This is a genomic window from Streptomyces sp. NPDC001348, assembly GCF_053597535.1.
In genome coordinates this window covers 1-54,939 of the sequence record NZ_JBSFIK010000011.1, presented here as the reverse complement: position 1 = coordinate 54,939, position 54,939 = coordinate 1, and the positions used below count along the sequence as shown (strand labels likewise).

54 protein-coding genes and 3 pseudogenes (1 of these 57 only partly in view) are annotated in these 54,939 nt (G+C 71.8%); 25 read left to right on the top strand and 32 right to left on the bottom strand.

Annotated features, from left to right (window positions below):
• The 3 genes from ACWC21_RS14380 to tgmB all read left to right on the top strand — a co-directional run.
• Positions 1–674, top strand: the 3' portion of a protein-coding gene (locus tag ACWC21_RS14380; protein ID WP_450881514.1) for a fructosamine kinase family protein. The gene continues 193 nt to the left of window position 1, outside the view; the window shows 674 of its 867 coding nt (coding positions 194–867); the start codon falls outside the window, past its left edge; the stop codon is at positions 672–674.
• A gap of 156 nt (positions 675–830) precedes the next feature.
• The gene (gene tgmA, locus ACWC21_RS14375) at positions 831–1,022 is read left to right on the top strand and encodes a putative ATP-grasp-modified RiPP (protein ID WP_450881512.1); all 192 of its coding nucleotides are present in this window, start codon (positions 831–833) and stop codon (positions 1,020–1,022) included.
• A gap of 16 nt (positions 1,023–1,038) precedes the next feature.
• Complete coding sequence (gene tgmB, locus ACWC21_RS14370) at positions 1,039–2,022, top strand: ATP-grasp ribosomal peptide maturase (RefSeq protein WP_450881510.1); 984 nt, start codon at positions 1,039–1,041, stop codon at positions 2,020–2,022.
• A 51-nt stretch (positions 2,023–2,073) separates the two neighbouring features.
• Here the strand turns inward: tgmB and ACWC21_RS14365 are convergent, their stop codons facing one another.
• Positions 2,074–2,232: a hypothetical protein gene (locus ACWC21_RS14365; RefSeq protein ID WP_450881508.1), complete on the bottom strand. Its 159-nt coding sequence runs from the start codon at positions 2,230–2,232 to the stop codon at positions 2,074–2,076.
• Positions 2,233–2,441: 209 nt separating this feature from the next.
• Positions 2,442–2,693 carry a DUF5133 domain-containing protein gene (locus ACWC21_RS14360; RefSeq protein WP_450881507.1) on the bottom strand — a complete coding sequence of 84 codons (252 nt, stop codon included), beginning with the start codon at positions 2,691–2,693 and terminating at the stop codon, positions 2,442–2,444.
• A gap of 153 nt (positions 2,694–2,846) precedes the next feature.
• On the opposite strand from ACWC21_RS14360, the gene ACWC21_RS14355 reads away from it, so the two are divergent.
• The 3 genes from ACWC21_RS14355 to ACWC21_RS14345 all read left to right on the top strand — a co-directional run bounded on the left by ACWC21_RS14355 (position 2,847) and on the right by ACWC21_RS14345 (position 5,045).
• Positions 2,847–3,746, top strand: a complete 900-nt coding sequence (locus ACWC21_RS14355; protein ID WP_450881505.1) for an oxygenase MpaB family protein — start codon at positions 2,847–2,849, stop codon at positions 3,744–3,746.
• Between the two features lie 118 nt (positions 3,747–3,864).
• Positions 3,865–4,089, top strand: a complete 225-nt coding sequence (locus ACWC21_RS14350) for a hypothetical protein (protein WP_450881503.1) — start codon at positions 3,865–3,867, stop codon at positions 4,087–4,089.
• Between the two features lie 68 nt (positions 4,090–4,157).
• Complete coding sequence (locus ACWC21_RS14345; RefSeq protein ID WP_450881501.1) at positions 4,158–5,045, top strand: Gfo/Idh/MocA family protein; 888 nt, start codon at positions 4,158–4,160, stop codon at positions 5,043–5,045.
• Positions 5,046–5,109: 64 nt separating this feature from the next.
• Here the strand turns inward: ACWC21_RS14345 and ACWC21_RS14340 are convergent, their stop codons facing one another.
• Complete coding sequence (locus ACWC21_RS14340) at positions 5,110–5,388, bottom strand: GlsB/YeaQ/YmgE family stress response membrane protein (protein WP_450881499.1); 279 nt, start codon at positions 5,386–5,388, stop codon at positions 5,110–5,112.
• 121 nt (positions 5,389–5,509) lie between these two features.
• On the opposite strand from ACWC21_RS14340, the gene ACWC21_RS14335 reads away from it, so the two are divergent.
• Both ACWC21_RS14335 and ACWC21_RS14330 read left to right on the top strand, forming a co-directional pair.
• Complete coding sequence (locus ACWC21_RS14335; protein ID WP_450881497.1) at positions 5,510–6,619, top strand: PP2C family protein-serine/threonine phosphatase; 1,110 nt, start codon at positions 5,510–5,512, stop codon at positions 6,617–6,619.
• 162 nt (positions 6,620–6,781) lie between these two features.
• Entirely contained in the window at positions 6,782–7,249 is a 468-nt protein-coding gene (locus ACWC21_RS14330) for a hypothetical protein (RefSeq protein WP_450881496.1), read from the top strand.
• 10 nt (positions 7,250–7,259) lie between these two features.
• Here ACWC21_RS14330 and hypE read toward each other — a convergent pair whose 3' ends face one another.
• From hypE to ACWC21_RS14300, 6 genes are read right to left on the bottom strand one after another with little or no spacing between them, the layout of a single operon-like run.
• On the bottom strand, positions 7,260–8,327 hold the full coding sequence (hypE, locus tag ACWC21_RS14325) for a hydrogenase expression/formation protein HypE (protein WP_450881494.1): 1,068 nt from the start codon (positions 8,325–8,327) through the stop codon (positions 7,260–7,262).
• A complete protein-coding gene (gene hypD, locus ACWC21_RS14320; RefSeq protein ID WP_450881492.1) occupies positions 8,320–9,444 on the bottom strand; it encodes a hydrogenase formation protein HypD in 1,125 nt (374 codons plus the stop codon). Before hypD ends, hypE begins: the two co-directional genes overlap by 8 nt.
• Positions 9,441–9,722, bottom strand: a complete 282-nt coding sequence (locus ACWC21_RS14315) for a HypC/HybG/HupF family hydrogenase formation chaperone (RefSeq protein WP_450881490.1) — start codon at positions 9,720–9,722, stop codon at positions 9,441–9,443. The genes hypD and ACWC21_RS14315 overlap by 4 nt, the downstream gene beginning before the upstream one ends.
• A gap of 20 nt (positions 9,723–9,742) precedes the next feature.
• Positions 9,743–12,130 (bottom strand): carbamoyltransferase HypF, encoded by a 2,388-nt coding sequence (hypF, locus tag ACWC21_RS14310; RefSeq protein ID WP_450881488.1) that lies wholly within the window; start codon positions 12,128–12,130, stop codon positions 9,743–9,745.
• Positions 12,127–12,870, bottom strand: coding sequence for a hydrogenase nickel incorporation protein HypB (gene hypB, locus ACWC21_RS14305; RefSeq protein ID WP_450881486.1), 744 nt, complete (start codon positions 12,868–12,870; stop codon positions 12,127–12,129). The genes hypF and hypB overlap by 4 nt, the downstream gene beginning before the upstream one ends.
• Before the next feature lie 3 nt (positions 12,871–12,873).
• Positions 12,874–13,269: a hydrogenase maturation nickel metallochaperone HypA/HybF gene (locus tag ACWC21_RS14300; RefSeq protein WP_450881484.1), complete on the bottom strand. Its 396-nt coding sequence runs from the start codon at positions 13,267–13,269 to the stop codon at positions 12,874–12,876.
• Positions 13,270–13,568: 299 nt separating this feature from the next.
• Between ACWC21_RS14300 and ACWC21_RS14295 the strand changes: the two genes are divergently transcribed.
• Positions 13,569–13,772, top strand: a complete 204-nt coding sequence (locus ACWC21_RS14295) for a hypothetical protein (protein ID WP_450881482.1) — start codon at positions 13,569–13,571, stop codon at positions 13,770–13,772.
• 159 nt (positions 13,773–13,931) lie between these two features.
• Here the strand turns inward: ACWC21_RS14295 and ACWC21_RS14290 are convergent.
• A pseudogene (locus ACWC21_RS14290) lies at positions 13,932–15,432 on the bottom strand (helix-turn-helix domain-containing protein).
• A gap of 388 nt (positions 15,433–15,820) precedes the next feature.
• Here ACWC21_RS14290 and ACWC21_RS14285 point away from each other — a divergent pair.
• Together ACWC21_RS14285 and ACWC21_RS14280 are read left to right on the top strand one after the other, a co-directional pair.
• The gene (locus ACWC21_RS14285; RefSeq protein ID WP_450881480.1) at positions 15,821–16,441 is read left to right on the top strand and encodes an L-threonylcarbamoyladenylate synthase; all 621 of its coding nucleotides are present in this window, start codon (positions 15,821–15,823) and stop codon (positions 16,439–16,441) included.
• Between the two features lie 119 nt (positions 16,442–16,560).
• The gene (locus ACWC21_RS14280) at positions 16,561–17,322 is read left to right on the top strand and encodes a dienelactone hydrolase family protein (protein ID WP_450881479.1); all 762 of its coding nucleotides are present in this window, start codon (positions 16,561–16,563) and stop codon (positions 17,320–17,322) included.
• 62 nt (positions 17,323–17,384) lie between these two features.
• Here the strand turns inward: ACWC21_RS14280 and ACWC21_RS14275 are convergent, their stop codons facing one another.
• On the bottom strand, positions 17,385–19,787 hold the full coding sequence (locus tag ACWC21_RS14275; protein ID WP_450881477.1) for a M4 family metallopeptidase: 2,403 nt from the start codon (positions 19,785–19,787) through the stop codon (positions 17,385–17,387).
• A gap of 270 nt (positions 19,788–20,057) precedes the next feature.
• On the opposite strand from ACWC21_RS14275, the gene ACWC21_RS14270 reads away from it, so the two are divergent.
• The 3 genes from ACWC21_RS14270 to ACWC21_RS14260 all read left to right on the top strand — a co-directional run bounded on the left by ACWC21_RS14270 (position 20,058) and on the right by ACWC21_RS14260 (position 23,230).
• Positions 20,058–21,560, top strand: a complete 1,503-nt coding sequence (locus ACWC21_RS14270) for a metallophosphoesterase family protein (RefSeq protein WP_450881475.1) — start codon at positions 20,058–20,060, stop codon at positions 21,558–21,560.
• Positions 21,561–21,633: 73 nt separating this feature from the next.
• A complete protein-coding gene (locus ACWC21_RS14265; protein WP_450881473.1) occupies positions 21,634–22,662 on the top strand; it encodes an LLM class flavin-dependent oxidoreductase in 1,029 nt (342 codons plus the stop codon).
• 124 nt (positions 22,663–22,786) lie between these two features.
• Positions 22,787–23,230 carry an NUDIX domain-containing protein gene (locus ACWC21_RS14260; RefSeq protein ID WP_450881471.1) on the top strand — a complete coding sequence of 148 codons (444 nt, stop codon included), beginning with the start codon at positions 22,787–22,789 and terminating at the stop codon, positions 23,228–23,230.
• A 119-nt stretch (positions 23,231–23,349) separates the two neighbouring features.
• Here ACWC21_RS14260 and ACWC21_RS14255 read toward each other — a convergent pair whose 3' ends face one another.
• A complete protein-coding gene (locus ACWC21_RS14255; protein WP_450881469.1) occupies positions 23,350–24,291 on the bottom strand; it encodes an FAD-dependent oxidoreductase in 942 nt (313 codons plus the stop codon).
• A gap of 91 nt (positions 24,292–24,382) precedes the next feature.
• Between ACWC21_RS14255 and ACWC21_RS14250 the strand changes: the two genes are divergently transcribed.
• Positions 24,383–24,817 (top strand): cupin domain-containing protein, encoded by a 435-nt coding sequence (locus tag ACWC21_RS14250; protein ID WP_450881467.1) that lies wholly within the window; start codon positions 24,383–24,385, stop codon positions 24,815–24,817.
• 17 nt (positions 24,818–24,834) lie between these two features.
• Here the strand turns inward: ACWC21_RS14250 and ACWC21_RS14245 are convergent, their stop codons facing one another.
• Genes ACWC21_RS14245 through ACWC21_RS14235 form a run of 3 tightly spaced genes read right to left on the bottom strand, consistent with a single transcriptional unit; the run spans position 24,835 to position 28,070 of the window.
• Positions 24,835–27,171: a SpoIIE family protein phosphatase gene (locus ACWC21_RS14245; protein ID WP_450881465.1), complete on the bottom strand. Its 2,337-nt coding sequence runs from the start codon at positions 27,169–27,171 to the stop codon at positions 24,835–24,837.
• 54 nt (positions 27,172–27,225) lie between these two features.
• The gene (locus tag ACWC21_RS14240; RefSeq protein ID WP_450881463.1) at positions 27,226–27,693 is read right to left on the bottom strand and encodes a peroxiredoxin; all 468 of its coding nucleotides are present in this window, start codon (positions 27,691–27,693) and stop codon (positions 27,226–27,228) included.
• Positions 27,690–28,070 (bottom strand): DoxX family protein, encoded by a 381-nt coding sequence (locus ACWC21_RS14235; RefSeq protein ID WP_450881461.1) that lies wholly within the window; start codon positions 28,068–28,070, stop codon positions 27,690–27,692. The genes ACWC21_RS14240 and ACWC21_RS14235 overlap by 4 nt, the downstream gene beginning before the upstream one ends.
• Positions 28,071–28,363: 293 nt before the next feature.
• On the opposite strand from ACWC21_RS14235, the gene ACWC21_RS14230 reads away from it, so the two are divergent.
• From ACWC21_RS14230 to hemC, 6 genes are all read left to right on the top strand, one after another.
• Positions 28,364–29,320, top strand: coding sequence for an alpha/beta hydrolase fold domain-containing protein (locus ACWC21_RS14230; RefSeq protein WP_450881459.1), 957 nt, complete (start codon positions 28,364–28,366; stop codon positions 29,318–29,320).
• A 183-nt stretch (positions 29,321–29,503) separates the two neighbouring features.
• Positions 29,504–29,968: an SH3 domain-containing protein gene (locus tag ACWC21_RS14225; protein WP_450881457.1), complete on the top strand. Its 465-nt coding sequence runs from the start codon at positions 29,504–29,506 to the stop codon at positions 29,966–29,968.
• Between the two features lie 196 nt (positions 29,969–30,164).
• Complete coding sequence (locus ACWC21_RS14220) at positions 30,165–30,923, top strand: XRE family transcriptional regulator (RefSeq protein WP_450881455.1); 759 nt, start codon at positions 30,165–30,167, stop codon at positions 30,921–30,923.
• Positions 30,924–31,089: 166 nt separating this feature from the next.
• Positions 31,090–32,070 carry an ATP-dependent DNA ligase gene (locus tag ACWC21_RS14215; protein WP_450881727.1) on the top strand — a complete coding sequence of 327 codons (981 nt, stop codon included), beginning with the start codon at positions 31,090–31,092 and terminating at the stop codon, positions 32,068–32,070.
• A 128-nt stretch (positions 32,071–32,198) separates the two neighbouring features.
• Positions 32,199–32,978, top strand: coding sequence for an NPP1 family protein (locus tag ACWC21_RS14210; protein WP_450881453.1), 780 nt, complete (start codon positions 32,199–32,201; stop codon positions 32,976–32,978).
• Positions 32,979–33,051: 73 nt separating this feature from the next.
• Complete coding sequence (hemC, locus tag ACWC21_RS14205; protein WP_450881452.1) at positions 33,052–33,987, top strand: hydroxymethylbilane synthase; 936 nt, start codon at positions 33,052–33,054, stop codon at positions 33,985–33,987.
• 37 nt (positions 33,988–34,024) lie between these two features.
• Here the strand turns inward: hemC and ACWC21_RS14200 are convergent, their stop codons facing one another.
• The 4 genes and pseudogenes from ACWC21_RS14200 to ACWC21_RS14185 all read right to left on the bottom strand — a co-directional run bounded on the left by ACWC21_RS14200 (position 34,025) and on the right by ACWC21_RS14185 (position 35,823).
• On the bottom strand, positions 34,025–34,558 hold the full coding sequence (locus tag ACWC21_RS14200) for a hypothetical protein (RefSeq protein WP_450881450.1): 534 nt from the start codon (positions 34,556–34,558) through the stop codon (positions 34,025–34,027).
• Positions 34,559–34,748: 190 nt separating this feature from the next.
• Positions 34,749–35,207 (bottom strand): annotated as a pseudogene (locus tag ACWC21_RS14195) (ABC transporter permease); the annotation flags it as partial.
• Positions 35,207–35,371 (bottom strand): annotated as a pseudogene (locus tag ACWC21_RS14190) (ABC transporter ATP-binding protein); the annotation flags it as partial. The pseudogenes ACWC21_RS14190 and ACWC21_RS14195, both read right to left, overlap by 1 nt.
• Complete coding sequence (locus ACWC21_RS14185) at positions 35,368–35,823, bottom strand: MarR family winged helix-turn-helix transcriptional regulator (protein WP_450881448.1); 456 nt, start codon at positions 35,821–35,823, stop codon at positions 35,368–35,370. The pseudogene ACWC21_RS14190 and the gene ACWC21_RS14185, both read right to left, overlap by 4 nt.
• 266 nt (positions 35,824–36,089) lie before the next feature.
• On the opposite strand from ACWC21_RS14185, the gene ACWC21_RS14180 reads away from it, so the two are divergent.
• Positions 36,090–36,881 (top strand): RNA polymerase sigma factor SigF, encoded by a 792-nt coding sequence (locus ACWC21_RS14180; protein ID WP_450881446.1) that lies wholly within the window; start codon positions 36,090–36,092, stop codon positions 36,879–36,881.
• 20 nt (positions 36,882–36,901) lie between these two features.
• Here ACWC21_RS14180 and ACWC21_RS14175 read toward each other — a convergent pair whose 3' ends face one another.
• Positions 36,902–37,234 carry an ANTAR domain-containing protein gene (locus tag ACWC21_RS14175; protein ID WP_450881444.1) on the bottom strand — a complete coding sequence of 111 codons (333 nt, stop codon included), beginning with the start codon at positions 37,232–37,234 and terminating at the stop codon, positions 36,902–36,904.
• A 219-nt stretch (positions 37,235–37,453) separates the two neighbouring features.
• Between ACWC21_RS14175 and ACWC21_RS14170 the strand changes: the two genes are divergently transcribed.
• Entirely contained in the window at positions 37,454–38,266 is an 813-nt protein-coding gene (locus tag ACWC21_RS14170) for a VOC family protein (protein WP_450881442.1), read from the top strand.
• Between the two features lie 123 nt (positions 38,267–38,389).
• Here the strand turns inward: ACWC21_RS14170 and ACWC21_RS14165 are convergent, their stop codons facing one another.
• From ACWC21_RS14165 to ACWC21_RS14110, 12 genes are all read right to left on the bottom strand, one after another.
• The gene (locus tag ACWC21_RS14165) at positions 38,390–39,112 is read right to left on the bottom strand and encodes a FadR/GntR family transcriptional regulator (protein ID WP_450881440.1); all 723 of its coding nucleotides are present in this window, start codon (positions 39,110–39,112) and stop codon (positions 38,390–38,392) included.
• A complete protein-coding gene (locus ACWC21_RS14160) occupies positions 39,103–40,116 on the bottom strand; it encodes an aldo/keto reductase (RefSeq protein ID WP_450881438.1) in 1,014 nt (337 codons plus the stop codon). Before ACWC21_RS14160 ends, ACWC21_RS14165 begins: the two co-directional genes overlap by 10 nt.
• Before the next feature lie 60 nt (positions 40,117–40,176).
• Positions 40,177–41,271 carry a sugar kinase gene (locus ACWC21_RS14155; protein WP_450881436.1) on the bottom strand — a complete coding sequence of 365 codons (1,095 nt, stop codon included), beginning with the start codon at positions 41,269–41,271 and terminating at the stop codon, positions 40,177–40,179.
• Entirely contained in the window at positions 41,268–41,894 is a 627-nt protein-coding gene (locus ACWC21_RS14150) for a bifunctional 4-hydroxy-2-oxoglutarate aldolase/2-dehydro-3-deoxy-phosphogluconate aldolase (protein WP_450881434.1), read from the bottom strand. Before ACWC21_RS14150 ends, ACWC21_RS14155 begins: the two co-directional genes overlap by 4 nt.
• On the bottom strand, positions 41,891–42,652 hold the full coding sequence (locus ACWC21_RS14145; RefSeq protein WP_450881432.1) for an SDR family oxidoreductase: 762 nt from the start codon (positions 42,650–42,652) through the stop codon (positions 41,891–41,893). The genes ACWC21_RS14150 and ACWC21_RS14145 overlap by 4 nt, the downstream gene beginning before the upstream one ends.
• Positions 42,649–43,692: a zinc-dependent alcohol dehydrogenase gene (locus tag ACWC21_RS14140; protein WP_450881430.1), complete on the bottom strand. Its 1,044-nt coding sequence runs from the start codon at positions 43,690–43,692 to the stop codon at positions 42,649–42,651. The genes ACWC21_RS14145 and ACWC21_RS14140 overlap by 4 nt, the downstream gene beginning before the upstream one ends.
• Positions 43,689–44,126: an RbsD/FucU domain-containing protein gene (locus ACWC21_RS14135; protein WP_450881428.1), complete on the bottom strand. Its 438-nt coding sequence runs from the start codon at positions 44,124–44,126 to the stop codon at positions 43,689–43,691. The genes ACWC21_RS14140 and ACWC21_RS14135 overlap by 4 nt, the downstream gene beginning before the upstream one ends.
• Entirely contained in the window at positions 44,117–45,019 is a 903-nt protein-coding gene (locus ACWC21_RS14130; RefSeq protein WP_450881426.1) for an amidohydrolase family protein, read from the bottom strand. Before ACWC21_RS14130 ends, ACWC21_RS14135 begins: the two co-directional genes overlap by 10 nt.
• Positions 45,012–46,337 carry an L-fuconate dehydratase gene (locus ACWC21_RS14125; protein WP_450881425.1) on the bottom strand — a complete coding sequence of 442 codons (1,326 nt, stop codon included), beginning with the start codon at positions 46,335–46,337 and terminating at the stop codon, positions 45,012–45,014. The genes ACWC21_RS14130 and ACWC21_RS14125 overlap by 8 nt, the downstream gene beginning before the upstream one ends.
• A 94-nt stretch (positions 46,338–46,431) precedes the next feature.
• Positions 46,432–47,475, bottom strand: a complete 1,044-nt coding sequence (locus tag ACWC21_RS14120) for an ABC transporter permease (RefSeq protein ID WP_450881423.1) — start codon at positions 47,473–47,475, stop codon at positions 46,432–46,434.
• Positions 47,468–49,033: a sugar ABC transporter ATP-binding protein gene (locus tag ACWC21_RS14115; RefSeq protein WP_450881421.1), complete on the bottom strand. Its 1,566-nt coding sequence runs from the start codon at positions 49,031–49,033 to the stop codon at positions 47,468–47,470. Before ACWC21_RS14115 ends, ACWC21_RS14120 begins: the two co-directional genes overlap by 8 nt.
• Positions 49,034–49,079: 46 nt before the next feature.
• Positions 49,080–50,141 carry a sugar ABC transporter substrate-binding protein gene (locus ACWC21_RS14110; protein WP_450881419.1) on the bottom strand — a complete coding sequence of 354 codons (1,062 nt, stop codon included), beginning with the start codon at positions 50,139–50,141 and terminating at the stop codon, positions 49,080–49,082.
• Between the two features lie 482 nt (positions 50,142–50,623).
• Here ACWC21_RS14110 and ACWC21_RS14105 point away from each other — a divergent pair, with 482 nt between their 5' ends.
• Both ACWC21_RS14105 and ACWC21_RS14100 read left to right on the top strand, forming a co-directional pair.
• A complete protein-coding gene (locus tag ACWC21_RS14105; RefSeq protein ID WP_450881417.1) occupies positions 50,624–52,852 on the top strand; it encodes an alpha-L-fucosidase in 2,229 nt (742 codons plus the stop codon).
• A 50-nt stretch (positions 52,853–52,902) separates the two neighbouring features.
• On the top strand, positions 52,903–54,840 hold the full coding sequence (locus tag ACWC21_RS14100) for an RICIN domain-containing protein (RefSeq protein WP_450881415.1): 1,938 nt from the start codon (positions 52,903–52,905) through the stop codon (positions 54,838–54,840).
• Positions 54,841–54,939 lie beyond the last annotated feature (99 nt).

The following is a 54,939-nucleotide window of genomic DNA, read 5'->3' as shown; positions in this document are numbered from 1 at the left end:
CGGGGGCGGTCCGGGTACCCGCCGTCCACGGTCATGACGAGCACTGGATGGTGAGCGAGCGGATCGCGACCGGTGCGCCCGACGCAGCGGCCGCGCTCCGGTTCGGCCGGGAGCTGGCCGCCCTGCACGCCGCCGGGGCGCCCGCCTTCGGGGCACCGCCGCCCGGCGGGCCGGAGGACGCGTACATCGGGCTCGCCTCCATGCACAACGTCAGCGGCTCCGACTGGCCGCGCTGGTATGCCGAGTACCGTGTGCTGCCGTACCTGCGGCGCGCCGTCGACGACCGGATCCTGCGCTCCGCCGAGGCGGCCGTGGTCGAGCGCGTCTGCGAGCGGCTGCCCGAGCTCGCGGGGCCCGGCGAGCCGCCCGCCCGGCTGCACGGCGACCTGTGGAACGGCAACGTGCTGTGGGGCCTGGACGGGCACGTCCACCTCATCGACCCGGCCGCGCACGGCGGACACCGGGAGACCGACCTGGCCATGCTCCACCTCTTCGGCTGCCCCCACCTGGACCGGATCCTGGCCGGCTACCAGGAGGCGGCGCCCCTGGGCGACGGCTGGGCGGACCGTGTCGGCCTGCACCAGCTCTTCCCCCTGCTGGTGCACACGGTGCTGTTCGGCCGCGGGTACGCGGAGCAGGCACTGCGGGTGGCCAGGCGGGCGACGGCCGCCTGAACGGCGTGCGGCCGACGCCGAGCCCGATGCCGTCTCAGCACTCGTGCAACAACGTTCCGTTGTTTTCCCAGCTTCCGGCGGTGATCACGGAGAGTAAGGAAACCAACCACCCGTTCGATTCGTATTAGGGGGTGGAAACCGAAACAGGGAGAAACCATGCAACCGTTCACGCTCAACTACGCGCGCCCCGCAGTGCAGTTGGACGTCACCAATCCGTACGCGTACGACTCCGGACTGCAGTTGAACGTCTTCCCCGACGGACGGATCGCCGCGACCGACCACGCGACACTCAGAGCCTTGGGGACCACGACCTCGACCGCCGGTTCCAAGACGCACTTCGACGACTGAGCCGGGCCCCCGCAAGATGACCGTGCTCATCCTGACCACCGAAGAGGACGTGACCGCCGACATGGTGGTCCTCCGGCTCAACGAGGCGGGCGTCCCGGTGGTCCGTTTCGATCCGGCCGACCTGACCCGCGGCGTCGCCCTGTCGGGCGAGTTCGTCCACGGCGGCTGCCGCGGGCACCTGTCCGTCGCGGGCCGGCTGGTCAGCATGAACGGCCTGCGTTCCATCTGGGTACGCAGGCCGGGGGCCGCGGCGGCCCGCGCCGCGCAGCCGTCGGACTGGCTCACGGAGGAGTCCTCCCAGGCCCTCTACGGCATGCTGCGCTCCACCGACGCCCGCTGGATGAACCACCCCGACGCCGCCCGCCGGGCCCGCCACAAGCCGTGGCAGCTCCGGCTGGCCCAGCGCAGCGGGCTGGCCGTGCCGGCCACCGTGATCACCACGTTCCCGCAGGCCGCCCGGGACTTCGCCGAGCGGTTCCCGGATCTGGTGGTCAAGCCGGTCTCGGGCGCGCATCCGCAGGAACCGCCCCGCGCGGTGCCGACCAGCCGGGTCGCCCCGGACACCGACTTCGCGGCCGTCGCCTTCGGACCGACCTTGCTGCAGCGCCGGGTGGCCAAGCGGGCGGACATCCGGCTCACCGTCGTCGGGGAGCGGCTGCTGGGCGCGCGCAAGCCGGTCGCCCCGGACGCGGACCCCGACGACGTGGACGTGCGCTTCGCCCCGTCGGCCGGCCCCTGGGAGCCCGTGGACGTGCCGCCGCGGGTCGCGGAGGCCGTGCACCGGTACATGAAGGACGCGGAACTGACCTATGGCGCCTTCGACTTCGCCGAGGACGCCGACGGGATCTGGTGGTTCCTCGAGTGCAACCAGTCGGGCCAGTTCGGCTTCGTCGAGATGGACACCGGCCAGCCGATCGCCCACAGCATCGCCGAGTGGCTGGCGACCGGCACCGATCAGCCGTGCTCACCGGCGAACGGAACGAGGAGATCCGCCCACTGATCCCGCACCGGACGCGGCGCCGCGGCCGAACCGCGCGCGGCGTCCGGGCACTCAGGGCGATCCGGCACCCGGCAGTTGCGGCACCCGCTCCCACGCCGGGGCCGGTGCCGCGGGCGGCAGGCCGCCGACGCCGGGTGCGGATGCGTTGGACCGCCACGGCATCATGGCGACCTCCAGCTCCCTGCGCAGGCGGTCGGCCTCTCTGCGCACGCCATCGGGTACGTCGCCGCGTTCCGCGACAAGCCGGTCGTAAATGGGGGAATCCTGGAACACCCGTCAACATGCCTTTCGGACAACGGCCCATGGGCATGGGCACGGTTGACGAGTGTAAGGATGCGGAAGAGCGGGCGTACGGGTTCCCCGTCACGCGGACTTCACGATACGGCCTAGGTCACGCGATCTTCATCACACCGTGTTCATCACACGGCCAGCGGCAGCCCGCTGTCCCCTTCCGTGTCCGTCACGGCCCGGGGCCCCTTGCCGGCCAGCAGGGCGTCCGCCCGGGCGATCGCCTCACCGATGTCCATCGTCGCCGTCATCACGCAGAGCGTGTAACTCACGTCCTCGAGTTCCCGTGTCAGCGCCGGTGTGTTCTGCTCGGCCTGGGCGATCCGCAGCGATGCGTAGCGGGTCAGCAGCTTCCTGACGACCTTCGGGTCCGGGACCAGCACTAGGTGCCCCTCTCTAGAGTTTTGTGCACCGTATGCCCGTAAGGCCGTGGATCATGCCTGTCTCGCGCGCCACGCCGGGGAGATGACGCGATCGTGTCGTTGCGGCGGAACCCGGGCAGGAGTCTGCTGGGACCTGTGGGAGGAGGGACGGCGATGAGACTCGGCATCCCCGCCGACGGCGCGACCCTGCGGGACCGTCTGGGCGGTGAGATCTTCACCCGGGTCGCGGGCCCGGACGGCCCGCGCAACCGGGCCCGTATCCACGGCACGCCCGGCCCGCGCTGGTTCGGTCCCGACCGGCCGATCCGCCGGGTGCACGGCGACGCCTCGATGTTCATCGGCGGGTTGTCGGCGCTGCTGATGCAGTCCCTGCATCCGCTGGCGATGGCTGCCGTGGCCGCGCACTCCGGGTTCCGGGGCGACCCGTGGGGGCGGCTGCAGCGCACCAGCACCTTCCTCGCCGTGACGACGTACGGCACCGCCGACAGCGCACAGGAAGCCTGTGACCGGGTTCGGAGCGTCCACGCGCGGGTCCGCGGCACAGCCCCCGACGGCCGCCCGTACCACGCCGCCGACCCGCACCTGCTGGCCTGGGTGCACGTCGCGGAGGTGGACAGCTTCCTGCGGGCCCACCGGTGCTTCGGGGCCCGGCCCCTGGACGACGAGGGATACGACGGCTACGTCGCGGACGCGGCGCGGGTGGCCACCGCGCTCGGCGTTCCCGACCCGCCGCGCACCCGTGCGGAACTGGCCGACCGGCTCGCCGCCTACCGGCCGGAACTGCGGGCGACACCCGAGGCCCGCGACACCGCACGCTTCCTGTTGCTGCGTCCGCCCGTGCCGCTCGCCGCCCGTCTCCCGTACGGCATGATCGCCGTGAACGCGGTGTCGCTGCTGCCCCCTTGGGCTTCGCGGGCCCTGTGGCTGCCCCGCCTGCCGATCGGCGAAGGGCTCCTCGTGCAACCGCTGGGCAGCGCCGTGACCTCGGTGATCCGCTGGGCGATGGCGCCCGGCCGGGAACGCACGACGGCGCAGATCCCGGCCGAGGAGTGAGCCACCGGGCCGGGAGGACGGCCCGGCCGGTGATCGTCACGAGTTCTTCACCTTCATCACACGCATCCGTGTTCCCGATGCGAGCACCCGGAGTGCGTTGCCTGGTCAAGGGGATGCCGTGATCATCGTCGCCGTACTGCTGCTTCCGCTGCTGGCCACCCTGCTGGTCGTCATGGACCGGGTGGAGGAGCGTCTGCTCACCTCCGCGCCGGACCGGCACCGGCACGCCGGCCGTCGAAGGCATCTGCGTCTGGTCCGCGGCGACCGCCGCAGCGGTCCCGCGGAGCACGCGCGCGTGGCGACGGAGGAGGCGGAGACCGAGGTGGGGCGGCAGGCCGCCTGACGCGCCGATTCCCCGGGAGGTGCCACCGGCCCTCCCCGACCTGGCCCGTCGTGTGAAACGCTGGCGCGATGCGCATCGGACTGCTCGGCACCGGCCCCTGGGCCCGCATGGTGCACGCACCCGCCCTGAGCGGGCACGAGAAGGCGGAACTCGTCGGCGTGTGGGGGCGGCGCGCGCAGGCGGCCGCGGAACTGGCGGAGCGTCACGGCGTCCGGGCCTATGACGACGTGGACGCCCTGTTCGCCGAGGTGGACGCCGTCGCCGTCGCCCTGCCGCCGGACGTCCAGGCCCCGCTCGCCGAACGCGCGGCCCGCGCGGGATGCCATCTGCTGCTGGACAAGCCCCTCGCCGCGACCGTGGCGCAGGGCCGGGCGGTCGTCGACGCCGCACGGGCCGCCGGGGTCGCCTCGGTGGTGTTCCTCACCCTGCGCTTCCAGCCGGAGACCGAGGCCTGGGTGGCCGAACAGGCTGACCGGGCGGACTGGTTCACCGCCAGGGCGGACTGGCTGGGCTCGGTGTTCACCACGGACAGTCCGTTCGCGGCCTCACCGTGGCGCCAGGAGAAGGGTGGTCTGTGGGACGTCGGCCCGCACGCCCTGTCCGTGCTGCTGCCGGTCCTGGGCGACGTGCGGCGTGTGGTGGCCGCGGCGCACGGCCCCGGGGACACCACGTACGTGATCCTGGAGCATGTCGGCGGCGCCTCCAGCACATTGACCCTGAGCCTGACCGCCCCGCCGGGGGCGGCCGGGGTCTGCGTCGAACTGCGGGGGGCGGCCGGGGTGACCGAGCTTCCGGAGAGTTCCGAAGGGGCCGTCGACGCCTTCGGCCGGGCCGTGGACGCGCTGATCGGCGCCGCGCGCACGGGTCGGCCCCATGCGTGCGACGCCGGTTTCGGTGTGCGTCTGACCGAGATACTCGCCGCTGCCCACGCCCTGCTGCCCGACCGGGCCGGCTGAGCGCCACAGCTTCTCGGGGCGGGTGTGCAGGGCCCGCGTCCAGAGCCCTGCCCCGCCGTCGGTGTCATGCGTGCCGGTGAGAGTGCCGATCGCCCGTGACGAGTCGGTACAGCACCAGCAGGATCAGCGAGCCGACGATCGCGGCGATCCACGTCGACAGGTCGAAGAATCCGTCGATGGAGTCGACTCCGAAGATCACCTTGCCGAGCCAGCCGCCCAGCAGGCCGCCGGCGATACCGATCAGCATGGTGACGATGATGCCTCCGGGGTCCTTGCCCGGCAGCAGCAGCTTGGCGATGGCACCGGCCAGCAGACCGATCAGGATCCAGGCGATGATGCCCACTTGTCCTCCACAATCCGTCGGAATTCCGTGCACCTTACGGATGTGCCAAGACGCTCCCGGCAAACCTCGGAATCGTGGAAAGGTGAAGTGCCGGGTGACGGGCTGGGCGTAGCGTGGACGTGTGGGCAGGCTGGTCGTCCGGTCGTCGCACCGGGTCGAGGAGCACCCCGGCTGGCTGCGGGGCGCGCCCCCGCCACGCTGGGTGCGCGTACTGCCGGTCGCACTGCTCGTGGGCGTGTCGGCGGCGACGCTGGCGAGCCCGCACCCGCTCGACATCGGGTTCCTGCTGGGTGCCATCCCTCCGCTGGCCGTGTTGTCGTACGGGCCGCTGGCGACCGCGGTGCTGGGCGGTCTGGCGATCGCGCTGCTGAACATCCCGGCCTCCGGTCTGGACCGGCCGGGCAACACCGACCTGCTCACCATCTGCTTCGTCTCCCTGCTGAGCGTCTTCGTGTCCTACGTGCGCAGCCACCGCGACGCCCAGCTGGTCACCGAGCGGACGGTCGCCGAGGCCGTGCAGCGGGCCGTGGTGCCCCCGCTGCCGGAGCGCGTGGGGCCGTTGGGGTGTGTGGGCCTGTACCGGGCGGCGCAGCGGGGGACACTGGTCGGCGGGGACTTCATCGACGTTCGGGAGAGTCCGCACGGGGTGCGGGCGGTGATGGTGGACGTGCAGGGGCACGGGCTGGTGTCGGTCCCGACCGTGGTGTCCCTGCTGGGGGCGTTCCGGGAGGCGGTGCTGGACGAGCGCGACCTGGAGTCCGTCGCCGCGCGCCTGGACCGCAGGCTCAGGGTGGACTCGGCGGCCGTCCCGCACGCCGAGCTGTTCGCCACCGCGCTCCTGCTGGAGTTCTCCCCCGACGCCCGGTCGGTGCGCCTCGTGGCCTGCGGTCACCCGGCGCCGCTGCTGTTGCACGCGGGGCGGGTCCGCCAGGTCGAGGTCGTGCCGGGTGCGCCGCTCGGGCTCGGGCTGACCGACGTGGACCCGCCGAAGGAGGCGACGGTGGAACTGCGGGCGGGCGACAGGCTGCTCCTGGCCTCGGACGGCGTCTGGGAGGCGAGGGACTCGGCCGGCGCGTTCTACCCGCTGGCCGAACGGCTCGCCGCGCTCGCCGACGGCGACGGCGACGGCCTGCCCGGCCGGGTGTGGGCGGATCTCGTACGGCACTGCGGCACCGTCATGGACGACGCGACCATGTTGCTGCTGACGCCCCGGGGCGATCACGGAGGGTGAACCCGGCAGATCACTCTGCCACCTCCAGTCACACCAGACACGAAGGTCACTCAAACGCCACGCTGCGCCACCCCTTCCGTCGCTTAGAAATATCTATCAGCATGCATATGCCGACTTGGTGGGCAGTCACCCCGAGTGTCAGATATCCATCCGGAGCAGCGCATGACGAACACGATGTGGACGCAGGGCGTGGAGTGGCTCGCCGCCGCCGCGCCCGACCCCCGGGCCTGCAAACGGCAGTGGGACCACGGCGACGGCATCGTGCTGCTCGAGGCGGGCCGGTTCTGGGACGTGCTCAGCGTGCCCGAGCGGCTGGGCCTGCTCACCCTCGACCTGCTGTGGCAGCCCTCGTTGCCCGTCCCGGGGCCCACGCTCGTGGACACCGCGGCCCGCCGGGTCGGTTTCTTCCTGCCGCCCGACCCGGCGGGCCGGTGGATCGGCGCCGGGCTGCGGTACACCACCAAGGGCGCGTGGGTCGCCGTACCGCCTCCGTACCGTGCGGCCCGCTTCCTGGAATGGCTGATCCCGCCCGACGGCACCGGCTCGCTGCACTCCCCCACCACCCTGGAACTGGCGCTCCGCCGGGCCAACGGCACCCTGGCCGTCCTCGCCCCGGTGTGCGACGGGTGATCCTCGGGGCTCAGCAGATACGCGGCAGCTGCTCCCCGATCGGCATGTCGACCACCCGCGTTCCGCCGAGTCCGGTGCGGGCCACGACCATCCCCGGATGGTCGGTCACCGCCTCCCCGATGATCCTGGCCTCCGCGCCCAGTGGATGGGCCCGCATCGCGGCCAGGACGGCGTCGGCGTGCTCGCGCGGCACGAAGGCGACCAGCTTGCCCTCGTTGGCGACGTAGAAGGGGTCCAGGCCCAGGATCGCACAGGCGTTCGCGACGGCCGGCGGGACCGGCACCTCCCGCTCGGTGATCACGACCCCGGTGCCGGAGGCGGCCGCGATCTCGTTGAGGGAGGCCGCGATACCGCCCCTGGTGGGGTCGCGCAGCACATGCAGGTCCGGGGTGACGCGGAGCATGGCCTCCACAAGGGTGCCCAGCGGCGCGCAGTCGCTGACGACCTCCACGCCGAACTCCAGGCCCTCGCGCACGCTCATGATGGCGACGCCGTGCACGCCGACCGGACCGCTGACGATCACCACGTCGCCGGGCACCACCCGTTGTGGGCGCAGGTCGACCCCGTCGGGTACGAGACCGATGCCGGCGGTGTTGACGTAGATCCCGTCGCCGTGTCCGGCCTCGACCACCTTGGTGTCGCCGGTGGCCACCTCGACCCCCGCCGTCCGCGCCGCGGCCCCGAGCGCCTCGGCCACGCGTGAGACGGTCTCCAGCTCCACGCCCTCCTCGAGGATGAAACCGCAGGACAGGTAGGCGGCCCGGGCGCCGCTCATGGCGAGGTCGTTGACGGTGCCGTTGACGGCGAGGTCCCCGATGCTGCCGCCCGGGAAGAACAGCGGCCGCACGACGTAGGAGTCGGTGGAGAAGGCCAGCCGGGCCCCGCCCAGGGTCACGGCGGCGGCGTCGCCCAGCTGGGCCAGGGTGTCCGAGCCGAAGGCGGGGACGAAGACATGTTCGACCAGTTCGGCGGAGAGGGTGCCGCCCCCGCCGTGGCCCATGACGATCCGCGGCTGGTCGCGCAGGGGGGCCGGGCAGGTCCAGCCGCTCAGGTCCAGGGTGTCGGTGGTGTCAGGCAACGGGGCTCGCCTCCCGGGCGGCGGGGCTGGTCTCCAGGCGCCGGTAGAGGTAGTACGCGGCGCAGGCGCCCTCGCTGGAGACCATGGTGGCCCCGAGCGGGGTGCGCGGGGTGCAGCGGGTGCCGAACGCCTCGCACTCGTACGGCTTGATGAGGCCCTGCAGAACCTCGCCGCTGCGGCACTCGGCGGGTTCGCGGGTCTGGATGTCCTCGACGGAGAAACGGAACTCGGCGTCGTACTCGCGGAACGCGGCGGACAGCCGCCAGCCGCTGCCGGGGATCACCCCGATGCCCCGCCAGGAACGGTCGGTGACCTCGAAGACCTCCTGGAGCATGGCGCGGGCCGCCGGGTTGCCGCCGGCCTGGACGGCCCGGACGTAGGCGTTGTCGACGCGGTGCCGGCCGCGTTCCAGCTGGGCCACGGTGCGGCGGATCCCTTCGAGGATGTCGAGGGGTTCGAAGCCGGTCACGACGATCGGGACGCGGTGCCGCTCGGCCAGCTCCGGGTACTCGTCGATCCCCATCACGGTGCACACGTGCCCGGCGGCCAGGAAGCCCTGCACCCGGCAGTCCGGGGAGCGCATGATCGCCTCGATGGCCGGGGGGACGCGCACGTGCGAGACCAGCAGGCTGAAGTTGCGGATGCCCAGCTTGCGGGCCTGGTGGACGGTCATGGCGTTCGGCGGCGCGGTCGTCTCGAAGCCGATGCCGAAGAACACCACCTGGCGGTCCGGATTCTGCTGGGCGATCCGCAGGGCGTCCAGTGGCGAGTAGACCACCCGTACGTCCCCGCCCTCGCCGCGGACCTGGAACAGGTCGCGTCCGGTGCCCGGCACACGGAGCATGTCGCCGAAGGAGCAGAAGATCACCTCGGGCCGGGAGGCGATCTCCAGCGCCTTGTCGATGACCTCCAGCGGAGTCACGCACACCGGGCAGCCCGGGCCGTGGATCAGCTCGACCTGCTCCGGGAGGAGCTGGTCGATGCCGTGGCGGATGATCGAGTGCGTCTGCCCGCCGCAGACCTCCATGAGGGCCCAGGGCCGGGTCACCGTGGCGTGGATCTCGTCCAGCAGCCGACGGGCCAGCTCCGGGTCCTGGAACTCGTCGATGTACTTCACAGTTGCGCCTCCTCGCCCGCGGCCGCTTCGAAGGGATCTGCGAACTCCTCCTCGAGCATGCCGAGTTCGGAGAACAGTTCGAGTGTCTGCCGCGCCGACTCCTCGTCGAGGCGCTGCAGCGCGAATCCGACGTGCACGATGGCGTACTCGCCGACCTGGAGGTCCGGCAGGTACTCCAGGCACACCTCCTTGACCACGCCGCCGAAGTCGACGTCGGCCATCCGGGTACCGTCGCGTTCCTGGATCCGCAGCACTCTGCCGGGTACCGCCAGGCACATGGGCCTCTCCTCGCTCTGGGTCAGTCGGGAAGTCCGGCGCGGGCGGCCACCACGAGCTGGCCGAGGGCCAGACCGCCGTCGCCCGGCGGGACCAGGTGATGGCGCAGCACCGTGAAGCCGTCGCCGTCCAGGGCCGCGGCGCAGGCCGAGGACAGCACGGAGTTGAGGAACACGCCCCCGGTGAGGGCGACCGTGTCCACCGCGTGCCGGTCCCGTGCGCGTACGCAGAGCCGGTGGACCAGGTCGGCGACGCCCCGGTGGAAACGTGCCGCGACGGTCGCCGTCGGCACACCTGCCCTGAGGTCGGCCACGATCGCCGCGAGGACGGGCGCCGGATCCGCCCGCACCGGACCTTCGCCCGGCTGCTCCGGCAGGGCGAAGGCGTAGGCGCCGCCGTCCTCGGCACCGGCGTCCAGCGCGGCGGCTTCCAGCTCCACGGCCGCCTGAGCCTCGTATCCGGCCCTGTGGCACACCCCCGAGAGGGAGGACACGGCGTCGAAGAGACGTCCCATGCTGGAGGTGGGCACGCAGTTGAGGTCGCGCTCCAGCTGCCGCGCCAGTACGGCCATCTCGTCGCGCGGGCAGGCGCTCACGCAGGGCAGGTCGGCGGACCAGTCGAGTCCGGCCGCACGCAGATGGGCCAGGGCCATGCGGTAGGGCCGACGGACCGCCGAGTCGCCCCCGGGCAGGGGCACGTAGGCGAGGTGGGCGAAGCGGGTGAAGCAGTCGTAGTCGGCGAGCAGGAACTCCCCGCCCCACACCGCCCCGTCGTCCCCGTACCCGGTGCCGTCGAAGGCGACCCCGAGCACCGGCCGGGTGCCGTCCAGGCCGTTCTCCGCCATCGCGGCGGCGACATGGGCGTGGTGGTGCTGGACACGTACGACGGTCCGGCCCGCCGCGTTCCGCTCGGCCCACCCGGCGGAGCGGTAGCCGGGATGCCGGTCCGCCGCCAGCAGCACGGGCCGGACCGGGGTGACGGACTCCAGCTGGGTCACGGCGCGGGAGAAGGCCCGCTGGGTGGCGAGGTCGTCCATGTCGCCGATGTGCGCCGACAGCCAGGCGCGGCGGTCCTCGCCCAGGCAGAAGGTGTTCTTCAGGTCACCGCCGACCGCCAGCGCCGGGCGCACCGGCACCGGCAGGTCCAGCGGCAGGGGTGCGTGACCGCGGGCCCGACGCACCAGGAGGGGTTTGCCGTCGCACACGCGAACCACGGAGTCGTCGCACGGTACGTGGATCGGCCGGTCGTGGGTGAGCCAGGCGTCGGCCAGGTGCGCCAGCCGCTCGAGGGCTTCGGCGTCGTCGGTGACGATCGGCTCGCCGGAGACGTTGCCGCTCGTCATGACCAGCAGCCCGGGTCCTTCGGCGTCCCCCGGCAGGCCGAGCAGGAGGTGGTGGACGGGGGTGTACGGCAGCATGACGCCGAGGTCGGGGCTGCCGGGGGCGACGGCCGGGGCCGGGCGGGGCCGGCCGGCCGGGAGCGAGGCGTCCGCGCGGCGGCGCAGCAGCACGATCGGCCGCGCGGGGCCGTCGAGCAGGGCCCGCTCCTCGGGGCCGAGGTGCACCAGGTGCTCGATGTCGTCGGCCGTCCTGGCCATGAGGGCGAACGGCTTGTCCCCGCGGGCTTTGCGTTGGCGAAGGAGAGCGACGGCGTCGGGGGCGGTGGCGTCGCAGGCCAGGTGGTAGCCGCCGAGCCCCTTGACGGCGAGGATCGCACCTCCTGCCAGCAGAACGCGGGCGGCGGCGACCGGGTCCGCCGTGCCGTTCTCCTCCGGTGCCGCGCCCGGCCGGGCCGGGGCGGTTCGCAGGCTCAGGCGCGGGCCGCAGTTCGGGCAGGCGACCGGCTGGGCGTGGAAGCGCCGGTCGGCGGGGTCGGCGTACTCGCGGGCACAGTCGGGACACATGGGGAAGCCGGCCATGGTGGTGTGCGCCCGGTCGTAGGGCAGGCCGGTGACGATCGTGAACCGGGGTCCGCAGTGGGTGCAGTTCACGAACGGGTGACGGTGGCGGCGGTCGGCGGGGTCCGCCAGTTCGCGCAGACACGCCGCGCAGGTCGCGGTGTCCGGCGGGATCAGGGTGCGGGCCGGGCCGTCGCCGTGGGAGGCGACGATGGTGAACGCCGCGGAGCCCGCGGCGGGCAGCTCCTGGTGGTCGACCGCGTCGACGCGGGCCAGGGGCGGCGCGTCCCGTGCGATCCGCGCGCAGAACAGGGCCACGGCATCCGGCGCTCCCTCGACCTCCGCGACCACGCCCTCGGGGGTGTTGGTCACGTGCCCGGTCAGCTCCAGGGAGGTGGCGAGGCTGTGCACGTACGGCCGGAAGCCCACGCCCTGCACCACACCGCGTACGGTGACCCGGCGGCGCAGGGCGGCGCGGCGGTCGGTGTCGGCCGGCGGGGGCAGGACGCTCACGAGCGGGCGGGGGCGCCGGCGGTGACGTCGGCGGGGAGGGCGTGTTCGTGCGGCGGACGGCCCATGACGGGGGTGTGCAGCAGTGCGCCGTCCGCCGCCGCGAGTGCCCGGTCGAGCAGCGCGCCGAGCCCTTGAGCACCGCGCACCGAGGTGAGCAGCACCTCCACGCCAGGGTTGACCCGTTCGACGTTGGCGCGGAACTCCGCCTCGTCGAAGCCGACGGCCCCGGCGATGTCGGTCTTGGTGACGACCACCAGGTGGGCGAGACCGAAGGCGGTGGGGTACTTCAGCGGTTTGTCCTCGCCCTCCGTCACCGAGGCCAGGACGACCCGGAGTGTCTCTCCGAGGTCGTAGGAGGCCGGGCAGACGAGGTTGCCGACGTTCTCCACGAACAGCAGCCGGGTGGGCTCCGGCAGCCAGCCCTGGAGGTGCCGGGCCAGCATCGAGGCCTCCAGGTGGCACAGACCGTCGGTGAGGATCTGCTTGACGGGGACGCCCGAACGCGACAGGCGTGCGGCGTCGTTCTCGGTGGCGAGGTCGGCGGTGAGGGCCGCGACCGGCACGGACCGCTCCCGGGCCAGGGTGAGTTCGTGTTCGAGCAGGGCGGTCTTGCCGCTGCCCGGGCTGGACAGCAGGTTGACGACGGTGGTGCCCAGGGCCGCGAGTTCCTCACGCAGGGTGCGCGCGGCCTCGTCGTTGCGGGCGAGCACGGCCTGTTGCAGGTCGACCACACGGCACATGGTTCAGCGCTCCTCGGGGATCGGTTCGCGGGTGGCCGCGGGCGGTTCAGCGGTTTCCCAGCGCACGGCGGCGATACGCAGCTCACGGCCGGACAGCAGCTCGGTGGTCCCGCTGTCGCACCGGGGGCAGTTCAGCAGGGGCGGCATGCCGGCGGCCCACTCGTGCGCGCAAGGCCCGCAGCGGGCCCGGCCGGGCAGTGTGTCGACGACGAGCTCGGCGCCCTCCAGGACGGTCCCCGCGCAGCCCAGTTCGAAGGAGAAGGCCAGCGCGTCGGGGACGACGCCGGCGAGTTCGCCCACCTCGAGCCGCACCGATCGCACCGCGGTGACGTCGCCGGCCCGCTGCGCCGCCTCCTCCACCTCTTCGATCACCGCGAGCGCGATGGACATCTCGTGCATCTGCCTCCGTCCTGGCGCGGGCCGTCCGTCCACGGGCCGCGGCATCCCATTAGAGGCAGGACACCCACGGAGCCCGGACCGGCGCGCCGTCGCGGCGCCACGGGGTCCGCCGTTCGCCGCAACGGCGCATGACACGGACCGGCAAGGAATCGAAGGCCGCGCCCGCTGTACGGTGCGGCGAAGTCCCGGACCCGGTTTTGTACACATACGGCCCGAGACAGGACCCCCCGGCGGGGCCCTACCCTGTTGGACAACGCCCTTGCATTTGAGGGAAGTTGACGCATCACAAGGGGGACTCGGTGACATCCACCAACCACACGCCGGCACCGGGCGCGGCGGGCCCGCACGTACTCGGCTGGATCAGTGCCGTCACCGGCCTGCTCACCGTCGTCGCGGTGATCGTCCTGGCGGTCACCGGCCACGCCGGAGCGGCGGCGGCGGTCGCGGTGGCGGGCGGGGCCGTGACCGGCGGAGGCCGGGTGACGGTGACGATCCGGCGATGACGCCGGAGTCGGCGCCGCGAGCGCCCCGCGGGGCGCTCGGGCCCCTGGTGGGGCCCGACCGGTCCCCCGTGCCGGTCGGGCGCCCCCGGGACTGCCGAAGTTACGTGTGAGCTGGGCCGTTGGGTATCGCGCCGGTGCCCGATGGGGCCGGTGGAGGGCTCACCCGTGCACAGGTGCGTCCGATGAGCCCCGTTTCGCCCGGCCCGGTTCCGGTGCGGTCAGCTCACCGACGGCCAGATGGGCGAGGACGACCTCGTAGAGGTCGGTGCCCGCGGCGAGGAGGCGGCGTTCGAGGACGGGCTCGGCGCCACGGACGTGCTCGCGCACCGTCTGCGCGTGCACACCGAGTGCCTGGGCCGCCCGTTCGGCGTTGCCGCCCGCGGCGATCCAGGCGCGCAGCGTGCCGCGCAGGTCCCGCCCGTCCTGCTCCAGGCGGCCGAGGAGGCCGTGCGCCCAGCTGCGCAGCGCGGCCCCGGCGAGCAGGTCGTCGAACCGCACGGCGCGGGTGGCGAGTGCCGCATCGCCGGTGGGCGCGTCCGCGTGGCCGGCCTGTGTGTTCAGCGCGAGGTGGACGACGGCGCGGACGGTGAGGTCGGTGAAGTCGGTGCTCAGCAGACTCTCGACGCGGTCCATGCGGGCCCGCACCGTGTTGCGGCTGACGCCGAGCACCTTGGCCGCGCTCACAGCCGTGAACTGCAGGCCCAGCCGGGTGGTGGCGAGCAGTTCGGCCCGGGTGTGGTGGGGCAGGGTGTCGAGGGGGCGCAGCAGGTCGGCGGACCAGACGCGCAGCGCCGCGGGCTCCATCAGTCGCTCGGGGTGGGTGCGTTCGGCGTACACGGCCGCGTGGTCGGGGCTGAAGCGGGCCACGGCGAGGGCGCTGATCGCCTGCCCGTAGGCGCCCGCGGTCTGCGCGAGGCTCTGCCGGAGGCTGCCGCCGAGGTAGGTGGCGGGGCGTTGGCGGACCAGTGAGCGGAGCAGTGCCTGAGCCGTGGGCGCGGGGCTGAGGACGATGACGTGCCCGTCCGACGCGGGGCAGCGCACGACGAGTGCCTGGCCGTCGGTCGCGTCCAGGCAGACCTCGGCGACCCCGTCCCGGTCCTCGGGGGAGCTCTCGACGACGTACACGCAGGCGCTGTCGGTGTCGAGGAGCCCCGGCCAGAGTCCCGCGGCGACCCGGCGGGCGGCGACGGTGTCCTCCACCATGAGCAGTTGCAGGATGGCCAGCCGCAGGTGCCCGCTCCCTGAGCAGCAGCTCGACGACTCCGGCGGTGTGGGTGACGATCTCGGCGGCGCTCCGGTCGAAGGGGGCTTCGCGGGCCACGGCCAGTACGCCCGTCGACGCCGTCCCCGGGTGCGGCTGCCCCGGGTGGCGTACCGCGACGAGGCGGACGTGGCGGCCCGTGTCCTCGAGCGCGGCGGCGGAGATCCGTCCGGTGGTGACGTCGTCGACGACCTCGTCGTCCAGGGTCATCGGTTCCCCGGCGAGCAGGGAGCCGTCGCCGTCCCGCAGACAGACGGTCGCGTCCACGGTGCGGGCGAGCCAGGCGACGAGCCGACGCGGATCGCGCACGGTGGGGCGCAGTTGGTCGAGGAGCTCCCCGGCCCATGCGCCGCGGTCCGGTTTCGGTGTCCGCGGTCCCTCGTCCGCTCGGCCAGCCACCTCGGACCTCTCCCCTCGTCTCTCGCCTGTCGCGTCGGCCTCTCCACGCTGACCTCGGCATACGGACGGGAAGCTACCGCACGCACGGCCCGGGGCCCCTGGCGGCCGCGTTCCGCTCCGGGCTGCCGGAGGGTACGGCTCCGCCGGCGGACACGGGGGGAGGTGCGCCGCCGGCGGAGACACGCTGCCCGGGGCCGGGGGAAGTCCACCGGGCGCTTCGTTGCTCGGGTGCCCGGGAACGCGCGCCCTACACCACCGAGTTCCGGAGCGGATGCGCCGGACTTCCGGGGCGGTGCCGCGACCGCGGTGCCACCACCGCGCGTGCGGCCGGCCGCGCGCGGCCGGGGCGTCGATGACGATCACCGCGGGGTCGGCATAAGCTCGACGGATGGCGAAGTACTTCGACGTGCACCCCGACAACCCGCAGCCGCGCAGCATCTCGCAGGTCGCCGACGCGATCCGCTCGGGGGCACTCATCGCATACCCGACCGACTCCTGCTACGCGCTGGGCTGCCGGCTGGGCAGCCGCGACGGCATCGACCGGATCCGGTCCATCCGCAACCTGGACGACCGGCACCACTTCACGCTGATGTGCCGGGACTTCGCGCAGCTCGGCCAGTTCGTGCGCGTGGACAACGACGTGTTCCGGGCGGTCAAGGCGTCGACGCCCGGCAGCTACACCTTCATCCTGCCCGCGACCAGGGAGGTGCCGCGCAAACTGCTGCACCCGAAGAAGAAGACCGTCGGCGTGCGCATCCCCGACCATGTGGTGACCCAGACCCTGCTGGCCGAACTCGGCGAGCCGCTGCTGTCCAGCACGCTGCTGCTGCCCGACGAGAAGGAGCCGATGACGCAGGGCTGGGAGATCAAGGACCGCCTCGACCACGTGGTGGACGCGGTGGTCGACTCCGGTGACTGCGGGACCGAGCCGACCACGGTCGTCGACTTCTCCAGTGGGGAGGCGGAGATCATCAGGGTGGGGGCGGGCGACACGTCGCGCTTCGAGTGACCCGTCCCGAGGGCGGGGGCCTGTGCGGCCGTCGGGATCTTGCGTGACAGCATGGCCCCAGACGCCGCGCCGGGGAGGGAGGCATCCCGGCGCCCACCCTGCAGGGAGGCACTACCGCCATGACCGCCGCACAGGGCACCGCCGTGGACATCCCGACCCAGGACGGGACCGCCGACGCCTACCTGGCTCACCCCGCCGACGGACGCCCCCACCCGGCTGTCCTGCTGTACCAGGACGCCTTCGGGCTCCGCCCGCACCTGCGGTCGATGGCCGACCGGCTCGCCGGGGCCGGCTACACGGTGCTGGTGCCCAACCTGTTCTACCGCAGCGGCCGCGCACCGGTGGTGGAGCTCCCGGAGTTCATCGACCCCGCCGCGCGCCCGCAGATGTGGGAGCAACTGTTCCCGCTCATTCAGTCGCTGACGCCCGAGGTCGCCGAGCGGGACGCGGGCGCCTACCTGGACTGGCTGGCCGGCAGCACGCTGACCGCCGACGGCCCGGTCGCGGTCACCGGTTACTGCATGGGGGCCCGGCTGGCCCTGTTCACCGCGGGCGCCCATCCGGACCGGGTGGCGGCCGTGGCCGGGTTCCACGGCGGGCATCTCGTCACCGACGCCCCGGACAGCCCTCATCTGGCCGCCCGGCGACGCATCACCGCCGAGGTGTACTTCGGGCACGCAGGCCAGGACCCGTCCCTGCCCGAGGAGCAGGTCAAGGCGTTCGAGGCGGCCCTCACCGCGGCGGGAGTCCGGCACCGCTGCGAGGTCTACGCGGGCGCCCATCACGGTTACACGCAGGCCGACACGGCGGCGTACGACCGGGAGGCCGACGAGCGGCACTGGGCGGCGCTGCTCGATCTGCTGGGGCGCACCTTCGGCTGAGACGCGCGTGTCCCGCACGCGGACGGCTTCCGCGTGCGGGACACGTCGGTCGGTGGCGGGGGTCAGCCGGTCGTCAGGGCGGTGTCGTCGACGACGAAGCTGGTCTGCAGCGAGGAGTCCTCGACACCGCTGAACTTCAGGGTGACCGTCGAGCCCGCGAAGGACGACAGGTCGAAGGTCTTCTGGGTGTACCCGGAGGCCTTGTTGAGGTTCGAGTACGTGGCCAGGGTGGTCGAGCCGGCGGTGACCGTCAGCTTGTCGTAGGCCGTGCTGGTGCTGGTCTCCGACGAGTCGACGTGCAGGTAGAAGGTGAGCGACGCCTTGCAGCCGCTCGGGATGGTCACCGACTGGGACAGTGTGTCGGTGTGGGTGGAGCCGTAGCCGTCCAGCCAGGCGTAGTAGGACCCGCCGTGGGCGCTCTGGCCGCTCTCGTCGGTGATGACCCCGCTGGACGCCGTCCACGTGGTGTTGCCCGACTCGAAGCCCTGGTTGCCCAGGAGCTGGGCCGGGGTGCAGCCGCCACCGCCGCCGTTGGGGCTGACCGTCCAGGTGAAGGACGCCGTGCCGGTCGCGCCGGTGGAGTCGGTCACCGTGACGGTGGTGCTGTAGGTGCCCGCCGTGGTGGGCGTGCCGGAGATCACGCCGGTGGAGCTGTCGACCGACAGTCCGGTGGGCAGTCCGGTCGCGGCGTAGGTCAGGGACCCGCTGTTGGTGCTGCTCGCCGATATCCGCAGGTTCACCGCGGTGCCGACGGTGGCGGACTGGCTGCCGGGGTTGGTCACCGTGACGCCGGTGCTGGGCGGGGTGATGTGGCTGCCGACGTTGATGCCGGCGAAGGCGTTGCCGACCCCGGCGTACTGGGTGGAGTTGGTGCCGTACAGGGCGGCGGCCGCGTTGAGGGCGGCGGTGCGGGCGCCCGCGTAGTTGGTGCTCGACGTCATGTACGTGGTCAGCGCCTTGTACCAGATCTGCAGGGCCGCGGCCCGGCCGATGCCGGTGACGGCGACGCCGTCGGAGGTGGGGCTGTTGTACGTGACGCCGTTGATGGTCTTGCTGCCGCTGCCCTCGGCCAGCAGGTAGAACATGTGGTTCGCCGGGCCCGAGGAGTAGTGCACGTCCAGGTTGCCGACGCCGGAGTACCAGCTGTCGGCGGATCCGCCGTCCTTGCTCGGCTTGTCCATGTACCGCAAAGGCGAGCCGTCGCCGTTGATGTCGATCTTCTCGCCGATGAGGTAGTCACCGACGTCGGAGGAGTTGTTCGCGTAGAACTCGACGCCCGCCGTGCCGAAGATGTCGGAGGTGGCCTCGTTCAGACCGCCCGACTCGCCGCTGTAGTCGAGGCCCGCGGTGTTGGAGGTGACGCCGTGGCTCATCTCGTGCCCGGCCACGTCCAGCGAGGTCAGGGCGTGGGTGTTGCCGGAGCCGTCGCCGTAGGTCATGCAGAAGCAGTCGTCGTCCCAGAAGGCGTTGACGTAGCCGCTGCTGTAGTGGACACGGGAGTAGGCCGCGGCGCCGTCGTTCTTGATGCCGCTGCGGCCGAACGTGTTCTTGTAGAAGTCCCAGGTCTCCTGGGCGCCGTAGGCGGCGTCCGCGCCGGCGGTCTGGGTGTTGGAGCCGGACCCGGTGCCCCAGACGTCGTCGGAGTCGGTCATCAGGGTGCCGGTGCCCGACGTGCCGTTGTTCAGGGTGTACGTCTTGTGGCCGCCGCGCGTGGTGTCGTACAGCTGGTACGCCGCCCCGGACGGCGTGGTGTTCAGCGTGACCGTGCCGCTGTACTGGGTGTTGCCGGTGCCCGTCTCGACCGCCTGGTAGCGGTGGAGTTCCCTGCCGGTGGTGGCGTCCGTGATGACATGGAGCTTGCTGGGCGTTCCGTCGTCCTGGAAGCCGCCGATCACGGTCTCCCAGGCGAGCCTGGGGGTGCCGGTGCCGGCCCAGATCACCTTGCGGGCGCTGCCGGCGGTGGGCTTCTTCGCGCGCAGGGCCTTGGCGGTCTTCAGGGCCTCGGCCTGGGCGGCCGACCTGGTGAAGGCCGCGGCGGTGGAGGCGACTTCGATCGTGTGCTTGTTGTTGAAGGTGGTGCTCACCGTGCCGGCGGCCAGGGAGGCCGGTGGGGTGTGCACGACGAGGTCGCCGCCGAGGACGGGGAGGCCGTCGTAGGTGCGCTCGTAACGGGTGTGCACGGTGCCGTCGTTGTCCTTGACGACGTCCTTGACGACCAGCTTCTCCTTGGCGCCGAGGCCGAGGGTGCGGGCGGTCGCGGAGGTCTTCCGCCGGGCGGACTCGAGCAGCGCGCTGTGCTGGGCCGGGGTCAGTCTGACCTCGAGCCCGCCGGTACGCAGGGGGCTGGGGTGGGGGGTGGCCGGCTTGGCGGCGGCCGGGACCGCCTGGAGGCCGACGGCAAGGAAGGCCGCGGTGGAGACCAGGGCGGCCGCGGCCGTGGCCCGGGTGTGGGGAAGGCGTCTCACTCGTACTCCTCCTGCTGCGGCCGCCGGGTCGCGGCCGGTGACAGACCGGGCAGACGGGTGTGCTGTCCGGGAAGAGCTGAGCTGTGCGGGACCGTGACGTGTGGAGAGACGACGGGGGAGGATCCGTGCGTGCTGAGGGAGAATGACATTCTTGACTCGCACATGTCATCACCTCCTGGGACAGTCGAGGGTTTTCCCTACGCGGGAGTAGGCAGGCCGGGGCGTGCCCCGCCAACCGCTCGGCGCCGGGCCGTTGTTACGGTTCACCGCGTGTCTGACTCCTCACGCGATACCGCGGAAGGCGCCGGCTGGGGCGCTGCCGAGCCCGGCGACTACCGGCGGCTGATGCCGGACCACGTCGAGAAGTTGTCGTGGCTGAATCCGAGGACGCTGTGGGCCGCCCGCAACGGCGTGCTGGCGTCCTGGTTCGGCGACCCCACGGGCCGCACCCGCGCCCGCTGGGTGGCCCAGCGGGCCGCCGCCGGCGCCCGGCCCGACAAGGTGATCCGGCGCGACGACGGTGACCGGTTCTCCTTCATGGTCATCGGTGACACCGGGGAGGGCGACGCCTCCCAGTACGCGGTCGTGCCCGGCTTTCTGAGAACCGCTCAGGACACCTCCTTCGCCGTGATCGCCAGTGACGTGATCTATCCCGTCGGCAGCGCCGACGACTACGGCACCAAGTTCTTCCGCCCCTACCAGGACTACCGGGCGCCCATCTACGCGATACCCGGCAACCACGACTGGTACGAGGACCTCGGCGCGTTCATGCGCGTCTTCTGCGACGACGCCCCGCCCCTCGCCCGTGAGCCGGCGCCCCGCCCCCTCACCCGCGCCTGGTGGCGCGTCCTGCTGTGGCACAGACCGCGTCCGGCGGACGAGCAACGCCTGGCCGCCGCGAGGACGTTGCGTGCGGCACCCGAGCAGCGGGCGGTCCAGCCGGGTCCCTACTGGGCGATCGACGCTGGGCCGGTACGGATCATCGGCATCGACACCGGGCTGCTCGGCGGCATCGACGCCGAACAGGGCGCGTGGCTGCGCGAGGTGGCGCGGGGGCCGCGCCCGAAGATCCTCGTCACCGGCTCGCCCCTGTACGTGGACGGCGAGCACCACCCCTGCACCATCGAGGGCGGCGGCACCGTCGACGACATCGTGCGCGACCCCGCCCATCACTTCGTGGCGGCGATCGGCGGCGACATCCACAACTACCAGCGCTATCCGGTCGACGTGGACGGCCGGACCGTCCAGTACGTCGTCTCCGGCGGCGGCGGAGCCTTCATGCACGCCACGCACACCATCCCACGCGTCTCCGTGGGCGGCGTCACCGAGCGGGACTTCCGCTGCTACCCCCTGCGCGGCGACTCCCTGGCCTTCTACAGCCGGCTGTACGGACACCGTCTGCGGCTGCGGCGCTTCTTCACCCTCACCGAGGCCGAGGCGACCGCCGTCGTCGCCGAGCGGCTGGGCATTCCGCCGACCCGCTCCCCGGGCACCCCGGTGCGCCTGACCCGCCGCGTCCGGCTCGTGGCGAGCCTGCTGGGTGCCGGACGCCGCCCCGAGCGCCGTTCCCGGTTCCGGCTGCCGGTGCGGAAGATCTACACCCAGCTGTTCTCGCCGGGCTCGGCCACCTACAGCCCGCCGTTCTTCAAGTCCTTCCTGCGTCTGGACGTCACCCCGGAAGCCGTCCGGCTGCGCTGCTTCGCCGCGACCGGCAACCGGGCGCAGGAGATCGCGCCACCGGTCGAGGACGAGGTCGTCATTCCGCTGGTCTGATCACACGCCCGCAACACTCGGCTGCGACAATCGGCACAGCACCTCGGAGCCGACGAAACCGCCGGAGGAAGCCATGCCGTCCGCCGCACGCCCGCTGCGCAAGCTGGGCTTCCTCACCATCGGCCTGTTCGACGCGGCCGATCCGCGCCGGGGCCACGAGTCCACGCTGGAGATCATCGAGCTGGGCGAGCGGCTGGGCTTCGACAGCGCCTGGGTACGCCACCGCCACCTGCAGTACGGCATCTCCTCGCCCGTCGCCGTGCTGGCCGCGGCCTCGCAGCGCACGCGGCGTATCGAGCTGGGCACCGCGGTCATCCCGCTCGGCTGGGAGAACCCGCTGCGCCTCGCGGAGGACCTGGCGACCGTCGACATCCTCTCCGGCGGGCGTCTCAACCCGGGCGTCAGCGTGGGTCCGCCCATGCACTACGACCAGGTGAAGGAGGCCCTTTACCCGGACACGGCCGACGTCGAGGACTTCTCCTACGAGCGGGTGCGGCGGCTGCTGGACTTCGTACGGGGCACGCCGGCCACGGACTTCAGCGGGGTCGAGGGTTTCGAAGTGTTCGCCGACGTCGTGCAGCCGCACTCCCCCGGGCTGGGCCGCCGTGTCTGGTACGGCGGTGGGAGCCTCGGCTCGGCGCGCCGGGCGGGCGAGCACGCCATGAACTTCCTGACCAGCAGCGTGGTCAAGGCGGACGTCGCGGACGGGCCCGCGGACTTCGCGGAGATCCAGCTGTCCCACATCCGGGAGTTCCGCGCCCACCACCCGGACGGCGAGGCGGCCCGCGTGTCCCAGGGCCTCGTGGTGATCCCCACCGACTCCGCCACGCCCGAGCAGCGCGCCAGGTACGAGGAGTACGCGGCGAAACGCCTGCCCCGTACGGCCTCCCCGCAGGGCCCGGCGCGGCTGCTGTTCGCGCCGGACCTGGTCGGCACCTCGGCCGAGATCGCCGAACGACTGCAGACGCACGCCGCGTTCCGCGAGGTCGACGAGGTGGCGTTCGCACTGCCCTTCACCTTCGGCCACGAGGACTACGTGCAGATCCTCACCGACATGGCACAGCGGTTGGGCCCGGCGCTGGGATGGCGGCCCTCCGTCTGACGCACCAGGGGCCCACCTCGGTACCGGTGACCGGATCGGACGGTCTGCCGCCCACGCCCACTGGCACATGTCCGGCGAGCATCACCCGGTGCATGCGAGGGGATGCAACACCTACGCTGTGATGATGGGTGAGTTGGCGTTACGTGTCCGGGTCGCTGCCTACGTGCTGCGCCGGAGGGCGGGACGGTTGGAACTGCTGGTGTTCGATCACGACGCGGACCTGCCGCCCGGCACGCACGTCCCGGCGGGGGGTGTGGCTCCGGAGGAGCGACTGGAAGAGGCGGTGGTGCGGGAAGTCGCCGAGGAGAGCGGACTGACCTGCGTGCGGGTGCTGCGCCCGCTCGCGGAGGATCACACCCCGCACCCGATCCGACGCTTCCCCCGTCACACCACGTTCTTCGAACTGGAGGTGGACGGCGACGCGGATGCCCCGGATGCATGGGACCACCATGTGACGGGCGCCGGGCGCGACAACGGCATGACGTTCCATTGCCGTTTCGAGCCGCTGCCCCTGGCCTTCCCGTTGGCGGACGGCCAGGACGCCTGGCTGAGTCGCCTGGAGGTGTGAGCTCCGTCGCCGGACCGCCTCCAGGGTGGGCGTGGCAGACCAGCCGTGAACGCCGTGCGCTGGGGTCGGGCCGGCCCCGGCTCGGCACGCGCCGGGCCGAACCGGCGGAAGTGGGGGGGCTATCTGGCCTTGAACCGGTCCGGACGCACGAAGTCCAGGCCTTCGACGGTCTGCTTGCCGAGCGCCTCGTGTGCGGCGATGTGGCCGTAACCGGTGGCCATTTTGAAGCCTTTTCCGGAGAATCCGGTGGCACAGTAGACCCTGCTGTTCTCGTCCAGCCGGCCGAGGAGGGGATGCCTGTCCTCGGTGAAAAGGTCGGGGAAGGCGTCGGAGCGCACGATGGTGGGGATCAGGCCGGGGAAGAATTCGGTGACGGTCTCGGTGACCTTTTCGATTTCTTGCGGGGTGAGTTCCCTGGGCACGGAGTCCGGGTCGGGGGTTGTCCTTGCGCCCCCTCTCAGCGGCGCGTCCACCGATGCCTTGACCGTCACGCCGTCGACGGCGGGTGCGCCGTACAGGGAGCGATCGTCGTACTGCCGGCTGAAGACGGGGAAGTTCTCCGGCGAGAACTGTGTGCCGTCCTGGGCGACGAACCAGGTCAGGACGATCCGATGGGTTTCCGTGACGGCCTTGAGGTGGTCGGGCATGAGCCTTCGGGACCAGCCGCCGGAGGCGACGACGACCTTCTCGAACGTCCAGGTTCTGTCGCCCGAGGTGACGACCACGCCGTGGTCGGTTTCGGTGATGCTGTCCACGGGTGTGTTCTGAAGGACGGTGGCGCCGTTCGCCTGGGCCGCCGCGACGGCGGCGCTGACGGCGCGCCTTCGCGAACCTCGCCCTCGGCCCGGTCGCCCTGGTGCGCCGGCTCGGCTCGGGGCGGCAGGAATCCCTGCTCTCGGTCGAGAACACGGCGGGGATCGCCGCCCCCGGAGGTGAGGCCGTATGACACGGGCGGCCGTCCCCGTCCGGGCCCGCCGGCGGATGGGCGGCGGCCCCGGACGGCACGAGGAACTCCGACCGCCTCGCCCCCCGGTCCGGCGCGGACTCCGACACTGACACACGATGATCCGGATTACCCGGTTCCGGCCCCAACAGCCCTGTCAGGCCTCTATGTTCGCGGCGGTATCAGCTCGCGTCCCCGGAGGTCCCCGCATGCGCACCGCACTCCGTACCGTCGTCACCGGCACGGTGACCGCCACCGCCATATTCACCTGCGGCACCGCCGGAGCCACCCCGGCGGGGCCGGGAGTGACCGCCCGGATCATCAGCCAGACCACCGTGGACGGCACCGACTACACCCTGCGGGAGATCACGGTACCGCCCGGTCAGAGCACCGGCTGGCACTACCACGACGGCCCGCTGTACGGCTTCGTCAAGCAGGGCACCCTCAGCCACTTCGACTCCGGCTGCGCCCCGGACGGCGTGTACCGCGCGGGCAGCACGATCCAGGAGCCGCCCGGCCCGGACCATGTGCACATCGGCCGCAACCTGGGTGACACGCCGCTCGTGCTCGACGTGCTCTACGTCCTCCCGCACGGCGCCCCCTTCTCGGAGGACGCGGCGAACCCGGGCTGCCCGTTCCAGTGACCGGTCCGCGCCGGTGATCAGTCCGGCAGCGGCTGCTCCGCCCAGATCGTCTTGCCCCGGGACGTCTGCCTGCTGCCCCACCGCTGGGTGAGCTGGGCGACCAGCAGCAGTCCGCGGCCCCCCTCGTCGTAGGCGTGCGCCCGGCGCAGGTGCGGTGAGGTGGAACTGCCGTCCGACACCTCGCAGATGAGGGCCCGGTCGCGGATCAGGCGCAGCCGGATGGGCGGTACGCCGTAGCGGATCGCGTTGGTGACCAGCTCACTGACGACGAGTTCGGTGATGAAGGTGACCTCGTCCAGTCCCCAGGCGGCCAGCTGCTCGGTGGCCGCCTGCCGGGCGGTGGCCACTTCGGCCGGATCCGGCGGGACGTCCCAGGTGGCGACCCGGTCGGTGCCGAGCGCGCGGGTACGGGCCAGGAGCAGGGCCACGTCGTCGCTGGGCTGCTCGGGCAGGACGGCCTTCAGTACGTTGTCGCCGAGTGCCTCGAGCGAGTCCGCGGGGATGGTCAGCGCACGGCACAGCTCCTCGGTCGTGCGATCGACGTCGCGGTCGCGGTCCTCGACGAGGCCGTCGGTGTACAGGGCGAGGACCGAGCCCTCCGGCAGCTGGACCTCGGTCGCCTCGAACGGCAGGCCGCCGACGCCGAGCGGCGGCCCGGCGGCCATCGGGACGAGCTGCGCGGTCCCGCCGGGCAGCATCAGGGCCGGGGCCGGGTGGCCGGCGGCGGCCAGGACGAGCCGGCGCGAGACGGGATCGTAGACGGCGTACAGGCAGGTGGCCCCCAGCTCGGCGGCCTCCTCGTCGCTGTCGTCGCCCGCCAGGTGGGTCACCAGGTCGTCCAGGTGGGTGAGCAGCTCGTCCGGGGGCAGGTCGACGTCCGCGAGGGTGCGTACGGCGGTGCGCAGACGGCCCATGGTCGCGGACGACTGGATGCCGTGTCCGACCACGTCCCCGACGACCAGGCCCACCCGGCTGCCGGACAGTGGGATGACGTCGAACCAGTCGCCGCCGATGCCGGCCAGCGACCCGCACGGCAGATAGCGGTGGGCGATGTCCACGGCGGCCTGTCCGGGCAGGCCGCGGGGCAGAAGGCTGTGCTGCAGGGCGAGGGCGGTGGTGCGCTCGCGGGCGAAGCGGCGGGCGTTGTCGATGCAGACGGCGGCCCGGCTGGCGAGTTCCTCGGCGAACAGCGCGTCGTCGGCGCCGTAGTCGTCCGGGTGGGTGATGCGGACGCCGACCGCCACGCCCAGCGTGGTACCGCGGGCCCGCAGCGGTACGGCGAACATCGTGTGGGCGCCGACCCGGTACCGGGTGCCCTCGGGCCCCCGGGCGTTGCGCTCTGCGACCCAGCCGACGAATTCCGGTTCACCCGCCTGGGCGAGCACGGCCCGGCCCGTGCGCAGCGCCCGTGCGGGCGGGGTGGAACCCCCGTAGACGTCCGTCTGGCCCAGGTGCAGCACGGCCTCCGGGTTGCCCTCGGTGACCGATCCGTGGGCGACCCGGCACAGCACGACGTCGCCCTCCGGGACCATCGGCGGCTCGTCGGCCCCGAGGACCCAGTCGAGCAGGTCGACGCTGGCGAAGTCGGCGTACCGCGGTACGAGGAGCTCCACCACCTCCTCCGCGGTGCGCACCACGTCCAGGGTGGTGCCGATCCCGGTCGCGGCCTCGTTCAGCAGCGCCAGGCGCCGTCGGGCCCAGAGCTGCTCGGTGCTGTCCAGTGCCGCCAGGGCGACTCCGGTCACCTCGCCGGAGGCGGCGCGCACCGGCCACATCTCGACGTTCCAGGCGTGCTCCCGGTACGGGGCCGGCGCACCGCCGAAGCTCTCGAAGCGGGCCGGGCGGCCGGTCTCGGCGATCTGGCGCAGATGGCTCAGGAAGGCCCGGTTCTGCCGGCTGTCCTCCACGGTCTCGGAGAAGTGACGGCCGAGCAGCGCCTCCTCGGGCACTCCCATCACCTGGCAGGCCACGTCGTTCATGCGCAGATAGCGCTGACTGGAGTCGAAGACCGTCATGGACATCGACGCCTGTTGGAAGGCCTGGCCCGCGAGGGTGGTCTCGCCGTCCCCGGCCGGCCGCGCGGTGACGACGAATCCGGCCGGCCGGGCGTCGGCGCCGAGCACCGGGCACGCCGTGAGGGTGAGCTCGACGCGGTGGCCGTCCCGGTGGCGCAGCGCGACGGGACCGGTGCGGGCGGCGACGGAGCCGGGCGGCGGGTCCTCGGCGAGCAGTTCGGCCGCCGACCGTCCCACCACCGCCTCCGCGGAGTAGCCCGTGAGCAGCCGGGCGCCCTCGCTCCACCCGGTCACGACACCCAGGGCGTCAAGGGTCGCCACAGCAGCGACATGCTCCATACACCCCAGAATGATCCCTTTATCCCGGGGCATCAAGCGCGCACGGCCCGCGTCTCACCCCCGACGGCCGCGCAGAGCCGCCAGAGCCCGGTCGGCGTGCGTGTTCATGCGCAGCTCACTGCGCACGACCTCCAGGACCGTGCGGTCCTCTGCCAGCACGAAGGTGACCCGCTTGGTCGGTGCCAGCGAGAAGCCGCGCTTCACACCGAACCTCTCACGGACCGTGCCGTCCGGGTCGGACAGCAGCGTCATGCCCAGCCGGTGCTGCCCGGTGAACTCCTGCTGGCGTTCGACGGAGTCCCCGCTGATCCCCACGGGCCGTGCGCCGACCGCGGCGAACTCGGCGGCGAGATCGCGGAAGTGGCAGGCCTCGGCGGTGCAGCCGGGGGTCAGGGCGGCGGGGTAGAAGAACAGCACCACGGGGCCTTCGGCGAGCAGGTCCGACAGCCGTCGGGACACACCCGTCTCGTCCGGCAGTTCGAAGTCCTCGACCTTGTCACCGACGTCGACGCGCTCGCTCATGCCCGGCCCTCCGCTCCACGCGCGATCCCGCGGGCCCACAGCACCAGGGGCAACTGGAGCGGCAACCGGGCGAGGGTGGCGGCTCGCAGCGGGGCGGGCCGGTGTCGCCAGTCGACGGCCATCTGCACATTGGCGGGGAACACACCGACGAAGAAGGCCGCGGCGGCCTTGGCCGTCACGGAGCGCGTGCGGGGCAGCGCCACGCCCGCCGCGAGCGCCAGCTCGACCGCCCCGCTCGCGTACGTCCACGTCCTGGGTGATCCCGGCAGGGCCCGGGGAATCGTCGCGTCGAACGGGCGTGGCGAGGCGAAGTGGGCGACACCCGCGGCGGCCAGCAGGCCGGCGAGCAGCAGGGGTGAGCGTTCGGACCGGGGCACGGTTCCTCCTCGTGGCGACTGGCCCGGATATTACTCCCCGGTAGGCGCCGGGGGCTCCGCGGCTCAGGCGGAGCCCACCCGCGCACCCGCCTCGTGCCCGGACTCGCCCTCGACGGACCGGGCGAGGGAGTCGCCGCCCGTGCGACGGAAGAGCCGGCCGGTCCGGGTCGCACGGGGCGCCCCGGCCCCCCAGGCGCTGGGCGGGCTCCCCTTCGGCCGCAGCGGCCGACCAGGGCCGGGAGGGCATGTTATCGTCGCCCGCAATCAACAGGAATCCTGTCGATGGGAGTCGTATGTCCCTTCTCTCCCGCCCGGCGGTGGCCGCACTCGCCGCAAGGGCGATGCAGTCGGCCTCCGGGCTGGCGAGCCGACGCACCAGCGGCTCCGGCTCGGATGCGTCATGGCACGCCCGTTTCCCGGAACTCCCTCGCCGAACGCGCGAGTTGACCATCCCCACCACCGTCGCACCGGCCCGCGCCACGGTTTACCTGCCCGCGGACACCGAGGACGGCCGACCGCCCGCGGTGCACGTGAACTTCCACGGCGGGGGCTATGTGATGGCCCTGACCGAGATCGACGACCCGCTGTGCCGCTTCCTCGCCGCGAAGGCCGGGGTCGTCGTGGTCAACGTGGACTACGTCGTCGCTCCGCAGCACCCCTTCCCGGCACCGCCCCGGCAGGCCGTCGAGGTCGTCCGCTGGATCGCGGCGCACGGCACGGAAGAGGGCTGGGACGGATCCCGGCTCACGGTGGGCGGCCAGAGCGCCGGCGGCGGGCTCGCGGCGGCCGTGGCCCGGCAGGCGCTTCGGGAGGGCGGCCCCTCGATCGCACTGCAGGTGCTGCACTATCCCCCGCTCGACCTGGCGACCGACGCCCGCGACAAGCGCGCCGCCGTGCCCCGGCCGATGCTGCGGCCCTGGATGGCCGAGGTCTTCGACACGTCGTACGTCCCGGACCCGCGGCGGCGTGCGGATCCACTCGTGTCGCCGGCCCATCCGTCCGACACCGCCGACCTGAGGGGCATCGCTCCGGCGTTGGTGATCACGGCCGAGTACGACCTCCTCCGCGCGGAGGGCGAGCGCTATGCCGAACGGTTGCGCACGGCGGACGCGCTGGCCGCGCTCCACGACGTGGCCGGGGCCGACCACGGGTACGACGGCACGGATGACGAGAAGGCCCGGGAGGTCTACGCCCTCATCGCCCGGCACCTACGCCGTGCCGTGGGCGACGAGGGATCATCCACGGGGTGACCGGAGACGGGGAGGACGGTGGAACGCCTTCCGGCCGAGGACCAGACGGCCGGAGTGCCGCGTCCCCGGGAACGTCCCCGGTGTCCCGCGGGAGGCGGGGACGGCATCCTGACGCCTCCTCACGGACACGCTGGCTGTCGTGGCCACGCTTCGTGGTCACGAGAACGACAGCCGGAGGTTTCCATGATCCGACGGACCGTGCAGAGCGGCCTGCTGGCCGCCGTCGCGGTGCTCGCGTTCCTGCCCACGGCGGCCGGCGCCGCCCCGGCGGGCGCGACCACCCCGCATCCCTCGCCCACCGCCACGGCGCAGCGCTCCCTCCCCTCACTGCTCCCCGCCCCCGCCCGGCACACGCGGCGGCACCACACCACCCACCGCGTCCGCCGCGCGAAGCACCACGTCCGCCGCACACGGCACCACGTGACGGGTCGTGTGGCCACGCACCGCATGGCGCTGAACGTCCGCTCCGGTCCGGGTACGGGCTACCGAGTCGTCGGCCACCGGCACGACCACCGGCTGGTGTACCTGACCTGCGAGAGCTACGGCTCCGGTGTGTTCGGCAACCATGTCTGGTACCGGCTCCCTCACCACAGAGGATTCGTCTCCGCCCGCTACGTGCGGGTCGGCGCCACCGTTCCGTGGTGCTGACGACCGCGGACCGCAGTACGCCCTGACCGCCGAGGCCTGTTCGGGAACCGTGCGCTCCCCGAACAGGCCTTCGGCGCGCTCCCTCCGCCTCACCGTCCTCATACCTTGCCGCGCGTTGCGGTCGCCGTGTCGTTGGGAAGCCATCCCGGCAACAGGGGCGAAACGCCCATAGTGATATGAAGTCGAGGGACGCACCATGCGGCACCCCCAAGGGCCGACCACGCCGGACGAGTCACTGGTGGTCAGACTGCGCGAGCTGAAGGAGCTCACCGGGCTGAGCCTGGCCGCGCTGGCCGCCCGCACGCCGTACAGCAAGTCCGCCTGGCACCGTTACCTGACCGGCACCAAGCGTCCACCCCGTCCGGCCGTGGAGTCGCTCACCCGCCTCGCGGGCGTGGATCCCGCGCCCGTACTGGCCCTGTGGCAGGCCGCCGACGGCCCGCCCGCCCCGAGCCCGCCCGTGGGAACCGGCCGGGCACGACCCCGGTGGCGGCGCCTCCCCCTGCCCGCGCTCGTCCTGCTGGGCGTGGCCGCCGCGGTCACCGCCGTACTCGCCCTCTGGGGCCGGCACGGCCCGGCCGGTACGCAGACGGTGGCGGAGCCCCGCTGTCACCGGCGGTCCTGCCAGGGCCGGCTGCCCGACGCGTCGGCCTGCGCCAGGGACGCGCGGACCGGCAGCAGGGTCACCGGCAGCACCTACGACGTCCGGCTGCGCTACTCACCGTCCTGCGGCACGGCCTGGTCGGAGCTGCGGATGCGCTCCCCGCGCGCCCGGGAGGTGTCCGTGCGCGCGGGCCAGGACGTGCTCTCCGCGGCGTATCCGGCCGAGGACACCGCCGGCTACACCAGCCCGATGGTCTCCGTGCCGTCCCCCCGGGGCGTGGAGGCCTGCGCGGAGGTGGACGGCGAGTTGGCATGCACGGGCCTGTACGTCGAGCCCCCGGCCAGGGGGTGAGGCGCGCGGCGCCGCGCCCCGGGTCACGGGCGCGGCGCGGTGAGGCCGACGGGCGGTGAGCAGTTCCTGCCGGGTCCCGGCGGACCCGACCGGCCGTTCAGGGGAACCGGCCGGGAAAGGGGCGTGAGCCGGCCGGGCGCGGTCGACACCTTCAGCCGTGACCGCCGTGACGCTGCCGCTGATCCCGCCGATGCTCGCCACGCCCGGCACGCTGCCGCCCGCCGCGCAGGACACCCGGTGGGCCTACGAGACCAAGCAGGACGGCCAGCGCGTGGTGGCCTACCTGCCCGGCGACGGCAGCCTGCTGCTGCGCGCACGCTCCGGCGAGGACATCACCGCCGCCTACCCCGAACTGCGCCCCCTCGGCCGTGCTCTCGGCAGCACGCCCGCGGTCCTGGACGGTGAGATCCTCGCCGTCGACGAACACGGCCGCGCCGACTTCCAGTTGCTGCAGAGCCGCATGGGCCTGGCCCACGCACCGGCACTGGCGGCCCGCAGGGCCGCCCGGATTCCGGTGCACCTGGTGCTGTTCGACGTGCTGCACCTCCAGGGACGCCCCCTCCTCACCCTGCCCTACGTCCGGCGCCGCGTGCTGCTGGAGGACCTCGGCCTGGCGGGGCCCTCCTGGTCGACGCCGGCCGCCGTCACCGGGCACGGCGGCGAGGCGCTGCGGGCGACGCGGGAACACGGGCTGGAGGGGCTGGTGTGCAAGCGGCTGGACTCGGTGTACGAGCCCGGGGTGCGCTCCCGCGCCTGGATCAAGATCCGTAACCTGCGCAGCGAGGACGTCATCGTCGGCGGCTGGCTGCCGGGCAAGGGCCGGCTGACCGGTCTGCCGGGCGCGGTGCTGGTCGGCCAGCGCGCCACCGGGCGGCTGCGGTACGTCGGCGGGGTGGGCACCGGCTGGAGCGAGGCGGAGCGGGCCGAACTGGCCCTGCTGCTGCGGGCCGCCGAGACCGGCGTGTGCCCCTTCGAGCCCGTGCCACCGGTCTCCGGCGCGCACTGGGTGCTGCCCCGGCTGGTCGGCGAGGTCAGCTACAGCACGCGTACCAGGGCCGGAATGCTGCGCCAGCCGTCCTGGCTGCGGCTGCGTCCGGACCTCACCCCGGAGGAGTCGTCGGCGGACCTGCCGGACGACGCCCGCTGACGACGCGTCACCGCCGCCGGGGCTTCACCACTGCGACGCCCGGTGCAGCTCGTGCCGGGCCCCTTGGCAGGGACATGTAGAGCATGGATGCTGAATCGCCCTGCCCCACGACCTCGTTGGAGGAGTCAGTGTCGTCACGGACGTTGTCGCGCGTCAGGCCCCGGAGATGGCTCGCCGGACTCGCCGGCGCCGCCGCCCTCGTGGTCGCGTTTCCCGCCGCCGCCTTCGCCGCTCCGCCGCAGGCGCTGCCGGTCGACGCCGAGACCGCGGAACTGACGTACCAGCCCGCCTTCGACTACGACACCGACGGCTGCTATCCGACGCCCGCCATCGGACCGGACGGCACGGTCAACGGCGGCCTGAAGCCGACCGGCGCCCTCAACGGCAACTGTCACGACGCCTCCGACCTGGACAACACCAACAGCTACTCGCGCTACAGGTGCGACAACGGCTGGTGCGCCTACATGTACGGCCTGTACTTCGAGAAGGACCAGGCGCTGCCCGGCAGCGGCATCGGCGGCCACCGCAACGACTGGGAGCACGTCGTGGTGTGGGTGCGGGACGGCCGGGTCCAGTACGTGTCGACCTCCAACCACGGCTCGTTCACCGTGCACGCGGTCTCGCAGGTCCGTTTCGAGGGCACCCACCCGAAGATCGTCTACCACAAGGACGGCATCGGCACCCACTGCTTCCGGCTGGCGAACGGCAACGACGAGCCACCGGAGAACCACAAGCACACCTGGCAGTACCCGCCGCTGGTCGGCTGGAACGGCTACCCGGCCGGCCTGCGCGAGAAGTTGAGCGCGTACGACTTCGGCAGCGCGCATTTCGGTCTGAAGGACGACAGTTTCGCCTCGCACCTGTCGAAGGCGATGCCGTCCGGCATCACGTTCGACCCGGGCGTCTGAGGTACCCGGGGGCCCGGCGGTCATGCGGCGGCGGGTGGCGCCGGAGGGCCGGCGCACCCACTATCGTGTCCCCATGGCCGTCCCGGAACTCATCCGTATCGTCTCCCGCGACTCTCCGATGGCACTCGCCCAAGTGGAGCGGGTCCGCGCCGAGTTGGCGACCCTGCAGCCGGGGATGCGCACCGAGGTCGTACCGGTGAGAACGACCGGGGACAAGTGGCTCGGCGCCCTGTCCCAGGTCGAGGGCAAGGGCGCGTTCACCAAGGAGGTCGACGCCGCGCTGCTGGCCGGCGAGGCGGACCTGGCGGTGCACTGTCTCAAGGACGTGCCCGCCGACCGGCCGCTGCCCGCCGGAACGGTGTTCGCGGCGTTCCTGAAGCGGGACGACATCCGTGACGCGCTCGTCCACCCGGGCGGACTCACCCTCGGTGAACTGCCCCCGGGCACCCGCGTCGGCACCTCCTCGGTGCGCCGGGTCGCCCAGCTGGCGGCCACCCATCCGCACCTGAAGTGCGTGCCGTTCCGCGGCAACGCCAACCGCCGCCTGGAAAAACTCGCGGCCGGTGAAGCCGACGCGCTGCTGCTGGCGGTCGCCGGGCTGGAGCGGATCGGCCGGCGGGACGTGGTCACCGAGGTGCTGTCCGAGGAGACGATGATGCCGTCGATCGGCGCGGGCATCCTCGCCCTGCAGTGCCGCCAGGACGATTCCGACCTGATCGACGCGGTCAGCGGCCTGGGCGACCCGGACACCCACCGGGAGGCGACCGCGGAGCGCATGTTCCTGCATGTGCTGCAGGGGCACTGCAACAGCCCGATCTCCGGATACGCGCGCGCCGGCCACGGTGGCGAACTGTCCTTGCGGGCGTGTGTGTTCACCCCGGACGGCAAGACCCGGCTGAACGCCCACGAGTGGGCGGGCCGCCTGGACCCGGCCACGCTCGGCACGTCGGTCGCGGTGGCCCTGCTGCGACAGGGCGCCCGGGAGATCATCGACGGCATCCCCCACTAGGGGGTGTCGTTCGGGATCAAGCCCCCGGGCCGTGACCTCAGGCCGTGGTGGTGCCCGGGTCCCCCTGGTCGCGCAGGTAGGTGCTGACCTGGTGGGCCAGGCTGCCCGGTCCGGCGGCCGCGGCGGCACCGGCGCCGACGTGCCCCTCGTGCACACCGATGCCGCCGGCCCACAGCCGGCGCTCGGTCCACTCCTCGTCGACCCGCAGCTGGATCTGGACGTCCACCTGGGCCAGGGCCGCCTCGGGACCCGCGGCGTACAGCACGGCGGTGGCGCGGCGCAGCGGGTAGACGTCGAAGCCCTCGACGAACTGGGAGTTGCGCCAGTCGATGAAGGCGCCCTCCCCGTCGGGGCCGACCCGGACGTCGATCTGGCCGTCCTCGAGGTGCACGAGGAAGTGCCGCGCGCCGCGGTTCTCCACGGTCACCCGGAGACGGAAGTACGTCAGCCCGGCGGCGGCGTCGTCCCGTCCGCGCGGCGGCTCGGCCGCTTCCAGACGGTGGACGCGGATCCGCAGACCGGCATGCTCCTCGTACTCCTGCCAGTCCCCGACCACGTTCGGCTCGTACACAATGCCCCTCTCGACCTCCGAGGCCTGCTTCCTATCTGTGCGCTCAGTGCACTGTCAAATGAGCAGAATGCGCTGTGGCCAGGGGGTTCGCCCGCTTTGATCGACGATCAAGCCGTGCCCAGCGGATATCCGGCCGAGCGACCCGCCGACGGGTGCGGCGCGCGTGCCGCACATCACGTCGGCGGCAAGATCAGCGGGCCAGTCGCCCCAGCAGCGAGGAGGCCGCGGCGATGCCCAGCGCGGCCACCACCGTCAGGACGCCGAAATCGACGGCCAGGTGTGCGGGGGTGCCGAGCAGCAGACCACGCAGGGCGTCGACCTGGTGGCTCAGCGGGTTGACCTTGCTGACCGCCTGGAGCCAGCCCGGCATCACGGAGACCGGGTACAGCGCGTTGGAGCCGAAGAACAGCGGCATCGTGATGGCCTGCCCGATGCCCATCAGACGGTCACGGCTGAGCACGATGCCGGCGATGGTCATCGACAGGCAGGAGAAGAAGACGGAGGCGAGGACGACGGCCGCCGCGACGCCGAGCAGCTTCAGCGGGTTCCAGGTGAGGGACACGCCGATCAGCGCCGACCGCGGGGTCGGGGTGACGAGGAGTTTGTTGAGGATGCCGGCGTCCCGCTCCCAGATGATCTGGATGCCGTAGGGCCGAGCAGTCCGAAGACCTCGCCCTCGCGCACCACCAGATCGAGCCCGTCGACCGCGTTGGTGTCCCCGAAGGCGTAGGCGAGCCCGGTACAGGTGACCGCGGCCGCCGCCTCGGCCGGTCGGGTGACGGTGTCCGCGTCGGCGGCGGTGTCCCGGGTCATGGTTCCTCGGCCTCCTCGTGCAGGGTGACGGCCAGCTTGCGCAGCGCCGGCAGGGCGGCGCGCAGCGCTTCCCGGTCGGCCTCGCCGAGCCGGGCCACGTGCCGGCCGACCAGGGCGGCCCGCCGTCGCTGCCAGTCGCCCAGCCGGTTCTGTGCCGCCTCGGTCAGGCGGAGGCGGGCGGCGCGCCGGTCGGCGGGATCGGTCTCGCGGATCAGGTGCCCGTCCCGGACGAGCCGGTTCACCAGGGTTGACACCGAGTTGCCCGCCAGATGCAGCTCCTTGGCCGCGTCCGAGACGCCGATGCCCGGCCGGGTCTCGACCAGGCGCAGCAGTTCCACATCGGCGCCACGCAGTCGTGGCCCGGTCAGTCCGCTGCGCAACCGGCGGCGGAGCAGCCGCTGCACCCCCACGAGGGCGTCGGCCAGTTCCTCCGGGAAGGTGCCCGATTCCACACTTGGGAGATTACCTCTGCTCCAGAGGTATCTCCCCCGAGCGGAAGTCAAGAGGGCGCCAGGTGAACGACAACTGGAATAAATCATCACATGTCAGATGATGAGATGATTTGCCTTGATACGTCCTACTGTGGGAATCTTCACCTATGTGCTTCGGACAGGAGGCACGTCCGTGGGAGCCGGTCCGCCGGACCCCAGGCCTTCGTCCGGCCCGTGCCAGCTCCCATGGTGTCTTCCCACCCGGCACCCGCTGAGGGAGGCCCTCGATGCGCGGCACCAAGAGAACGAAGCCCCACCCGCACGACGACGCCCCGGACACCGCTGCGGCGTTCGAGCGGCTCGCGGTGCTGTCCGACGGCTCGGAGCGGCAGGCGCTGCGGGACGAACTGGTGCGTGTCTGGCTGCCCATGGCCGAACGGATAGCCGTGAGGTTCCGCGGCCGCGGCGAGTCCTTGGAGGACCTCTACCAGGTGGCCGCGCTCGGTCTGGTGAAGGCCGTCGACCACTTCGACCCGTCGCGCGGCCGTGCCTTCGAGGCGTACGCCGTGCCGACCGTCACCGGGGAGATCAAGCGGCACTTCCGCGACCACATGTGGACCCTGCACGTGCCCCGCCGGGTGCAGGACCTGCGCAACCGTGTCCGGAGCACCGTGAAGGAACTGGGACAGACGATCCCGGGGCGGTCACCCACCGTCGCCGAGATCGCCAACCGCGCGCACCTGACCGAGGACGAGGTGCTGACCGGCCTGGAGGCGCTGGAGTGCTTCACCGCGCTCTCCCTGGACGCCGAGATGCCCGGTACGGACGGCTACGCGCTGGGGGACGCCCTGGGCGGGCCCGAGCCCGGGTACGACCTGGTGGTCGACCGCGCCGCGGTCAAGCCGTGTCTGCAGGCGCTGCCCGAACGTGAACGCATGATCCTCTATCTGCGGTTCTTCCGCGGGATGACGCAGAGCCGGATCGCGCAGCAGCTCGGCATCTCGCAGATGCACGTGTCCCGGCTGCTCAGCACCTGCTTCGCGCACCTGCGCGAGGAACTGCTCAGCGATTCCCGCTGATCCGCCGCCGGCCCGCCGCGTCACTCGGGCGGGGAACCGGGGATCTGCGTCGGGCCGTGCCGGTCGAGGGCGTCCTCGAGTTCGGCCCGGACCTCGGCGGGAATGTCACCCGTCCGGCCCCAGACGAGGACGAGGTCGGCGACGTTGCGCAGCTTGATGTTGGTGTGCTGGGAGACCTCCTTCAGCACCGCCCATCCCTGGTCCGGGGTGATCCGGCCCAGGGCGACCATCATCCCGATCGCCTGGTCCACGACAGCGTGCGAGGTGACGGCCTCCTTCAGCTGGTGGACCTCTTCCTGCAAGGCGAAGACGCGGTCCGGTTCCGTCTCGTCCCGGCGGCCGTTCGCGGACATGGTCGCCTCCCTGTGCGCGGGGTACGTGCACGGCGTCGCCTGACGGCTCTCAGCCCATCAATACACCGCCCGACCGCACCCCGCCACGCGTCGCCCTCGGGCCCGCGATCGTTTCGGGGCCATCCGTACGGGGTACTCCGCAGGCGCCTTCACCGCATCCGGTTGGACACTGGTGGGAGACCGGTGGCTGCCGGTCGCCGAGACCAGGACGCGACTGCCATGAAACACGACATGCCCCTTCCCGGCGGTACGACGCACCCGAAAGGCGTCGTCTCCACGCACTCCGTGTTCGGTGCCCCCTGCTGGGTGAGTCTGACCAGCCGCGATCTGCGGGCCACCCAGGACTTCTACGAGGCCGTGCTGGGCTGGCGGTGGCGCGACGCCCGGATGGGCGACCACTTCCGTATCGCGCTGGCGGGCGGCGTGCCGGTCGCCGGGATAGCGGCGGTCGCCAGCATGTGGCAGATGGCGGTGGCGTGGACCCCGTACTTCGCGGTCCCGAACGCGGACGACGCAGCGGCGCGCGCCCGGGAACGGGGCGGCACCGTGGCCGTGGGCCCGCTGTCCTTCCCGCCCGGACGGGCGGCGCTCCTCGCGGACCGGGACGGGGCGACCTTCGGGATCTGGGAGGGGAAGCTCGTCTCCAACTGGGAGGCCTGGCGGCGGGCGGCACCGACCTTCATCCGGCTGCACACCAGGGACGCCTTCGACTCCGCCATCTTCTACGGCGAGATCCTGGGCTGGGCCTCGCAAAGTCCCGGCTGCTGCCAGGTCGAGTACGAGAGGGGCGAGGTGGTGCTGCGCAGTCAGGGCGACGTGGTGGCCCGTATCGACTCCGGCGCGGTGGAGGCGGCCCCGGATCCGTCGGTCAGGCCGCACTGGCAGATCCACTTCGCCGTGGAGGACGTGGCCGGGTGCGCACGGGCGGCGGAGAAGCACGGCGGCAGTGTGCTGCGGGAGGACGTGGACGAGGTCGTGCTGCGTGACCCCGACGGCGCCCAGTTCACGGTGACGGCCCGGCCCGAGCGCTGACGCCCCGGGCCGGTCGCGGCGCTGCGGCAGCGGGCCGGGAGCGAGACGGCTGCGCGGTGCGGATCACCGTCTGCCGCCCGGCGAGGTGGCCGGCGAGGACGTGCGCCAAGGGGGTCGCGCTCGTCACTCCTCGGCCGTCATGCCCCACGGGAGGGCTTCTCCCGAACGCAGGTGCTCCCTCAGCCACAGCTCGGTGTTGCTGACGTGCAGCAGTGCGGCGGCCTGGCTGAGGGAGGCGTCGCGGACGGACAGTGCCCGGAAGATCGCTTCGTGCTCGGCCAGGGTCCGGCCCGATGCCTGGCTGTCGACCAGACCACGCCAGATGCGGGCGCGCAGGGTACGTCCGGAGATGCCCTCCAGGAGCGTGAGCAGGGTCTCGTTGTCCGTGGCCGAAATGACGGCGCGGTGGAACGCGGCGTCGTGGGAATTGAGCCGCTCCACGTCGTCACGGGCTTCCCGCATGGCCTCCAGGTGCCGCTCGACCTCGGCCAGTTGCTCGTCGGATATCCGGGTGGCGGCCAGCGCGGTGGCGACCGGTTCCAGGAGCCGCCGCACCTCCATGAGGTCCTGCAGCGCGGCGGAATCGCCCTGCAGCAGTTCCACCGCACCGCCCAGTCCCTCGAGGAGCAGGCTGGGCTGCAGGCTGGTCACGTAGGTCCCGTCGCCCCGCCGGACCTCCAGGACCCGGGCGACGGCCAACGCCTTCACGGCCTCCCGGGCCAGGTTGCGTGACAGGCCCAGCTGGGCGGCCAGCTCCGGCTCCGGCGGAAGCTTCGAGCCCGGCGGCAGCGCTCCGCTGCGGATCAGCTCCCGGATCTGCGCAATGGCCTTGTCCGTCAGAGACACGGCGCACTCCTTCCGGGCCCGTTCACCCCGGGCACGTCCGACCTGATGAGGCCCCGGGCGCGCAGATCGTCCCAGAGGCCGTCAGGGACGTACCGGCGATGGAGTTCCACGTTCCGTACGACCTGTTCCGCGGTCCGCATACCAAGGGTGACGTTGATGATACTGGGATGGCTGTACGGAAATGCGATCGCCGCCGTGGGCAGCGTCGTACCGTGGGCCGCGCAGACCTCGGCGATCGCCCGGGCGCGGTTCACCAGGGCCGAAGGAGCCTCCTGGTAGTCGTACTTCATCCCCTCGGCGGGACGCTCGTGGGAGAGCAGCCCTGAGTTGAACACGCCGACGGCCACCACGCTCTTGCCGAGTTCCTCGGCGGCGGGCAGGACGTCGTCCAGTGCCGACTGGTCGAGGAGCGTGTAGCGCCCTGCCAGCATCACCACGTCGGCCGCCGTCTCGCGCAGGAAGCGGGCGAGCATGGCCGACTGGTTCATGCCGGCGCCGATCGCACCGATCACCCCCTGGTCGCGCAGCTCCGCCAGGGCCGGCATGGCCTCCTCGGCGGCCTGCCTCCAGTGGTCGTCGGGATCGTGCAGGTAGACGACGTCCAGCCGGTCCAGTCCCGTACGCTCCAGCGTGTCCTCGATGGACCGCAGGACGCCGTCCCGGCTGAAGTCCCACTGTCTGCGCAGGTCGTCACGGACGAGGAAGCCCTCGGTGTCGGTACCCCGTGGGTGCTCGTTGGGGACGAGCAGACGGCCGACCTTGGAGGAGACGGCGAAGGCGTCACGCGGGCGCTCACGCAGGGCAGCGCCCAGGCGCCGCTCGGACAGGCCGAGACCGTAGTGCGGTGCCGTGTCGAAGTACCGGAGGCCCGCCTCCCAGGCCGCGTCGACCGCGGCCTGTGCGTCGTGCGCCGGGGTGGCCCTGTAGAGGTTGCCGATGACCGAGGCCCCGAATCCGAGTTCGGTGAGCTCGACAGGAGTGCTCCCGATCTTGCGTCGCCCCATGCTCCGATGTGGCAAGTGTCCTCCTCGAGAAGCGGGGACGGTGTGACCGTCCATGGGCTGTCACCTTCTGACGGCGGCCGAGCCGCCCGCCATGAGTGCCTCCACCTCGGCCAGCGATGCCATGGACACGTCGCCGGGGGTGGTCATGGTGAGGGCGCCGTGCGCGGTCCCGTAGGCCAGGGCGCGGCTCAGTCCGGCGACGTCGAGGTCCGCCGGGAGGCCGGCCCGGCCCACCGGTCCGCCCTCCTGGCCGCCGGCGGTCAGCAGTCCGTAGATCAGTCCGGCCGCGAAGCCGTCCCCCGAGCCGATGCGGTCCAGGACGTGCAGGCCGGTCATCTCCGGGCCGCGGACGAACCCGGTACGGGCCGACCAGGCGGCGGAGGTCCAGTCGTTGACCCCCGCGGAGGGCACTTCCCGCAGGGTCGTGGCGAGCACCTCTGCCCGGGGCAGGTGCCCGGCCACTTCGACGAGGGCGTCCCGTACCTCGTCCGCCTCGATGCGTACCGCCCCTGGGTGCGGCCCTGCCAGCCCCAGGGCACCCACCACGACGTGGGCGTGCCGGGCGAGCCGCAGGTCGACCTCGCGCGCCCGTTCCGCGCCGCCCCGGCCGTCCCAGAGGCTCGGTCGGTAGTTGGGGTCGTAGGAGACCGTCAGACCGTGCCGCCGCGCCGCCGCCAAGGCCTCGTCCGCGACGTCGACGGTGGTGTCGGACAGGCCGGCGAAGATTCCGCCGGTGTGGAACCAGCGGGGGCCCGAATCGAAGAGGGCGTCCCAGTCCACGTCGCCCTTGCGGAGCTGCGAGACCGCCGTGCCCGCGCGGTCGCTGACGCCCAGTGCGCCCCGGATGCCGAAGCCGCGTTCGACGAAGTTCAGGCCGTTGCGCGCGCCGCGGCCGATGCCGTCCGTGGGCACCCAGCGGATCAGCGAGGTCTCGACCCCGCCCTGGAGGATGAGGTCCTCGACCAGCCGCCCCACGGGGTTGTCGGCCAGGGCGGTCACGACTGCCGTGCGCAGACCGAAGCATCGACGCAGTCCGCGTACGACGTTGTACTCGCCGCCGCCTTCCCAGACCTGGAAGGTACGGGCGGTGCGAATGCGGCCCTCGCCGGGGTCGAAGCGCAGCATCACCTCGCCGAGGGCCAGCACGTCGGTCATGCGGAGCTCCTCTGCACGGCCTCGGAGGTCAGTCGGCGGATCTCCTCGTAGTCGCCGCGGTCCAGGTGGGCGGGGGTGGCCATCCAGCTGCCGCCGACGGCGAGGACCGCCGGGTGGGCGAGGTACGTGGCCAGGCGGGATGCGTCGATGCCGCCGGTGGGCACGAACCGCACCCCGGGGAAGGGGGCCGCGAGCGCCCGGAGGGCCCGGATGCCGCCGAGTGGCTCGGCGGGGAAGAGTTTGACGGTGTCGAGGCCGGCCCGCAGGGCGCGCATCAGCTCGGTGGCGGTGGCGACGCCGGGCACGACCGGCACACCCAGCTCACGGCACCTGGCGACGACCGTCTCGTCGAAGCCCGGTGACACGACGAAACGCGCGCCTGCCGCCACGGCCCGCTCCACCTGCTCGGTCGTGAGCACCGTACCGGCACCGACGGTGAGTCCGCCGTGCGCCGCCATCGCCTTGAGGACCTGCTCGGCATCGGGGGTGCGGAAGGTGACCTCGGCGCAGCGGGCGCCGCCCGAGGCGAGCGCGTCGGCCAGTGGGGCGGCCATGGCCGCTCCGGGTACCGTCAGCACCGGCAGGATGCGGCCGTGCAGCACGGGGTCGAGGTCCGCGGTCATCGCCCCAGCCATCCGCCGTCGACGGGCAGGATCGCGCCGTGGACGTAGGCGGCGGCGTCCGAGGCGAGGAAGACGGTGGCGCCGGCGAGGTCGTCCGGCCGGCCCCAGCGGCCGGCGGGGATACGGTCGAGGATCGAGCGGCTGCGGGCGGGGTCGTCCTGGAGGGCCTGGGTGTTGTCGGTGGCGATGTAGCCGGGGGCGATCGCGTTGACGTTGACGCCGTGCGGCGCCCACTCGTTGGCGAGCGCCTTGGTCAGTCCGGCGATGCCGTGCTTGGCCGCGGTGTAGCCGGGGACGGTGATGCCGCCCTGGAAGCTGAGCAGCGACGCCGTGAAGATGATCTTGCCGTGGCCGCGGGCCACCATCGCCGCTCCCACCGCGCGGGACAGGGCGAACTGGGCGTTGAGATTGACCTGCAGAACCAACTCCCAGTCTTCGTCGGGGTGTTCGGCGGCAGGGGCACGGCGGATCGTCCCCGCGTTGTTGACCAGGATGTCCACCGGCCGTTCGCGCCCCGCGAGGTCCGCGCCCAGGGCCCGTACGGCTTCCGGCTCGGCGAAGTCGGTGCGGATGGCCTCGAAGGTGCGCCCGGCGGCGACGACGTCCTTCTCCACGTCGCTGCCGGCGGCCTCCAGACTCGCGCTGACGCCGATGACGTCCGCGCCGGACTCGGCGAGCGCACGGGCCATGGCCCGGCCGATGCCGCGCCGCGCACCGGTGACGACGGCGAGCTTCCCGGTGAGGTCGAACAGGGTCATGCGCTCGCTCCCGTCGTGTCGTTGCCGCAGTCCACCAGGATCTTCATCACGTCGCCGCCGCCTTCCAGCGCTTCGAAGGCGGCCGGTGCCTCGGTGAGCGGCACGACCTTGCTGATCAGCCGGTCGGCGGGAACGGTGCCGTCGGCCACCAGGGCCACCGCCCGCTCGAAGTCGGAGCGGTCGTACAACCGGGCCCCGACGAGGGTGAGTTCCCGCCAGAAGAAGCGGTGCAGGTTCACCTCACGGGGCCGGGGGTGGATGGCGACCAGGCACAGCCGGCCGCGCACACCGAGCACCTCGACGGCGGTCTCCACTCCGCCTTGCGCGCCGGAGACTTCGAAGGCGACGTCCGCACCGGCGTCGCCGGTCCACCGCCGGACCAGCTCGGGCACGTCGTCGGTGACCGGGTCCCAGGTGGCCAGCCCCGACTCCTCGGCGAGCCGGCGTCTGTGCGGGCTCAGCTCGACCACCCGGACGTCGGCTCCGGCTGCTCGGGCGACCAGGGCGATGAGGATGCCGACGGGGCCGCCGCCGACCACGACGGCCTTCTCGCCGTCACGGACCTGGGCCCGGCCCACGTCGTGCACCGCCACCGCGGTGGGCTCCACGAGGGCGGCCCGGTCCAGGGGCAGCGAGCCGGGCAGCCGTACGAGGGTCGTGGCGGGCACGGTCCACCGCTGCTGCATCGCGCCCGGCGAGTCGATGCCGATGAAGTCCAGGTGCTGGCAGATGTGCCGGTGCCCCGCCTGGCAGGCCGGGCAGCTGTCGTCCCAGCGCAGCGGCATCACGGTGACCGCGTCCCCGGGCGACCAGCCCTCCACTCCGGCGCCCACCCGCGTGATCCGGCCGGACATCTCGTGCCCGAGGACGGCGGGCACGGCGACCCGGGCGTCCATGTCACCGTGGAAGATGTGCAGGTCGGTGCCGCAGATACCGACGTAGGCGGGAGCGATTTCCACCTCGCCGGGGCCGGGGGACGGACTCTCGGCGGCCGCGGTGTCCAGGGTGCGGGCGGCGAGATAGCGGACTGCGAGTGTCATCGTGTTCTCAGGGTCCCTTCAGCGCGCACGCCGATGGTGAGCAGCAGGTTGGCATAGGTGCGGATGTCGGCGGTGACGATCGTCAGCGCCAGGTCGGGTGAGCGGGCGGCGTCGTAGAACTCGAAGCGGCCGAGCGTCCCGACGGGGGCGGGCGCCAGCATCGAGCGGTACTCGGTGATGGCCGGTGGCTCCGGCTCGCCCTCGGGCGGCACCATCACGTGCGCCGACTCCACGGGCAGGGCCCGCAGCAGGACGTCGAGCACGGTGGTGACGTCCAGCAGACCCGGCGCAAGGTTGAGGTGGACGGTCCTGGCGCGCGGGCCGGTGGCCGTGCTCGCCGGATAGTGGCCGTCGGCGAGCAGGACCCGGGCTCCGTGCCCGGCGCCCGCCAGGGCTCCGAGGATGCCCGGGTGCAGGAGTTCGGTCAGCAGCATGGCGTGCCCTCTTCCCTTCGAGTGGGGCCGAGGCGGTAGAACGTGGTGGCGGTACCGGCGAGGACCGCCTCGGTCTCGGCGGCTGAGCAGCCGTCCAGGAGTTGTTCGACGGTGGCGGCCCACCGGTTCCAGCCGCCGGCGAGGACGCAGACCGGCCAGTCCGAACCGAACATCAGCCGGTCGGGACCGAAGGCCGCCAACAGGACCTCCCACACCGGCCGGATGTCGTCGACGGTCCACTTCGCGTGGTCGGCCTCGGTGACCAGGCCCGACACCTTGCACCGCACCTGCGGATGCGCGGCCAGCCGCCGCACGCCCCGCTCCCAGACGTCCAGGTCCTGCCGGGCGATAGGCGGCTTTCCGGCGTGGTCGAGGACCAGCGGAAGGCCGGGGAGGCGTTCGGCCAGGCGGACAGCCTGGGGGAACTGGTGGCTGCGGATGAGCAGGTCGTACCCGAGGTCCCGTTCGCCCACCGCCCGCAGCCCCCGCTCCACCGAAGGCTGCTGCAGCCAGGCCGGATCGGACTCCCCCTGGACGAGGTGACGTACGGCCCGCAGGTGGGTGCCGCCGGGTCCGGCGCGCAGTGCGTCGAGTACGTCGCCGATCGCCGGTGAGGTGAGATCGGCCCAGCCGACGACCGCGCCGATGAGCGGGTCACTGCCGGCCAGGGCGAGGAACTCGCGCGTCTCGTCGACCGATGCCACGCACTGGACGAGCACCGTGCGCTCCAGCCGCCGGCCCGCCACGGTCGCGGTGGCGGCCGTGCGCAGGTCGTCGGTGCCGAAGGTACGGCGGATGGGCTCGTGTGCGGGTTCGTCCAGCCAGGACTGCGGCCGGACGTCCAGGTCCCACACGTGGTGGTGGGCGTCGACGAGGGTCTGGGCGTCAGACACGGGTCGTCCAGACGGGGCCGTCGGGGTACGCGTACTCCTTGAGTGAGTCGGGGTGCATCTGCGCGCTCAGCCCGGGCAGAGCCGGCGCCAGGTAGTGGCCGTCGACGATGCGGACGGGGTCGACGAAGTGCTCGTGCAGGTGGTCGACGTACTCGATGACCCGGTCGTCGGTCGTGCCGGAGACGGCGACGTAGTCGAACATCGACAGGTGCTGGACCATCTCGCACAGGCCCACGCCGCCCGCGTGCGGGCAGACCGGCACCCCGAACTTCGCGGCGAGCAGCAGGATCGCGAGGTTCTCCCCCACACCGCCGACCCGCGCCGAGTCGATCTGCACGATGTCCACCGCGCCGGCCTGCAGGAGCTGCTTGAAGACGACCCGGTTGGCGATGTGCTCGCCGGTGGCGACCTTGATGGGACCGACCGCCCGGCGGACGGCGGCGTGACCCAGGATGTCGTCGGGTGAGGTGGGCTCCTCGATCCAGTACGGGTCGTACGGGGCGAGGGCGCGCATCCAGTCGATGGCGGGGCCGACGTCCCATCTCTGGTTGGCGTCGACGGCGATGCGGATGTCCGGGCCGACCGCCTCGCGGGCGACGCGCAGACGCCGTACGTCGTCCTCCAGGGACGCGCCGACCTTCAGCTTGATCTGGGTGAAGCCGTCCGCGACGGCCTCGCGGGCCAGACGGGCCAGCTTCTCGTCGGAGTACCCGAGCCAGCCGGGCGTGGTGGTGTAGGCCGGGTAGCCGCGCTCCAGCAGCCGCGCGATCCTCTCCTCGCGGCCCGGTTCGGCACGGCGCAGGATGTCCAGGGCCTCCCCCGGAGTGAGCGCGTCGCTGAGCCACCGGTAGTCGACCTGCGCTGCCAGTTCCTCGGGCGACATCTCGCCGAGGAAGCGCCACACGGGCTTGCCCACGCGCTTGGCCGCGAGGTCCCAGGCGGCGTTGACCACCGCGCCGGTGGCCATGTGGATGGCGCCCTTCTCCGGGCCCAGCCAACGCAGTTGTGGATCGTGCACCAGCGAGCGGGAGAACGCTCCGAGGTCGGCGCAGATCCCCTCCACCGACAGGCCGACCACGTGCGGGGCGAGGGCCGCGATGGCGGCGGCCTGCACGTCGTTGCCGCGTCCGGTGGTGAAGGCCAGGGCATGACCCTCCAGTCCGTCGCCGGCGTCGGTGCGCAGGACCACATAGGCGGCCGAGTAGTCGGGCTCGGGGTTCATGGCATCCGAGCCGTCGAGGTGTTCGGAGGTGGGGAACCGCACGTCCAGGACGTCCAGGGCGATGATGCGGGCGGATGAGGGCACGGTGGCGGACATGGCGGCAACTCCTGTGAGCGGCGAGGGGAATCGCTCCCCTCGCGACGAGACGTGAACGCTGCGGAGGTCGGGCGGCCGGTGGGGCCGCCCCGGGTCACTCCTGGACCTTGCCGCCGGTGATGCGGGAGATGGCGAGGGCGACCAGGATGATCAGGCCGTTGAGAGCGCCGATCCACTGAGCGGGGACGCCCGCCAGCGTCAGCACGTTCTGGATCATGAAGAGCAGCAGAATGCCGCAGAACGCGCCGAACATGGTGCCCTTGCCGCCGTTGAGGCTGATCCCACCGATGACGGCGGCGGCGAAGACGGTGAAGATGTAGCCGTTGCCCTGCGCTGAGGCGACCGAGGCCAGGCGTCCGGACAGCATCAGGCCGGCGAGGGCGGCGAGCACGCTACCGGTGACGAGCACGATCCACAGCACCCGGTCGGTACGGATACCGGCCGCCTTCGCCGCGTCGACATTGCCGCCGATGGCGTACAGGGAGCGGCCGAAGCTGGTCCAGCCGAGCACCACGATCGCGATCGCGAACAGGGACAGGCAGATCCAGATGGAGGCGGGCATCCCGAACCATTCGGCGGTGCCGATGTAGAGCATCGACTGCGGCAGCTGGAAGAAGGTCTGGCCGCCGGAGATGCCGGTGAGGATGCCGCGCAGCACGATCAGCATGCCCAGGGTGACGATGAAGCCGTTGAGGCCGAAGCGGATGATCAGCAGCGAGTTGATCACGCCGACGAGTGCGCCCACGGCGAGGGTGACGGGGATCGACCAGGCACCGGGGAGCAGGCCGAGTCCGTGTCCGGCGCCGGTCGGGACGACCAGCCAGGCCGCCACACCGGGCGCGAGACCCATGGTGGACTCCAGGGACAGGTCCATCTTCTTGACGATCAGGATCATCGTCTGGGCGAGGACCAGCAGGGCCATCTCGGACATGGTCTGCAGTACGTTGATGAGGTTGTCGGCCTGCAGGAACACCGGGTTGACGATCTGACCGACGACCGCGATGACGACGATCGCGGGGACGAGCGCGAGGTCGCGCAGGCGGGCCAGGGGTATCCGGCCGCCGAGCAGAGCCGTCCGCTTCGCCTTCGGCTCCGTGGCCTTGGGGGCGGGCGTGTCCGCGAGGACGGTTTCAGGCATTGAGGTCCACTCCTTCCATCGCGGCCACGAGTTCGTGGTCGTGCCAGCCGCGGGCCATCTCTGAGGTCACCCGGCCCTGGAACATCACCAGGACCCGGTCGCACATGCGCAGGTCGTCCAGTTCGTCCGAGGCGATGAGCACTCCGGTGCCGGTCCGCGCCGTCTCCTCGACCTTGTCGAGGAGGAACTCCTTGGAGCGCACGTCCACGCCCGCGGTCGGATTGATCAGCACCAGCAGGCGGGGGTCGTCCGCCAGGGCGCGGCCCATGACGACCTTCTGCTGGTTGCCGCCCGAGAGCGCGGAGACGGGCAGCTCGGGCCCCGGCGTCTTGATCGCCAGCTTCTCGATCATGTTGTCGGCGAGCCGGTCCCGTCGCTCACGGCTGAGGAAACCGTTCTTGCGGAGCCGGTGGGCGACGGACAGCGTGGCGTTGTCCGCGATCGACATGTCGGGCACGAATCCCTGGTGGTGCCGGTCCTGCGGGACGAATCCGGCGCCGGCCGCGAGCGCGGCGGGCACGCTGCCCGGCCGGGGCCGTGTCCCGGCGATCTCCACCTGGCCGGCCTGTGCCGCCCGCAGACCTACGACGGTCTCGGCGACCTCCGTGCGACCGCTGCCGGCGGCGCCCGCGAGTCCGACGATCTCTCCGGCGCCCACCTGGAAGGTGACATCACCGTAAGCGTCGTCACTGCCCAGCGCCTGCACGGACAGCGCGGGCGTGGCGGCGCGGTCGAGGGTGCTCGACCGCTCCTGCAGACGGTCGACCGCCGCCTCGCCGGTCATGGCGGCGACGAGTTCGGCGCGGGGGAGCTCGGCGACCGGCGCGGTCACGATGTGGCGGGCGTCGCGGAAGACCGTCACCATGTCGCAGATCTCGTAGACCTCCTGGAGATGGTGGCTGATGAACAGAAAGGTCACGCCCTGGCGCTGCAGATCGCGGATCCGGTCGAAGAGCCGGTTGATGGCGGCTCCGTCCAGCTGGGCGGTCGGTTCGTCGAGGATGATGAACCGCGCCCCGAATGACAGCGCACGGGCGATCTCGACGAACTGCCGCTGCTCCACGCTCAGATCGCCGGCCGGGGACTGCGGGTCGACGTCCACCGACCAGGCCGACAACAATTCCTGCGCCCGGCGGCGCACACCCGGCCAGCTGATGAGCCGGCTCGGGCCGCGGTCGTGCCGGTTCAGGAAGAGGTTCTCGGCGACGGTCAGCGTGGGGATGATCGTCGACTTCTGGTAGACGCAGGCCACGCGCCGGCGCCAGGCGTCGCGGTCCGCGAGTCGTGGCGCGGGGCTGCCGCCGAAGGTGACCGTTCCCTCGTCGGGGGCCTGCAGACCGGTGAGGACCGACACGAGCGTCGACTTGCCGGCCCCGTTGCGGCCGACGAGTGCGTGGGTCTCGCCGGGCCTGATGGTGATCCGGGCGCCGTTCAGGGCCACCGTCGGACCGAATCGTTTGACTATGCCCGTCGCCTCGACGACGGGCGGGCCCGCCTGGGACCGTCCGTCGTCCGCCGGGGCGGGCGCGGGGCTGGCTGCTCGCTCCCCGTCGCTCATCACAACCGCCTTGTGGTCGTTAGCCGTTGGGTGTCCGAAGGGCAGGTCAGCCGAGGTTGTTGCCCCACAGGGACTTGTCGTCGCTCTTGACGCTGGACACGCCGCCGTAGGTGCCGCCGTCGACGGTGACGAGGGGGGCGGAGAGCTGGTCCTCGAGCAGACCGTCGCGGACCTGGATGATGGTGCTGTCGTGGTCCGTCTTGCCGGGCTTGAACGTCTTGCCGTCGATCGCGGCCTTCAGGTAGTACAGCGCGTACTTGGCGTAGAGGTCGGCCGGCTGCGAGACGGTGGCGTCGATCTTCCCGGCGGCGATGTCCTTGAGTTCCTCGGGGATGCCGTCGTTGGAGACGACGAACACGTGCTTCTTGTCCTTCGGGCCGACCAGCAGCCCCTTCTGCTTGAGGACCTGGAGGGTGCCGGACAGCGCGAAGCTGGACTCCATGTAGATGCCCTTGATGTCCCGGTGGGCGGTCAGGTCCGTCTGCAGCTTCTGCGCGGCGACGGCACCGTCCCAGTTGGTGGCCTCGCCGAACACCTTGATACCGGGGTAGTTCTTCTTCATGCAGTCGTTGAACGCCTCTGTGCGGTCACGGCCGTTGATGGAGTCCAGGCCGCCCTCCAGCATCACGACCTTGCCCTTGCCGCTCAGCTTGGTACCGAGGTACTGGCAGGCCTTCTCGCCGTACGCCCGGTTGTCGGCCCGCACCACCATGAACACCTTGCCGCTGTCCGGGCGGGTGTCCACGGTGACGACCGGGATCTTCTTCGCCTCCAGCTGCGCCAGCGTCGGCGCGACGGCGGCGGTGTCCTGCGGGGCCATGGCGATGCCCTTGACGCCCTGGCTGATGAAGGTCTGCGCGTTGGCGGTCAGCTTGGCGACGTCGTTCTGCGAGTTGGTGGTCTTCAGGGAGAGGCCCAGCTTCTTGGCGAACTCGGGCGTGTACTTGATGTACGAGTTCCAGAAGTCGGTGTCGGAACGCGGGTAGTCGACGCCGACCAGCGGCGCGTCGCTCGACGCGGACGTGCCCGAGCCGCTGCTGCAGGCGCTGAGCAGTGCCAGGGCGGACAGGGCGGAGGCGGTGGAGCAAAGGGCGGTTCTCAGTCTCATCGGTACTTCCTCGCGCTGGTCCCGGAGCGGGAGACGGTGTGCTGGACGACAGCTGTATGCCGTCACATCGAAGAGATGGGATGTATATATAGGCGGCGACCCGGGATCCTGTCTAGACGTCGGAAGAAACCGCTGGAAACGTGGCTGCTGCGGAGCGCGTAACGTTGACCCGGTGGCCGAATCAATCCCATCAATGATGCGGATTCGTGATGCGATGACGGCTTGCCCGTGGGCTTCCGGTGTGGCGCATGCCCTTCGCCCGCACCCGAGACATTCCATGTCTGACATCCGACAGCTGGGTGATATCGCCTGTAACAGGGCAAAACCACGAGCCATGGAGCGTTTTCATCCCTGCACGCCCGTTGACATCAGTCCGTCACATGGTCGAACTTCATGCGTAACCTCCGGCGCTCCAGAACCGTGGGCGACGTGCGTCCCCTCTCCCCCTCGTCTCCTCTGTCCCCCACTTCAGGGATATCCTCATGAGCTCTCTCAGCAGACGCCAGTTCCTGTCCGTCGCCACATGCGTAGCGGCCGCGGCCGTCGCCGGCGGCGGCCTCGGGGCCGGCATCGCACAGGCGGCACCGAGCACCTACACGCCCGACTGGACCTCGGTCGACCAGCACCCACCCGCCCCCGAGTGGTTCCAGGACGCCAAGTTCGGCATCTACTTCCACTGGGGCGTCTTCAGCGTTCCCGCCTACGACAACGAGTGGTACCCGCGCAACATGTACATATCCGGCAGCGCGGCCAACCAGCACCACATCGCGACCTACGGCGACCCGTCCGTGTGGCCGTACCACAACTTCATCAACGGGGCGAAGGACCTCGCCGGGAACACCGCGCAGTTCGCCCCGAAGCTCAAGTCGGCGGGCGGCAACTTCGACCCCGACGAGTGGGCCCAGCTGTTCGTCGACGCGGGCGCGAGGTTCGCCGGACCGGTCGCCGAACACCACGACGGCTTCTCCATGTGGAACAGCCAGGTCAACGAGTGGAACTCGGCCGCCAAGGGCCCGAAGCTCAATCTGCTGCAGCTGTTCACCACGGCGATCCGCGCCAAGGGGCTCAGGCTGCTGGTCGCCATGCACCACGCCTACCACTTCAACGGCTTCTACGACCATGTCCCCGCGCAGTCGGACCCGAGCCTGCAGAAGCTCTACGGACAGTTGGGCAGCGCGCAGGAGAACCAGCTCTGGTACGACAAGCTGAAGGAGGTCATCGACCTCGCGCAGCCGGACATCCTCTGGCAGGACTTCAAACTGGACGCGGTCGACGAGACGCAGCGCCTGAACTTCCTCTCGTACTACTACAACCAGGCCAACGCCTGGGGACGCGAGGTCGTCGCCACCTACAAGGACGGGTTCGACAACAAGGGCGAGGTCTTCGACTACGAGCGCGGCGGCCCGGCCGACCTCACCGCCCCGTACTGGCTGACCGACGACAGCATCTCCAGCTCCAGCTGGTGCTACACCCAGGGCATCGGCTACTACAGCATCAAACAGATGCTGCACTCGTTCATCGACCGGGTCAGCAAGAACGGCAACATGCTGCTGAACATCGCCCCGATGGCCGACGGCACGATCCCCCAGGCGCAGAAGGACATCCTGCTCGGCATCGGCGACCACCTGAAGCGCTTCGGCGAGTCGATCTACTCGACCCGCGCCTGGACGGTGTACGGCGAAGGCCCGACGAAGATGGGCGGCGGCGCGTTCACCAATCCGACGGCCGGCACGGCGCAGGACATCCGCTTCACCCGCAACAAGGCGGACAACGTCCTGTACGCCACCGTCCTGGGCTGGCCCGGCGGCTCACTGACGATCAAGACCCTCAGCTCGGACCGGATCAACCTCTCGTCGCTGTCCTCGGTGAAGCTGCTCGGCTCCACCGCCGGCACCTACATCGACCTGCCCGCACCGGCCCAGGGCTCCTCGGGCCTCACGGTCACCCTTCCCTCCTCCGCGCCGTACACCGCAAACGCCTACGTCCTGAAGCTCTCCTTCTCCGGCACCATACCGGGCATGCTGCCGCTCGCCGGCGCCGTCGCCTTCGCGGACGTCAACTACACGGGCAGCTCCGCGACGTTCGCCCTCGGCGACTACACCGCGGCCGACCTGACCGCGGCCGGACTGGGCGCGCGCACCCTCTCCTCCCTCCGTCCGGGCCCTGGCTACCAGGTGATCGGTTACTCCGGGGACAACTTCACCGGTACCTCATGGACCTTCACCGCCGACAACCCCGACCTCAGGGTCACCGGCAACAACGACCAGATCACCTCGCTCAAGATCCAGTTCAACCCGTCGACGTACTTCCGGCTCACCAACGTCACCGACGGCCTCGCCCTGGACAGCGGCGGAAACGTCGCCTCAGGGGCCAACCTCAAGCAGTGGACCTGGGACAGCAGCACCAACCTCCAGTGGCAGGCGGTCGAGGTGGGTGGCGGCTACTACAAGCTGGTCAACCGCACCAACGGCATGGTCGCCGACGGCTGGGGCGCCACCGCCGACGGCTCCGCCGCCCGGCAGGCGCCTTGGAACGGCAGCCCGAACCAGCAGTGGAGGATCACCCCCCGGGGCGGAAACGGTTACTCGATCGCCAACCGCACCACCGGTCTGGTCCTCGACGGCGGCGGCAACGTCGCATCGGGCTCGATCACCAAGCAGTGGACCTACGGAAGCAGCACCAACCTGCTGTGGACCTTCACGGCGCTGTGACCGCCTCGTCCCCGACACACCCAAGCCACCCGAAACCCGGGAGTACACCCATGTCGTCAGGAAGACTGTCCCGTCGTACCCTGCTGGGCGCCGCGGGCGCCGCTGTGGCCGCGAGCGCACTGCCCGTGCTTCCAGGCTTCTCCCGCCTGCTCCCTCAGGCGGCCGCCGCGGACATGCAGACCAATCTCAGCAACCTGGTGAACCTGCGGTTCGGCATGTTCAACCACTTCAACATGGGCACGTTCACCAACGAGGAGTGGGCCACCCCGAACCAGGACCCGGCGCTGTTCGCGCCCACGGCGGTCGACTGCGCCCAGTGGGCGGCGGCCGCGGCGGCGGCGAAGATGAGCTACGGCGTCCTGACCACCAAGCACCACGACGGCTTCTGCCTGTGGCCCAGCGCCTACAACAGGTACAACGTCGCCAACAGCTCCTACAAGCACGACATCGTCGCCCAGTACGTCACGGCCTTCCGCGCCCAGGGACTCAAGGTCGGCCTGTACTTCTCCATCTGGGACCGCACCCGCCCGGTCCAGGCCTACGGCGGCCACGTCACCGACACCAGCCAGGCGATCCAGCCCGGCGACATCACCTACATCCTCAACCAGATCACCGAACTGCTCACCAACTACGGCACCATCGACATGTTCGTCACCGACGGCTACGCCTGGCAGATGGGCCAGCAGGCCGTCCCCTACCAGCGCATCAGGGAACATGTGAAGTCACTGCAACCCGACATCGTGATGGTCGATCACGGCGGGCTGTCGGTGCCCTTCCTGGGCGACGCGATCTACTTCGAGGAGCCCCTCGGCATCACCTCACCGGCGGGCAACACCTACGCTTCGCTGCAGGGCCAGACGATCAGCAACGGATGGTTCTGGCATCCCACGACGCCCACGACCGATCCGATGAGCAGGGACTCCATCCTCTCCCACCTGGCGGACCTGGAGCCCAAGTACACCTCGTTCATCCTCAACTGCCCGCCCAACCGCAACGGTGTGCTGGACACCAACATCGTCAACCGGCTCTCCGAGGTCGGCGCCGCCTGGAGCGGTCCGAACACCTCCCGGCCGCCCCTGCCCACCCAGATGCTCCGCGCCGAACACCCGGTCACCCCCGTGGCCGCCTACGCCACCGATTACCACACCGGCGAAGGCCCCCTGAACGCCATCGACGGCCGCAGCGACAAGAACTTCGAGACCTGCTGGTCCACCTGGAGCCTCTCGCTGCCCCAGAGCATCACCATCGACCTCGGCGGGGTGTGGAGCAACATCTCCACCCTCGAGTACCTGCCCAAGCAGTGGAACCGCAGCAACACCACCGATGGTGACATCACGGCCTGCACCATCTCCACCAGCACCGACGGCACGACCTTCACGCAGGTCGCCACCGCCTCCTGGGCCGGCGACCGCACCACCAAGCTCGTCGAATGGCCGGCCCGCAATGCCGCCTTCGTCCGTATCCAGGTCACCGCCGGCATGGGCGGCTACGCCAACATCGGCAACCTGCGCGTCGGCGGCCGCACCGCGACACCCGCCCTGGTCTCCACCTTCTTTCCCGGCGACGGCACCGTGTACCGCCTCGTCGCCCGCCACAGCGGCAAGGTCGCCGACGTCTCGGGCGCCAAGACCGCAAACAACACCGCCATCGTGCAATGGCCCTGGCAGAACCACGCCAACCAGAAGTGGACCATCGCCCCGTCCGACAGCGGCTATTACAAGATCCGCAACGCCAACAGCGGCACGCTCATGGAGATCGGCGGACTCTCCCGCGTGAACGGCGGAACCGCCGACATCTGGAGCGACGCGAGCGCGCCCCAGCAGCACTGGGCCATCACCCCCACCGGCGACGGCTACTACCTCCTCACCAACCGGCTCAGCGGCCTGTCCCTCAACGTCGACAGCGGCTCCACAGCCGACGGAGCCGCCATCAACCAGTGGACCTACACAGCCACTCCCCAGCAGCAGTGGCAGATCATCCCCTCCTGACAGAGGAGCGCAGCGGTGCGGCACCGGCGGGGCGTCGACCGTGACGACCGCGATCCCGTTTTCCGGGGACGAGGTGGAGACACTCATGGGCGCATCAGC

What these genes read in the sequence shown, in the direction of transcription:
- tgmA (WP_450881512.1), top strand. Translation starts at nt 831, where the DNA reads ATGCAACCGTTCACGCTCAACTACGCGCGCCCCGCAGTGCAGTTGGAC.
- tgmB (WP_450881510.1), top strand. Translation starts at nt 1,039, where the DNA reads ATGACCGTGCTCATCCTGACCACCGAAGAGGACGTGACCGCCGACATG.
- ACWC21_RS14355 (WP_450881505.1), top strand. Translation starts at nt 2,847, where the DNA reads ATGAGACTCGGCATCCCCGCCGACGGCGCGACCCTGCGGGACCGTCTG.
- ACWC21_RS14345 (WP_450881501.1), top strand. Translation starts at nt 4,158, where the DNA reads ATGCGCATCGGACTGCTCGGCACCGGCCCCTGGGCCCGCATGGTGCAC.
- ACWC21_RS14330 (WP_450881496.1), top strand. Translation starts at nt 6,782, where the DNA reads ATGACGAACACGATGTGGACGCAGGGCGTGGAGTGGCTCGCCGCCGCC.
- ACWC21_RS14315 (WP_450881490.1), bottom strand. Translation starts at nt 9,722, where the DNA reads ATGTGCCTGGCGGTACCCGGCAGAGTGCTGCGGATCCAGGAACGCGAC.
- hypB (WP_450881486.1), bottom strand. Translation starts at nt 12,870, where the DNA reads ATGTGCCGTGTGGTCGACCTGCAACAGGCCGTGCTCGCCCGCAACGAC.
- ACWC21_RS14300 (WP_450881484.1), bottom strand. Translation starts at nt 13,269, where the DNA reads ATGCACGAGATGTCCATCGCGCTCGCGGTGATCGAAGAGGTGGAGGAG.
- ACWC21_RS14285 (WP_450881480.1), top strand. Translation starts at nt 15,821, where the DNA reads ATGGCGAAGTACTTCGACGTGCACCCCGACAACCCGCAGCCGCGCAGC.
- ACWC21_RS14280 (WP_450881479.1), top strand. Translation starts at nt 16,561, where the DNA reads ATGACCGCCGCACAGGGCACCGCCGTGGACATCCCGACCCAGGACGGG.
- ACWC21_RS14265 (WP_450881473.1), top strand. Translation starts at nt 21,634, where the DNA reads ATGCCGTCCGCCGCACGCCCGCTGCGCAAGCTGGGCTTCCTCACCATC.
- ACWC21_RS14260 (WP_450881471.1), top strand. Translation starts at nt 22,787, where the DNA reads ATGGGTGAGTTGGCGTTACGTGTCCGGGTCGCTGCCTACGTGCTGCGC.
- ACWC21_RS14250 (WP_450881467.1), top strand. Translation starts at nt 24,383, where the DNA reads ATGCGCACCGCACTCCGTACCGTCGTCACCGGCACGGTGACCGCCACC.
- ACWC21_RS14245 (WP_450881465.1), bottom strand. Translation starts at nt 27,171, where the DNA reads ATGGAGCATGTCGCTGCTGTGGCGACCCTTGACGCCCTGGGTGTCGTG.
- ACWC21_RS14240 (WP_450881463.1), bottom strand. Translation starts at nt 27,693, where the DNA reads ATGAGCGAGCGCGTCGACGTCGGTGACAAGGTCGAGGACTTCGAACTG.
- ACWC21_RS14230 (WP_450881459.1), top strand. Translation starts at nt 28,364, where the DNA reads ATGTCCCTTCTCTCCCGCCCGGCGGTGGCCGCACTCGCCGCAAGGGCG.
- ACWC21_RS14225 (WP_450881457.1), top strand. Translation starts at nt 29,504, where the DNA reads ATGATCCGACGGACCGTGCAGAGCGGCCTGCTGGCCGCCGTCGCGGTG.
- ACWC21_RS14220 (WP_450881455.1), top strand. Translation starts at nt 30,165, where the DNA reads ATGCGGCACCCCCAAGGGCCGACCACGCCGGACGAGTCACTGGTGGTC.
- hemC (WP_450881452.1), top strand. Translation starts at nt 33,052, where the DNA reads ATGGCCGTCCCGGAACTCATCCGTATCGTCTCCCGCGACTCTCCGATG.
- ACWC21_RS14180 (WP_450881446.1), top strand. Translation starts at nt 36,090, where the DNA reads ATGCGCGGCACCAAGAGAACGAAGCCCCACCCGCACGACGACGCCCCG.
- ACWC21_RS14175 (WP_450881444.1), bottom strand. Translation starts at nt 37,234, where the DNA reads ATGTCCGCGAACGGCCGCCGGGACGAGACGGAACCGGACCGCGTCTTC.
- ACWC21_RS14170 (WP_450881442.1), top strand. Translation starts at nt 37,454, where the DNA reads ATGAAACACGACATGCCCCTTCCCGGCGGTACGACGCACCCGAAAGGC.
- ACWC21_RS14160 (WP_450881438.1), bottom strand. Translation starts at nt 40,116, where the DNA reads ATGGGGCGACGCAAGATCGGGAGCACTCCTGTCGAGCTCACCGAACTC.
- ACWC21_RS14155 (WP_450881436.1), bottom strand. Translation starts at nt 41,271, where the DNA reads ATGACCGACGTGCTGGCCCTCGGCGAGGTGATGCTGCGCTTCGACCCC.
- ACWC21_RS14150 (WP_450881434.1), bottom strand. Translation starts at nt 41,894, where the DNA reads ATGACCGCGGACCTCGACCCCGTGCTGCACGGCCGCATCCTGCCGGTG.
- ACWC21_RS14145 (WP_450881432.1), bottom strand. Translation starts at nt 42,652, where the DNA reads ATGACCCTGTTCGACCTCACCGGGAAGCTCGCCGTCGTCACCGGTGCG.
- ACWC21_RS14140 (WP_450881430.1), bottom strand. Translation starts at nt 43,692, where the DNA reads ATGACACTCGCAGTCCGCTATCTCGCCGCCCGCACCCTGGACACCGCG.
- ACWC21_RS14135 (WP_450881428.1), bottom strand. Translation starts at nt 44,126, where the DNA reads ATGCTGCTGACCGAACTCCTGCACCCGGGCATCCTCGGAGCCCTGGCG.
- ACWC21_RS14125 (WP_450881425.1), bottom strand. Translation starts at nt 46,337, where the DNA reads ATGTCCGCCACCGTGCCCTCATCCGCCCGCATCATCGCCCTGGACGTC.
- ACWC21_RS14120 (WP_450881423.1), bottom strand. Translation starts at nt 47,475, where the DNA reads ATGCCTGAAACCGTCCTCGCGGACACGCCCGCCCCCAAGGCCACGGAG.
- ACWC21_RS14115 (WP_450881421.1), bottom strand. Translation starts at nt 49,033, where the DNA reads ATGAGCGACGGGGAGCGAGCAGCCAGCCCCGCGCCCGCCCCGGCGGAC.
- ACWC21_RS14110 (WP_450881419.1), bottom strand. Translation starts at nt 50,141, where the DNA reads ATGAGACTGAGAACCGCCCTTTGCTCCACCGCCTCCGCCCTGTCCGCC.
- ACWC21_RS14105 (WP_450881417.1), top strand. Translation starts at nt 50,624, where the DNA reads ATGAGCTCTCTCAGCAGACGCCAGTTCCTGTCCGTCGCCACATGCGTA.
- ACWC21_RS14100 (WP_450881415.1), top strand. Translation starts at nt 52,903, where the DNA reads ATGTCGTCAGGAAGACTGTCCCGTCGTACCCTGCTGGGCGCCGCGGGC.